General features: G+C 58.3%; 56 protein-coding genes and 1 tRNA gene (2 of these 57 cut by a window edge). 22 read left to right on the top strand and 35 right to left on the bottom strand.

From position 1 onward, the window contains the following. A protein-coding gene (locus ABNU55_RS01065) for a PTS sugar transporter subunit IIA (protein ID WP_290754510.1) crosses the window boundary here: on the top strand, positions 1–90 show its 3' end. It extends 315 nt beyond the left edge of the window; only the last 90 of its 405 coding nucleotides appear in the window; its start codon lies beyond the left edge, outside the window; it ends in the stop codon at positions 88–90. Beyond that, positions 87–386 (top strand): HPr family phosphocarrier protein, encoded by a 300-nt coding sequence (locus tag ABNU55_RS01060; RefSeq protein ID WP_290754509.1) that lies wholly within the window; start codon positions 87–89, stop codon positions 384–386. The genes ABNU55_RS01065 and ABNU55_RS01060 overlap by 4 nt, the downstream gene beginning before the upstream one ends. 12 nt (positions 387–398) lie before the next feature. On the opposite strand, the gene ABNU55_RS01055 is transcribed toward ABNU55_RS01060, so the two are convergent. The 6 genes from ABNU55_RS01055 to ABNU55_RS01030 all read right to left on the bottom strand — a co-directional run bounded on the left by ABNU55_RS01055 (position 399) and on the right by ABNU55_RS01030 (position 5,761). Continuing rightward, on the bottom strand, positions 399–1,787 hold the full coding sequence (locus ABNU55_RS01055) for an SLC13 family permease (RefSeq protein WP_348764192.1): 1,389 nt from the start codon (positions 1,785–1,787) through the stop codon (positions 399–401). Positions 1,788–1,917: 130 nt separating this feature from the next. Continuing rightward, positions 1,918–3,033, bottom strand: a complete 1,116-nt coding sequence (gene proB, locus ABNU55_RS01050) for a glutamate 5-kinase (protein ID WP_348764191.1) — start codon at positions 3,031–3,033, stop codon at positions 1,918–1,920. Then, positions 3,033–4,076 carry a GTPase ObgE gene (gene obgE / locus ABNU55_RS01045; RefSeq protein ID WP_290759220.1) on the bottom strand — a complete coding sequence of 348 codons (1,044 nt, stop codon included), beginning with the start codon at positions 4,074–4,076 and terminating at the stop codon, positions 3,033–3,035. Before obgE ends, proB begins: the two co-directional genes overlap by 1 nt. Before the next feature lie 9 nt (positions 4,077–4,085). Then, positions 4,086–4,610 (bottom strand): GNAT family N-acetyltransferase, encoded by a 525-nt coding sequence (locus ABNU55_RS01040; protein ID WP_290759217.1) that lies wholly within the window; start codon positions 4,608–4,610, stop codon positions 4,086–4,088. Positions 4,611–4,738: 128 nt separating this feature from the next. After that, positions 4,739–5,008, bottom strand: a complete 270-nt coding sequence (gene rpmA / locus ABNU55_RS01035) for a 50S ribosomal protein L27 (protein WP_290759214.1) — start codon at positions 5,006–5,008, stop codon at positions 4,739–4,741. A 39-nt stretch (positions 5,009–5,047) separates the two neighbouring features. Next, complete coding sequence (locus ABNU55_RS01030; RefSeq protein ID WP_348764190.1) at positions 5,048–5,761, bottom strand: 50S ribosomal protein L21; 714 nt, start codon at positions 5,759–5,761, stop codon at positions 5,048–5,050. Positions 5,762–5,925: 164 nt separating this feature from the next. On the opposite strand from ABNU55_RS01030, the gene ABNU55_RS01025 reads away from it, so the two are divergent. Both ABNU55_RS01025 and ABNU55_RS01020 read left to right on the top strand, forming a co-directional pair. Then, positions 5,926–6,015 (top strand) — tRNA-Ser (locus ABNU55_RS01025). A 62-nt stretch (positions 6,016–6,077) separates the two neighbouring features. Then, positions 6,078–6,281: an Arm DNA-binding domain-containing protein gene (locus tag ABNU55_RS01020; protein ID WP_348764189.1), complete on the top strand. Its 204-nt coding sequence runs from the start codon at positions 6,078–6,080 to the stop codon at positions 6,279–6,281. 98 nt (positions 6,282–6,379) lie between these two features. Here ABNU55_RS01020 and ABNU55_RS01015 read toward each other — a convergent pair whose 3' ends face one another. Next, entirely contained in the window at positions 6,380–6,910 is a 531-nt protein-coding gene (locus ABNU55_RS01015) for a helix-turn-helix domain-containing protein (RefSeq protein ID WP_348764188.1), read from the bottom strand. A gap of 160 nt (positions 6,911–7,070) precedes the next feature. On the opposite strand from ABNU55_RS01015, the gene ABNU55_RS01010 reads away from it, so the two are divergent. Both ABNU55_RS01010 and ABNU55_RS01005 read left to right on the top strand, forming a co-directional pair. After that, positions 7,071–7,433 (top strand): darcynin family protein, encoded by a 363-nt coding sequence (locus ABNU55_RS01010; protein WP_348764187.1) that lies wholly within the window; start codon positions 7,071–7,073, stop codon positions 7,431–7,433. A gap of 88 nt (positions 7,434–7,521) precedes the next feature. Then, positions 7,522–7,671, top strand: a complete 150-nt coding sequence (locus tag ABNU55_RS01005) for a hypothetical protein (RefSeq protein ID WP_290759203.1) — start codon at positions 7,522–7,524, stop codon at positions 7,669–7,671. A gap of 38 nt (positions 7,672–7,709) precedes the next feature. On the opposite strand, the gene ABNU55_RS01000 is transcribed toward ABNU55_RS01005, so the two are convergent. Beyond that, positions 7,710–8,891, bottom strand: a complete 1,182-nt coding sequence (locus ABNU55_RS01000; RefSeq protein ID WP_290759201.1) for an acyl-CoA dehydrogenase family protein — start codon at positions 8,889–8,891, stop codon at positions 7,710–7,712. A gap of 348 nt (positions 8,892–9,239) precedes the next feature. On the opposite strand from ABNU55_RS01000, the gene ABNU55_RS00995 reads away from it, so the two are divergent. After that, the gene (locus ABNU55_RS00995) at positions 9,240–10,538 is read left to right on the top strand and encodes a CoA transferase (RefSeq protein ID WP_290759198.1); all 1,299 of its coding nucleotides are present in this window, start codon (positions 9,240–9,242) and stop codon (positions 10,536–10,538) included. Positions 10,539–10,804: 266 nt separating this feature from the next. Here the strand turns inward: ABNU55_RS00995 and ABNU55_RS00990 are convergent, their stop codons facing one another. The 4 genes from ABNU55_RS00990 to ABNU55_RS00975 form a co-directional block, all read right to left on the bottom strand. After that, a complete protein-coding gene (locus ABNU55_RS00990; RefSeq protein ID WP_290759195.1) occupies positions 10,805–12,127 on the bottom strand; it encodes an MFS transporter in 1,323 nt (440 codons plus the stop codon). A 286-nt stretch (positions 12,128–12,413) separates the two neighbouring features. Then, positions 12,414–13,172, bottom strand: a complete 759-nt coding sequence (locus ABNU55_RS00985; protein WP_290759192.1) for an enoyl-CoA hydratase-related protein — start codon at positions 13,170–13,172, stop codon at positions 12,414–12,416. A 55-nt stretch (positions 13,173–13,227) separates the two neighbouring features. Then, positions 13,228–14,358, bottom strand: coding sequence for an acyl-CoA dehydrogenase family protein (locus ABNU55_RS00980; RefSeq protein ID WP_348764186.1), 1,131 nt, complete (start codon positions 14,356–14,358; stop codon positions 13,228–13,230). A gap of 153 nt (positions 14,359–14,511) precedes the next feature. Further along, a complete protein-coding gene (locus ABNU55_RS00975; protein WP_290759186.1) occupies positions 14,512–15,417 on the bottom strand; it encodes a VOC family protein in 906 nt (301 codons plus the stop codon). 436 nt (positions 15,418–15,853) lie between these two features. Here ABNU55_RS00975 and ABNU55_RS00970 point away from each other — a divergent pair, with 436 nt between their 5' ends. Further along, positions 15,854–16,591 carry a TetR/AcrR family transcriptional regulator gene (locus ABNU55_RS00970; RefSeq protein ID WP_290759183.1) on the top strand — a complete coding sequence of 246 codons (738 nt, stop codon included), beginning with the start codon at positions 15,854–15,856 and terminating at the stop codon, positions 16,589–16,591. Positions 16,592–16,616: 25 nt separating this feature from the next. Here the strand turns inward: ABNU55_RS00970 and dmpG are convergent, their stop codons facing one another. Genes dmpG through ABNU55_RS00955 form a run of 3 tightly spaced genes read right to left on the bottom strand, consistent with a single transcriptional unit; the run spans position 16,617 to position 19,380 of the window. After that, positions 16,617–17,645, bottom strand: coding sequence for a 4-hydroxy-2-oxovalerate aldolase (gene dmpG, locus ABNU55_RS00965; RefSeq protein WP_290759180.1), 1,029 nt, complete (start codon positions 17,643–17,645; stop codon positions 16,617–16,619). Beyond that, positions 17,645–18,586, bottom strand: a complete 942-nt coding sequence (locus ABNU55_RS00960) for an acetaldehyde dehydrogenase (acetylating) (protein ID WP_290759177.1) — start codon at positions 18,584–18,586, stop codon at positions 17,645–17,647. The genes dmpG and ABNU55_RS00960 overlap by 1 nt, the downstream gene beginning before the upstream one ends. A 2-nt stretch (positions 18,587–18,588) precedes the next feature. After that, complete coding sequence (locus ABNU55_RS00955; protein ID WP_290759175.1) at positions 18,589–19,380, bottom strand: fumarylacetoacetate hydrolase family protein; 792 nt, start codon at positions 19,378–19,380, stop codon at positions 18,589–18,591. Positions 19,381–19,507: 127 nt separating this feature from the next. Between ABNU55_RS00955 and ABNU55_RS00950 the strand changes: the two genes are divergently transcribed. After that, on the top strand, positions 19,508–20,278 hold the full coding sequence (locus ABNU55_RS00950) for an IclR family transcriptional regulator (protein ID WP_290759172.1): 771 nt from the start codon (positions 19,508–19,510) through the stop codon (positions 20,276–20,278). A gap of 19 nt (positions 20,279–20,297) precedes the next feature. On the opposite strand, the gene ABNU55_RS00945 is transcribed toward ABNU55_RS00950, so the two are convergent. The 3 genes from ABNU55_RS00945 to ABNU55_RS00935 are packed head-to-tail and all read right to left on the bottom strand — an operon-like array spanning position 20,298 to position 23,184. Then, positions 20,298–21,314 (bottom strand): amidohydrolase family protein, encoded by a 1,017-nt coding sequence (locus tag ABNU55_RS00945; protein ID WP_348764185.1) that lies wholly within the window; start codon positions 21,312–21,314, stop codon positions 20,298–20,300. Between the two features lie 59 nt (positions 21,315–21,373). Continuing rightward, entirely contained in the window at positions 21,374–21,895 is a 522-nt protein-coding gene (locus tag ABNU55_RS00940; RefSeq protein ID WP_290759168.1) for an aromatic-ring-hydroxylating dioxygenase subunit beta, read from the bottom strand. Beyond that, complete coding sequence (locus ABNU55_RS00935; RefSeq protein ID WP_290759167.1) at positions 21,895–23,184, bottom strand: aromatic ring-hydroxylating dioxygenase subunit alpha; 1,290 nt, start codon at positions 23,182–23,184, stop codon at positions 21,895–21,897. The genes ABNU55_RS00940 and ABNU55_RS00935 overlap by 1 nt, the downstream gene beginning before the upstream one ends. Before the next feature lie 315 nt (positions 23,185–23,499). Here ABNU55_RS00935 and ABNU55_RS00930 point away from each other — a divergent pair, with 315 nt between their 5' ends. Beyond that, positions 23,500–24,225: a GntR family transcriptional regulator gene (locus tag ABNU55_RS00930; RefSeq protein ID WP_290759164.1), complete on the top strand. Its 726-nt coding sequence runs from the start codon at positions 23,500–23,502 to the stop codon at positions 24,223–24,225. A 58-nt stretch (positions 24,226–24,283) separates the two neighbouring features. Here ABNU55_RS00930 and ABNU55_RS00925 read toward each other — a convergent pair whose 3' ends face one another. From ABNU55_RS00925 to ABNU55_RS00905, 5 genes are all read right to left on the bottom strand, one after another. Beyond that, on the bottom strand, positions 24,284–25,396 hold the full coding sequence (locus ABNU55_RS00925; RefSeq protein WP_290759162.1) for an acyl-CoA dehydrogenase family protein: 1,113 nt from the start codon (positions 25,394–25,396) through the stop codon (positions 24,284–24,286). 11 nt (positions 25,397–25,407) lie between these two features. Then, complete coding sequence (locus ABNU55_RS00920) at positions 25,408–26,610, bottom strand: acyl-CoA dehydrogenase family protein (protein WP_290759159.1); 1,203 nt, start codon at positions 26,608–26,610, stop codon at positions 25,408–25,410. A gap of 242 nt (positions 26,611–26,852) precedes the next feature. Continuing rightward, entirely contained in the window at positions 26,853–26,987 is a 135-nt protein-coding gene (locus ABNU55_RS00915; RefSeq protein ID WP_290759157.1) for a hypothetical protein, read from the bottom strand. 201 nt (positions 26,988–27,188) lie between these two features. Then, the gene (locus ABNU55_RS00910) at positions 27,189–27,947 is read right to left on the bottom strand and encodes an enoyl-CoA hydratase-related protein (protein ID WP_290759155.1); all 759 of its coding nucleotides are present in this window, start codon (positions 27,945–27,947) and stop codon (positions 27,189–27,191) included. A 44-nt stretch (positions 27,948–27,991) separates the two neighbouring features. Beyond that, positions 27,992–28,450 carry a PaaI family thioesterase gene (locus ABNU55_RS00905; protein WP_348764184.1) on the bottom strand — a complete coding sequence of 153 codons (459 nt, stop codon included), beginning with the start codon at positions 28,448–28,450 and terminating at the stop codon, positions 27,992–27,994. Positions 28,451–28,524: 74 nt separating this feature from the next. Between ABNU55_RS00905 and ABNU55_RS00900 the strand changes: the two genes are divergently transcribed. Beyond that, positions 28,525–29,100 carry a TetR/AcrR family transcriptional regulator gene (locus ABNU55_RS00900; protein WP_348764183.1) on the top strand — a complete coding sequence of 192 codons (576 nt, stop codon included), beginning with the start codon at positions 28,525–28,527 and terminating at the stop codon, positions 29,098–29,100. Between the two features lie 93 nt (positions 29,101–29,193). On the opposite strand, the gene ABNU55_RS00895 is transcribed toward ABNU55_RS00900, so the two are convergent. From ABNU55_RS00895 to ABNU55_RS00875, 5 genes are all read right to left on the bottom strand, one after another. Beyond that, a complete protein-coding gene (locus ABNU55_RS00895; protein WP_290759146.1) occupies positions 29,194–30,537 on the bottom strand; it encodes a VWA domain-containing protein in 1,344 nt (447 codons plus the stop codon). After that, positions 30,534–31,481, bottom strand: coding sequence for a MoxR family ATPase (locus ABNU55_RS00890; protein ID WP_290759143.1), 948 nt, complete (start codon positions 31,479–31,481; stop codon positions 30,534–30,536). Before ABNU55_RS00890 ends, ABNU55_RS00895 begins: the two co-directional genes overlap by 4 nt. Positions 31,482–31,530: 49 nt before the next feature. Then, a complete protein-coding gene (locus tag ABNU55_RS00885) occupies positions 31,531–32,673 on the bottom strand; it encodes an acyl-CoA dehydrogenase family protein (protein WP_348764182.1) in 1,143 nt (380 codons plus the stop codon). Between the two features lie 172 nt (positions 32,674–32,845). Beyond that, positions 32,846–33,688, bottom strand: coding sequence for an alpha/beta fold hydrolase (locus tag ABNU55_RS00880; protein WP_290759138.1), 843 nt, complete (start codon positions 33,686–33,688; stop codon positions 32,846–32,848). A gap of 177 nt (positions 33,689–33,865) precedes the next feature. Beyond that, complete coding sequence (locus tag ABNU55_RS00875) at positions 33,866–34,774, bottom strand: VOC family protein (RefSeq protein ID WP_290759135.1); 909 nt, start codon at positions 34,772–34,774, stop codon at positions 33,866–33,868. A gap of 377 nt (positions 34,775–35,151) precedes the next feature. Between ABNU55_RS00875 and ABNU55_RS00870 the strand changes: the two genes are divergently transcribed. From ABNU55_RS00870 to ABNU55_RS00860, 3 genes are read left to right on the top strand one after another with little or no spacing between them, the layout of a single operon-like run. Next, positions 35,152–35,919: an enoyl-CoA hydratase-related protein gene (locus ABNU55_RS00870; RefSeq protein ID WP_290759133.1), complete on the top strand. Its 768-nt coding sequence runs from the start codon at positions 35,152–35,154 to the stop codon at positions 35,917–35,919. Between the two features lie 60 nt (positions 35,920–35,979). After that, positions 35,980–36,738 (top strand): short-chain dehydrogenase/reductase, encoded by a 759-nt coding sequence (locus ABNU55_RS00865; protein WP_290759131.1) that lies wholly within the window; start codon positions 35,980–35,982, stop codon positions 36,736–36,738. After that, on the top strand, positions 36,738–37,631 hold the full coding sequence (locus ABNU55_RS00860; RefSeq protein ID WP_290759129.1) for an NAD(P)-dependent oxidoreductase: 894 nt from the start codon (positions 36,738–36,740) through the stop codon (positions 37,629–37,631). Before ABNU55_RS00865 ends, ABNU55_RS00860 begins: the two co-directional genes overlap by 1 nt. Here the strand turns inward: ABNU55_RS00860 and ABNU55_RS00855 are convergent, their stop codons facing one another. Next, complete coding sequence (locus ABNU55_RS00855) at positions 37,632–39,032, bottom strand: FAD-dependent oxidoreductase (RefSeq protein WP_290759127.1); 1,401 nt, start codon at positions 39,030–39,032, stop codon at positions 37,632–37,634. A gap of 194 nt (positions 39,033–39,226) precedes the next feature. On the opposite strand from ABNU55_RS00855, the gene ABNU55_RS00850 reads away from it, so the two are divergent. After that, positions 39,227–40,846, top strand: a complete 1,620-nt coding sequence (locus ABNU55_RS00850) for an FAD-dependent monooxygenase (protein ID WP_348764181.1) — start codon at positions 39,227–39,229, stop codon at positions 40,844–40,846. A 37-nt stretch (positions 40,847–40,883) separates the two neighbouring features. On the opposite strand, the gene ABNU55_RS00845 is transcribed toward ABNU55_RS00850, so the two are convergent. Next, entirely contained in the window at positions 40,884–41,798 is a 915-nt protein-coding gene (locus tag ABNU55_RS00845) for an SDR family NAD(P)-dependent oxidoreductase (RefSeq protein WP_290759121.1), read from the bottom strand. A gap of 81 nt (positions 41,799–41,879) precedes the next feature. Next, the gene (locus ABNU55_RS00840; protein ID WP_290759119.1) at positions 41,880–42,689 is read right to left on the bottom strand and encodes an SDR family NAD(P)-dependent oxidoreductase; all 810 of its coding nucleotides are present in this window, start codon (positions 42,687–42,689) and stop codon (positions 41,880–41,882) included. A 100-nt stretch (positions 42,690–42,789) separates the two neighbouring features. On the opposite strand from ABNU55_RS00840, the gene ABNU55_RS00835 reads away from it, so the two are divergent. The 5 genes from ABNU55_RS00835 to ABNU55_RS00815 all read left to right on the top strand — a co-directional run bounded on the left by ABNU55_RS00835 (position 42,790) and on the right by ABNU55_RS00815 (position 49,357). Beyond that, positions 42,790–43,740: a LysR substrate-binding domain-containing protein gene (locus ABNU55_RS00835; protein ID WP_290759117.1), complete on the top strand. Its 951-nt coding sequence runs from the start codon at positions 42,790–42,792 to the stop codon at positions 43,738–43,740. Positions 43,741–43,879: 139 nt separating this feature from the next. Next, the gene (locus tag ABNU55_RS00830) at positions 43,880–44,899 is read left to right on the top strand and encodes an NAD(P)-dependent alcohol dehydrogenase (RefSeq protein ID WP_290759115.1); all 1,020 of its coding nucleotides are present in this window, start codon (positions 43,880–43,882) and stop codon (positions 44,897–44,899) included. Next, positions 44,896–45,567, top strand: coding sequence for a dienelactone hydrolase family protein (locus tag ABNU55_RS00825; protein WP_290759113.1), 672 nt, complete (start codon positions 44,896–44,898; stop codon positions 45,565–45,567). The genes ABNU55_RS00830 and ABNU55_RS00825 overlap by 4 nt, the downstream gene beginning before the upstream one ends. Positions 45,568–45,821: 254 nt before the next feature. After that, a complete protein-coding gene (locus ABNU55_RS00820) occupies positions 45,822–47,771 on the top strand; it encodes an acetoacetate--CoA ligase (RefSeq protein ID WP_348764219.1) in 1,950 nt (649 codons plus the stop codon). Positions 47,772–47,818: 47 nt separating this feature from the next. Further along, entirely contained in the window at positions 47,819–49,357 is a 1,539-nt protein-coding gene (locus tag ABNU55_RS00815; RefSeq protein WP_290759107.1) for an acyl-CoA synthetase, read from the top strand. A gap of 27 nt (positions 49,358–49,384) precedes the next feature. On the opposite strand, the gene ABNU55_RS00810 is transcribed toward ABNU55_RS00815, so the two are convergent. From ABNU55_RS00810 to ABNU55_RS00795, 4 genes are all read right to left on the bottom strand, one after another. Next, positions 49,385–50,407: a zinc-binding dehydrogenase gene (locus ABNU55_RS00810; RefSeq protein WP_290759104.1), complete on the bottom strand. Its 1,023-nt coding sequence runs from the start codon at positions 50,405–50,407 to the stop codon at positions 49,385–49,387. 92 nt (positions 50,408–50,499) lie between these two features. Further along, a complete protein-coding gene (locus tag ABNU55_RS00805) occupies positions 50,500–52,866 on the bottom strand; it encodes a TonB-dependent receptor (protein WP_290759101.1) in 2,367 nt (788 codons plus the stop codon). 170 nt (positions 52,867–53,036) lie between these two features. Continuing rightward, entirely contained in the window at positions 53,037–53,849 is an 813-nt protein-coding gene (locus tag ABNU55_RS00800; RefSeq protein ID WP_290759099.1) for an SDR family oxidoreductase, read from the bottom strand. A 456-nt stretch (positions 53,850–54,305) separates the two neighbouring features. Beyond that, the gene (locus ABNU55_RS00795; protein WP_290759096.1) at positions 54,306–54,716 is read right to left on the bottom strand and encodes a hypothetical protein; all 411 of its coding nucleotides are present in this window, start codon (positions 54,714–54,716) and stop codon (positions 54,306–54,308) included. Here ABNU55_RS00795 and ABNU55_RS00790 point away from each other — a divergent pair. After that, complete coding sequence (locus ABNU55_RS00790) at positions 54,703–56,379, top strand: fatty acyl-AMP ligase (RefSeq protein ID WP_348764180.1); 1,677 nt, start codon at positions 54,703–54,705, stop codon at positions 56,377–56,379. The genes ABNU55_RS00795 and ABNU55_RS00790 overlap by 14 nt on opposite strands. Before the next feature lie 11 nt (positions 56,380–56,390). Beyond that, positions 56,391–57,152 carry the 5' portion of an NAD-dependent epimerase/dehydratase family protein gene (locus ABNU55_RS00785; RefSeq protein WP_348764179.1) on the top strand. 159 nt of this gene lie beyond the right edge of the window, so only the first 762 of its 921 coding nucleotides appear in the window; the start codon lies at positions 56,391–56,393; its stop codon lies beyond the right edge, outside the window.

Below are 57,152 nucleotides of genomic sequence, written 5' to 3'. Positions count from 1 at the left end.
GAAAAACTGGCCGATGCGGCAAAGGCTGCGCGAGATGCCGGGCAAGCCTATATCCGGATCGCCTCTGAAGTCATGGACAAGACCGCATGAGCGCGGATGGCGAAAGCGTGGTCGAGCGCCGTGTGCGCATCGTCAACCGCAAGGGCCTTCATGCGCGCGCCTCTGCCAAGCTTGCACGCCTCGCCGTGACCCTGCCCGAGCAGATCTTCATCATTCGCAATGGTGAGACGGCGAACGCCCACTCCATCATGGACCTTCTCATGCTGGCCGCCCATCAGGGTAGCGAGGTGGATGTGCGCGCCAGCGGCCCCGAAGCGGCCGCCTCTGTCGATTCGGTCTGCGCCATGATCGCCGATGGTTTTGGCGAAAGCGATGAAGACGACTAGGCCGGCACGCCCTTAAAGGAAAAGCGGCGCCAGCCAGTAGCCGATGGCGCTGATGATCACGATCCCGATCAGATTCACGCGCAGGCCGCGCTTCATCATCTCTGCAATCGAAACCTCGCCGCTGGCATAGATGATCGCATTGGGCGCGGTTGCGACAGGCAGCATGAAAGCGCAGGAGGCGGCTACGGCCGCAGGCGCCAGCAGGCTTTCAGGCGCCGTCCCCACCCCGATGGCGAGGGCGCCCAGAATGGGTGCGAGCGTGGTCATGGTTGCGACGTTCGAGGTCAATTCTGTCAGGAAGAGGACCAGGGCGACCACCGCGACGATAAAGACAAAGGCGGGCAGCACAGACAGAATGGCGAGCTGGCTGCCGATCCATTCCGAGAGGCCCGTGCGGGTCACAGCATTACCGAGGGCGATGCCGCCGCCAAACAGGATAAGCACGCCCCAGGGCAGACGCTCGGCCTCTTCCCAGTTGAGAAGGGCGCGGCCCTCATCGCGACTGGCGGGGACGAGAAACATGAGGATCGCACCGAAGATGGCAATCATCATGTCGACCTGGGCGCCGCTATAACTGGCAAGAGTGTCCCAGCCTGCCGAGTCCAGCGCGCCCACGATGAGAAGACGCATCACCCAGAGAAAGGCGATCAGGCCGAACACGGCAGCGGCGCGCGCTTCAGGCGTTGTGATTCTGCCAAGCGCGCGGCGCTGTTCCTCAATCTCGTCATGGGCGGCAGCCCCCGATGCGCCCGCGGGAAGGTCCCGTGTGACGACCCACCAGGCCGTGGGCACCAGGAGCGCCGCTGCTGGAATACCGAAGGCCATCCATTGCGGGAACCCAATGGTCGCGCCCGCTTCGGCCTGCAGCCAGTTGATGGCAATGAGATTGGTCGGTGTGCCGATGGGTGTCGCCACCCCGCCAATGGAGGCGGCGTAGCAGACCCCCAGCAGCAGGGCGACCGAGAAGGCGCGGTGTTGCTCGCCCCCGATGGCAGCCGCCGCCGAGATGGCAATCGGCACCATCATCAGCGTCGTCGCCGTATTGGAAATCCACATGGACAGGAGCGCTGTGGCGATCATGAAGCCGAGAACCAGCATGCGCGGCGCCGTTCCGACATGGGAGACCACGTTGAGGGCGATACGCTTGTGCAGGTCCCACCGCTCGATCCCCATGGCGATGACGAAGCCACCGAGCAGCAGAACGACGATATGGTGCATATAGTCGCCGCCCACCGCGCGGGGCGTGCCGGCATCTATCAGTGGCAGCACAACCAGCGGCAGAAGCGACGTCGCCGGAATGGGAATCGCCTCTGTCGCCCACCAGACGGCCATCCAGGCCAGAAGGCAGGCCGTACCCCAGGCTGCCCAGTCGAGACCTTCGGGCACACCGATCCCTGCCATGAGCAGAGCCAGCAGCGGCCCGAGCCACAGTCCTATACGCTTCGGTGTTATGGGCGTCCCCTCCCCGTCAAAAACGATCAGCGCTGACAGTGGTCAGCCTGACCCCGCTTCGTCAAGAAGCCAGGCGGTTTCAGCTATCCAGAACAAGATCATCGCGATGAATGATGGCAGGACGACCACGATAGCCAAGCCGTGCCTCGATTTCGTCACTATGCGCGCCGGCCAGTCGCTGGACATCGGCCGCGTCATAGGCGGTCACCCCCTTTGCGACCAGCTCGCCGCCCGGGCCCTTTATTGCAACAGCGGCGCCTTTCTCGAAACGCCCCTCTACCCCTGTCACCCCCACGGCCAGCAGGCTTGAACCTTTGAGAAGAGCGCACATCGCCCCGGCATCGACACGGATGGCGCCCTCAGGCGTCAGATGACCCTTGAGCCAGGCCTTGCGCGCGGTGTCCGGCGAGATCGGCGGGATAATCCAGGTTGCCCGTTCACCGCTCTCCAGGGCATGGAGGGGGCGGGGGCGTTCGCCCAGCGTGATCGCCGTGGCGCACCCGGCCCCGAACGCAATCTTTGCCGCGGCCAGCTTGGTCGCCATGCCGCCTGAGCCCACGCCCGTCTCAGCATTGGCTGAGCCAGCCATCGCCTCATGTTCCTCGGTCAGCTCCAGCACTTCAGCGATGTGCGAAGCCGCCGCGTCCTTGCGCGGGTCGGCGGTGTAGAGCCCATCAATGTCAGACAGAAGCACCAGCACGTCGGCACTCAGCATCTGCGCGACGCGGGCGGCCAGCCGGTCATTGTCGCCATAGCGGATTTCCTCGGTGGCGACCGTGTCGTTCTCGTTGATGACCGGCACGGCGCCCGCGGCCAGAAGCGTGTCGAGGGTCGCGCGCGCATTCAGCCAGCGGCGGCGGCGCTCAGTGTCTTCAAGCGTCAGGAGGGCCTGCGCGGCCTTGATACCATGGGGCGCAAAGGCGCTGGCAATGGCCGACATGAGAAGCGGCTGGCCGAGCGCGGCGGCAGCCTGCTTTTCTTCAAGCTTCTTCTGGCTGCCCTTGCCCAGATGGGGCCGACCCAGTGCGACCGCACCGGAGGAGACCCAGACAACCTCCTTGCCGGCGGCCCGCAAGGCGGCGATGTCGCCCGCCAGCGCGTCCAGCCAGGCCTGACGCGGCGTGCCCTTTGACGCGATGAGGGCCGATCCGGTCTTGATGACAATCCGGCGGGCGGGTCCAAGCGGCGAGGCCATCAGGGGCGCCAGTCCTCTTCGTCCTCGCCTGCTTCCTCGATCTCGGCCTCGTGAAGATCACCAAGATGACGGGCAATCGCCATAAGCGCCTCACGCACGCCGGTCCGTGCCACAGAAGACAGCCGCATGGGCTTGCGTCCGCAAGCGGCTTCCAGCTCGGCCGCCTGCTCGTCGACCATTTCCTCTGTCAGCGCGTCCACTTTGGTCAGCGCGACGATTTCCGGCTTGTGGGCCATTTCAGGCTGATAGTCCTCCAGCTCCTTGCGGATGGTCCGCCAGGCGCCTGCGACATCGTCCTGCGTACAGTCGATGAGGTGGAGCAGGACCTTGCAGCGCTCCACATGACCCAGGAAGCGGTGGCCGAGACCGGCGCCTTCTGCCGCACCCTCAATCAGACCCGGAATGTCGGCCAGCACAAAGCGCGTGCCGGGGCCAAGATCCACCACGCCAAGGCCCGGATGGAGCGTGGTAAAGGGATAGTCTGCCACCTTTGGCTTCGCCGCCGTGGCCGCACGCATGAAGGTGGACTTGCCGGCATTGGGTAGGCCCAGAAGACCGGCATCCGCAATCAGCTTGAGGCGCAGCCAGACCGTGCGCTCCTCGCCCTCCTCGCCCGGATTGGCGCGGCGCGGCGCGCGGTTGGTCGATGTCTTGAAATGCAGATTGCCCCAGCCGCCATTGCCGCCGCGCGCCAGAAGCACGCGCTGGCCGACCTCTGTGAGGTCCGCGATCAGCGTTTCCTGGTCTTCCTCGAAAATCTGCGTGCCAACGGGTAGTTTGACGATCTTGTCCTCACCGCCCCGGCCGTGACGCTGCTTGCCCATGCCATGGCCGCCACGTTCAGCCTTGTGATGCTGCTGGTAACGATAGTCGATCAGCGTGTTCAGCCCCTCGACCGCTTCGGCATAGACATGGCCGCCGCGTCCGCCATCGCCGCCGTCGGGGCCACCGAACTCCACATAGGCTTCGCGCCGGAAGGAGGAACTGCCACGTCCGCCATCGCCGGCCTTCACATAGATCTTGGTCTGGTCGAGAAATTTCATTGTTCGTCCTTAGCGCGTCTTTGGCCCGCGTACCATGAAGACATGATCGACGTCGCGGCCCCGGCCGAGACAGAAGAGAGGGGCATTGTGGCTTTTCCTGAAGCCGAGTTTTTCAAGCACCCGGCCTGAAGCCGGATTGTCCGCGAAATAGCCGGAGGTGAACTGCTTTGCCCCGCAGCTCTCCTCGAGCCATGAGACCAGGGCATGGCCAGCTTCGGTCGCAAGGCCCTGCCCCCAGAAAGGCGGCGCGAGCCAGTAACCGATCTCGAAAGGCGCCCCCTCATCCGAGCGGTGGGCCCCGATAATACCGGCAAAGTCGCCCTCTTTCTCGATCGCGAAAACATGATGGAGGTCCCGCGCCCTTCCCCGCGCCACGGCTTCCAGCCACCTGGTCGTGACCTTGACCGTCTGACCGGGTGCGATCCGCGCGACCTTCTCATAGATGCGCGGGTCATTGACGCAGGCCGTGATGGCGGGCGCGTCGCTCACAAGCGGCGGACGCAGGCGCAGACGCTCGGTCCTGATCTCCTCCATCACTCATCATTCCTTACCGCCAGCACAATATGCGCATAGAAAAAGGGGAGACAGGCGCCCTGTCTCCCCTTCGAACCTTTTCAAGGTCTGCTCAAGGCCAGCGGCACGCGGCCGCTGTTGCAGCAGCCTTATTCGGCAGCGTCCGCTACTGGCACGACCGACACATACTGGCGATCACCGCGCGACCGCTTGAACTCGACGCGGCCTTCTTCAAGCGCGAAGAGCGTGTGGTCCTTGCCCATGCCGACATTCTTGCCTGCATAGGTCTTGGTGCCGCGCTGGCGGATGATGATATTGCCCGGGACCACGTGCTGGCCGCCGAACTTCTTCACGCCAAGGTATTTCGGGTTTGAATCGCGACCGTTACGTGACGAACCGCCTGATTTCTTGTGTGCCATGAGGGCGCTCCTTGATCTTGATGAAGCCTATAACAGACTTCAGGCGTCTTTTGCCAGTTGCTTGGCCTGCTTGACCCATTCGTCGCGCTCGATGCGGCCACCGAGACCGGCTTCGTCGTCAAGCTCCTGGGCCTGCGTCTTGTTGAGGTCTGCGACCTGCCAGAAGTGGAAGATGCCCGCAGCGTTAAGCTTCTTCTCCATGGCCGGGCCGACGCCCGAGATCTTTTTCAGATCGTCAGCCTTGCCGTCTGCCTTTTCGAGGCGGCCGCGCTCATCGGTCTTGGCCCTGGCAGCTTTTGCCTCTGCCTTGGGCGCAGCTTCCGTCTTGGGAGCGGCCTCTTTCTTGGCGGCAGGTGCTTCAGCCTTCTCAGCCGGCTTGGCTTCGGCCTTCGGGGCCTCTTCCTTCTTCGGCGCAGCGGCCTTCTTCGCCGGGGCTTTCTTGCCGTCGGTCAGGATCGAGGTGATCGTGACAACGCTCTCAAGCTGGCGATGGCCTTTCTTGCGGCGATAGGTGTTGCGCTGACGCTTCTTCATGATCAGCTTCTTGTCGCCCTTTTGCTGGGCGGCAATTTCACCGACGACGCTTGCGCCATCAACGACAGGCGAACCGAGCGTGACGGACTTTCCGTCGCCCAGCATCAGCACGTCGAAGGTAACGTCAGCGCCAGCATCGGCAGCGAGTTTCTCGACAACAATCTGGTCGCCTTCAGCAACCTTGTATTGTTTGCCACCAGTCTTGATGACCGCGAACATGGCCTCATCCTTCCGGAAGGTGAATTAGTTGAGTGTCCGCACGCGCACGGCGCCGGACATGAAGGCGCGGATAAACACTATCGACCCGCTCATGTCAAACCCTGTCCTGCATGAATCCGGGGGCTTGCATGCACCGCGGCCCCACGCTATCTCCCCGCCCCTACGGAGAGGTGCTAGAGTGGTTGAATAGGACGGTCTCGAAAACCGTTGAGCGCGCAAGCGCTCCGAGGGTTCGAATCCCTCTCTCTCCGCCACCGGCCTTTTCGAGGTCCTCCAATCACCTCCAGATTTGTGCGGAAAGCTTTATAATTCCGCTGTGTCTGCGAACGGCCGCAAAAGCTGGCGCTACAAATACCGCTTCGAAGACAAGGAGCGCTTACTGACGCTAGGTGCATACCCCGAGGTGTCGTTGGCCAATGCTCGCGAGAAGCGCGACGAGGCGAAGAATATCCTAAGAAATGGTCGAGACCCGAGGCACAGCGCAAAGCGCAAAGCGCAGTCAGCTGATTGGCAGGAATGATTCGGCAGGGTCGTTCGAGGAGATGGCCCGCGAGTGGCATGCTTTGCAGGTCGCACGCTGGAAGCCGGTGCTCGCCCGGACGGAAGCTATAAGCAGCTTCAAGCGGACATTGAGAGGTAACCGAGTACAGCTCGGCGAACCCGCGCCGCAAGCGCTTCCTGGTTGCGCTCACCTCGCTCACCGGCGGCATCGATCATCCCCCGCATGATCGCTGCGACGTCGCCCGTGGCAGCCGCCATGTCCGGCTGCTGGGGGAAGTCCGGGCGAGTAAGGATTTCAGCAACGATGGTCGTGAACATCGATCGTACGAGTTGGGTCCCGGCATCCAAGGGCAGGCGAGCTTCCTCGAAATCGAGTAGCCGCGCCAGTCGAGGGCGTCGGAGCTGGTGCCGCACGGCAGCGTGAATCACGGCATCGAGCGCTTCGTGCCCCCCAGCCACCAGGCAAGCGGCTTCGGCGTCTTCGACAAGGCGGCCCGTTTCACGGGCGATCAGCGCGCCGAGCAGCGCATCCTTGTCGGGGAAATACTGGTACAAGGTGCCGATACTGACCCCGGCCAGGTCGGCGACGGCGTTGGTATTGAACCCGCCATGTCCCTGCTCCTCCAAAATGCGAGCAGACGCTTCCACGATCGCGTCTACTGTATGCCGTGCACGCGCCTGTCTCGGCTGTTTGCGAGGGCGTGCACGCTGATCGGCGGTCTGTGCTGTCATCGAAGCCAATGCGAGTATAATAACTGAGCAGATGCTCATATCCTAGCGACATCAATCAACGACGCAAGGATGCATCATGAATACTCAGACCGCCCAGTTCGACTCCGCACTCACCACGTTCTTCATGGTCAAGACCTCGCCGGAATGGCTGGGTTTCTCGTTCGAGACGCGCCTGTCACATGCGCGCGAGACGTTTCAGCCTATCCTCGACGAGTTCAGGGGGCGCGTTCGGCTGAACTGGTATGATGTGGAGTTCTACACGGCCAAGATCAGCGACATCTGGATGATCGAATCGAAGGACCATCACAGCTACCAGCTCTTCTGCGAAAAACTGCGCGAGACACCCTTCTGGGATCGCTTCTTCCTGGTGCAGGACATCTTCCCCGGGGAGCTGAACGCCTGGGCGAAAAATTACGAAGTCGACGCATTGCAATCGTAGCTGCCGTGGCAGCGTGTCGAGGAGCCAGCGACCGGCAGGACCCAATGTGTGGTCCCGCCGGTGTGCTGCATATATGACGAGCCCTTCCTTGGGCGTTAGATCGTCCTCGATCTCTATTGCGATCAACCTCCCCTCCGCGAATGCGGTCTATGGGAATGAGGTCGGTGGATGGGCGATGGCCTGGCGCGCGGCCGAACTTATTCTACAGGATACCAAGACCGCAGAACTTGCAAAATAGTTTCGAACAAATCCGGGCAGGCAGGTCACAGCCGCCATTCAGTCGGCGGATGACTGTCTCGCAAGTTCCGCCTTTTTGATCTTTTTCGCTAGTGACCATTTGTGCACTTCTGTCGGCCCATCATAGATGCGGAAGGCGCGGACTTCGCGGAAGAGCTGCTCAACGATCGTGTCCTGGCTGACACCCATGCCACCCATCACCTGCACGCAGCGATCAGCCACCCGGAACAGGGCTTCTGAAACGGCGACCTTTGTCATCGAGCTTTCAACGTTTCCGTCCTCGCCGCGGTCCAGCGCATCCGCGCACCAGTCGATCATCAGCGCAGATTGCTGCAGGTCGATCTTGTTCTCTGCCAGCATGAAACCGACGCCTTCATGATCGACCAGCAGCTTGCCGAAGGCCTGGCGCTTGCACGCATATTCGGTCGCGATTTCCTGCGCCCGTGTCGCCACGCCATGCCAGCGCATGCAGTGCGACAAGCGCGCCGGTGCAAGCCGGATCTGCGCATAACGGAAGCCCTCGCCTGGATTGCCCAGCATGTCGGAAGCCGGCACGCGCAGATTGTCGATGATGACTTCGGAATGCCCGCCCGGCATGGAGCTGTCGATCGTGTCGAGAACACGCTCAATCCGGATCGCCTCATTCGGCAGGTCGACGAGGAACATGCAGGCCCCTTCGTCCGACTTCGCCATCACGATCCCGACCTTTGCGCCCTCGGCGCCGGTGATGAACGTCTTGCTGCCATTGATGACCCAGTGATTACCGTCCTGCTTCGCAGTGGTCTTCATCATGGACGGATCCGAGCCTGCCCCGTTATCGTCGACAGGTTCTGTCATGAAAAATGCCGAGCGCGCCTCACCTGAGACAAGCGGCTTCAGGAAGCGCTCATGCTGCTCTGGCGTCGCGGCCTTGCCCAGCAGGAACATGTTGCCTTCATCCGGCGCCCCTGTATTGCACGCTACCGGGCCAAGCGGTGACAGGCCCGTCTTCTGCAGCACATAGGCCGTGCCGCGTTGGGAAAGATGTGAGCCGTCGTCCAGAAGATGCGGCGTCATCACACCCGCGGCGCGCGCTTTGTCCCGGAGCTCCTTGACCAGGTCTTCGCTTGGGCCGTGGTTTTCGAGTCGCGGATCGCGCTCATATGGCGCCACCACATCGCGGACAAATGCTTCAACCCGGTCGCCAATCTGCCTGGCAATCGCTTCATCTGGATAGGCCAACGCTACACCTCTTCAAATTCCAAAATTTTGGCTCGTCCCAAAACCAGTCTGACAAAAACAGCAGACCGCTCCACTTCCCATTATTCCTTCAATCTCACCGGCGCCTCGCGCGAAAAGACTGCCATCGTCAGCGTCAAATCAAATAATACATTTGTTTCCGCACAGGCTGTTCCACTTGGTCAGCTATAAAGCCAGGCTCTGTCCCGCGCACGCCCCCCAGTTGCGAGAAATGAAAATCTTCCAATTATTAAAGCAGAAATTCTCGAATCTGCGCTGGTTGCGTCATGGTAAAATCTTCCTCGCTACCGATTGAGCTCTAGACCACGCCCCAGACTTAATGTAGTACATTTGTACTATAAATCTGCAAGCTGCATTTTTCTAGCGAGCTTTTGCGGACAACAAACGAACGCCTTCACGGCGGATAAAGGGAGACCAATGATGAACGAACGCAACGATAGCGGCCGGCAGGCCGAGAGCGGCCCGTGTGCCGGACTTCGCGTCATCGAGATTTCGACCATGGTGTCCGGCCCGTTCGCTGGGCAATTGCTGGGAGATCTCGGTGCGGAAGTGATCAAGATCGAGACCACTTCTGGTGACCCCATGCGGGCCAACCAACCGTCATATGACGGGATGTCCGCCTATTTCTCCCTCTTTAATCGTAACAAGCAAAGCATCTGCGTCGACCTCAAATCAGAAGAAGGCCGATCCATCGCGGCCGACCTGATTGCGGGCGCCGATGTGGTACTGGAAAACTTCCGGCCCGGAACGATGGAGCGGCTTGGCCTCGGCTACGAAACCCTTCGCAAGGACAATCCGGGCCTCATCTATGCTGGCCTGTCAGGCTTTGGAACTGACGGCCCCTACAAGGACAAGCCCGCCTACGACCACGTCATTCAGGCGATGAGCGGCGCAATGTCTGTTATGGGCTCTCCGGATAACCCCGTGCCCATTCATCACATCATCGCGGACAAGGTAGCCTCGATCATGACCTGCAACGCCATCCTTGCGGCTCTGCTTCATCGCGAGCGCTCCGGCGGTGCCGGGCAGAAAGTCTCCACCTCCCTGATGAAGGCGTACGCCGCATTCCTGATGCCAGATCTGCTGAACAATCACATGTTCCAGACAAAGGAAGTACACAAGATCCCTAACATCAAGATCCATCATCCGCTGCGCGTGAAGGATGGAAGCGTGATGGGGCACGTGCAGCTTGACCACCAGTTTCAGGCGCTCTGCAAGATCTTCGGGCGCGAAGACCTGATCGAGGACAAGCGCTACAACTCGCCTTGGGCGCGTATCGTCAACTATGCCGACTTCTGGAAAGAGCTCGAAGAACCAGCGTCCAGGATGATGAAAGCGGAACTCATCGCACTGGCCGATGAACATGGCATCCCCCTGGCGCCGGTGAACACAGTAGAAGAGTTCATGGAAGACCCGCAAGCTGTCTATTCCGGGTGCTTCATCGACACCGAAGACCCGGAATTCGGCCAGATGCGTACGTCCGGCTTCTTTGCCGACTTCGAAACCTCACGGCCTTCTGTTCGGATGCGGGCGCCGAAACTCGGTGAACACACAAGAGAAGTTCTGGAGGCACTCGGGAGGACCGAAGAACAAATTGAAGCAGCGCGAAAAGCCGGGACGATCGGCTGAGCGCACCCCCAATGCACGACAGGTCATGGTTGACCGTGAGCGCGCCCCCGATCGAAGATCTCCGACCCGAAGAGCAAAGTCTTCTTCGGCACTATCTCGACGCGGCCAGTGCCCCAGGCATGGATGTCTATTCCTTTGATCAGGCTTGGCCGATCTAGCGTCGGCAGATGGCCCATGAGGTGCTTGGGGCACTGGCACTTTCCGACGCCAAGCCGTATCAGACCAGCCATGCCGTTCGCTCTCGTCGCGCGCACGGGCCAGCAGCCCTAGTCTTGATCTTCACCGAGTGAAGACCGGCTGATCGCGAGAAGCGAGAGCGCAATCAGGAACGGGGTGGTAAGCAAGCAAATCCAGGCCAGTCCGACCCCAAGCGAGTGCTCACCCCCATCAATCAATGCGCCAAGCTCAACGGCGACAAGCGGACCAAGCCCGTAACCCAGCAAAGCGATGATGAGAAGATTGACGGCCGCCAGCCGCGCTCTCATCCGGATCGGTCCGGATTGCTGATATGCGATCGGCGGAATGACGGGGAACGCCGATCCGAACAGGATCCCGATCCCAAGGCAGACATACAGCACTGTCCCGCCAGAAAAGATGCCCATCGCAAAGGCGGGACCGGAAACACAGGCTGCGATCAACAGCACCGTTGCGCCACCGCGGTTCTTCCATCTCCGGTCTATGGCCATCGCCAGCTGCGGCCAGAAGAAATTACCAATCAGACCTGTCGGCACACCAATCCAACCGAGCATGTATCCCGCTTGCGACAGGGTGAGTTCTTCTTCACGCACAAGAAATGTCGGCAACCAGGTGATGACGGCCAGGCTGAAGAAACAATAGACCCCCGCGACCGTAAGCAAGGGGACGAAAAATAAAGCGCGCTGGCGAATGTAGCCGAAGAAGGCGCGCCAGGATGAGTAATCCTGGCCGATTTTGAGAGATTCCCCTCTCGGTGGATTGGCTGCCGTAAACAGGAACACGATGGCGAGCACGACGCCCGGAAGACCGACAAAGATGAATGTGAGCTGCCAAGGCGCAAGACCTGTCGCCGCGCTTATGCTCGCGGCGAAGTCATAGGCCATGGCGCCTGCCATGTACGAGCCAATCGACATGAAACTGCCCACTGACAGGTAAACCGACATGGGCAGGCTGCGCTTTTCCTTTAGGAACAGGTCAGCGATCAATGAAACTGCGGCCGGCGTGAGGACAGCCTCACCGAGCGCCACACCGCAACGAAGGATTAGCAGGCTCCAAAAGCCGCCCGCAAAAGCGGAAAGCACCGTCGCTACGCTCCAGACGCCAACCCCGAGCGCGACCACCATTCGCCTGTCACGGGTATCGACCAGTTGCGCCAGCGGCAGGCCCCCGAATGAATAGACGAGCGCAAACCCAAGACCGAGGAGAAGCGCAAGCTGCCTGTCCGCCAACCCGAGCGACTGGCCGACAGGCTCCGCCATTAGCGCAAGAATGCTGCGATCAATAAAAGAGAGGATGAAAAGAAGGGTGAGCAGACCAACCGTGTACCAGGCGTGCCGCATTGACGGCCTCAATATGGAAACGGGTTTGCCAGCGGCCAGAGCTTCGCTTGTCATCTTTTTTCCTCAACCTTTCGCCGGCATGGAGTGCTTCAAACACCCTCTGGTCTCGGGCCGCCGCTACAGCCAGTCGCGTGCGTTGCCTGCAGCACGGCTTTCACCCTCGGCCTCGACGATTTTTGCCTTATCAATTTGTTCTGGAAACGGTATTGGTATTGCCAATAACGGTCAAGCAAGCGTTTTAATTTGCTGTTTGATACATACCGACTAACAGACGGGCTTTACGGCAGAAAACAAAATCATTTGTTTTATTTCTGACGAGCATCAGACAGTATTGCCCCCATCAACTTTTCGGTTTGCTGCCGCCCACATGTCCGAACTGCAGGTCACCCGACGACAAGCCAGTGTTTGCCTCTTCCGCGAGCTGTCTTTCGAATTCGAGGGCGCCTTCAAGTGTGCGCAGACTGTTGCCGTCGATGAGCGCCTTGGTCTGGGCCGCCATGCGCGGCGCTCCAGCCAGTATCAATCGAGCCATGGCGCGCGCTGAATCAAGGAGATCGCGGTCCGGCACCACCTTGTTCACCAGCCCCCAATCTGACGCCTCTCGCGCATGGAGGGCGCGCCCGGTAAGCTCGAGCTCCTTGGCCCTGTAAATGCCGATGGCGCGATGAAGGCGTGCGCTGAGACCCCAGCCAGGCAACAGGCCGACGCGCGAATGCGTATCCACAAACCGCGCAGATTCCGCCGCGATGATGATGTCGCACGCCACCGTTATCTCAAAACCGCCCGTCGCGACGGCCCCCTGCACGGCAGCAATGACTGGCCCGGGCCATTCGGCAATCGTTTTGGACGGATTGAAGCCCGATATCGCTTCGGCGCCGTGCTGCTTCAGCATGTCGACATCCAGCCCGGCACAGAAATTCCGCCCTCGGCCTGTCAGGATAACCACCTCCACAGACGGGTCGGCTGCAAACTCCGCCATGCAGTCCTCGAACTCCCGAAGCATCTGCGGAACGATCGAGTTCATGCTGGCCGGACGATTGAACGCGATAGTGGCAACGCCTTCCTCGCGTTCGACCTCTATTGCCTCGAATGTCTTCATGTCCGCACTCGCTCTTTCGATCACCGAAGATGTACTTCGCCTTGCCTTGACCCGCTTAACCCTTCAGCGAACGGCCGATCACGAGTTTGAGAATTTCGGACGTTCCCCCGTAAATCCGCTGGACACGCGCATCACGCCACATGCGAGCAATCGGGTACTCTTCCATATAGCCGGCACCGCCATGCAGCTGCAGGCACCTGTCGAGAGCAGTCCACTGGGTTTCGGTGTGCCAGAGCTTTGCTGCGGACGCTTCCACAGCCGTCAGCTTGCCCGCCACATGGCGATTGATGGCCCAGTCCAGGTGCGACCAGCCGACCTGAAGAGATGTCGCGATATCGGCAAGGACGAACTGCGTGTTCTGAAAGTCGAAGACAGATTGCCCAAACGCCTGACGATCCTTTGTGAATGTGATGGTATCATCCATAGCGCGCTGCATGCTGGCCTGGCCCATGATTGCCTGAGACAGGCGCTCCTGCGGCATCAAGGTCATGATCGCGGCGAAACCACGCCCTTCCCCGCCAATCATCGCGTCAGCCGGAACGCGCACCTCATCGAAGAAGAGTTCGGACGTATCGGCCGAATGCTGGCCGATTTTGTCCAACTTGCGACCCCTGGAGAAACCTGCGCAGTCCGCATCGACAATGAGCAGACTGACGCCCTTTGCACCAGCATCCGGATCGGTTTTGGCGGCAACAATGATAAAATCTGCCAATTGTCCGCTCGAAATATAGGTTTTCGCGCCGCTGATGATGTAGTCGTTTCCGTCACGAACAGCTTTCGTCCGGATGGACTGCAGATCAGACCCGGCAACAGGCTCCGTCATGGCGATCGCGGAGATCAGTGAGCCGTCGACCATTCCTGGCAAGTATTTTCGCTTCTGCTCTTCTGTCCCCAGATGGACGAAGTAGTCCGCGATGATGTCTGACTGAAGCGGCAGGCTTGACGTGGACCCGGCATAGGTAAGCTCCTCCGTCACGATCGCGTTGTAGGAGAAGTCCAGTCCGGGACCGCCATAAGCTTCCGGAACTGTGGGGCAAAGCAATCCGGCCTCACCCGCGGCTTTCCAGAAACTGCGCGGGGTCAGGCGCTCCTGTTCCCAAGCATCGAGGTCCAGCTCCGACGCGAAAAACCGGCGCACGGAGTCGCGGAATATGGTGTGGGTGTCAGTCTGGCCGAGGCGGTCCATTGGGATGGGCATATGGCAGGTCAGCTTTCGTTGGGCTTTTCCGGGAAAACGGTATTGGGCCGCGCGCAAAGGCGCACTCCGCAGTGACCCGCACCAACGACTGTCGGCACGGGCGCTTCGCTGGGTGAACCGATAAGGGCCTAAGCCCGGGTCTTATTTGAGCGGCTCGACAACGCCGACTTTCGCCATTCTGGAGTCGGGCGTCCCCTCCCAATAGTCGATGGACTCCAGCGAGGCTGGCAGGTCGCGCGCCTCCCTTGGAGAATCCTCCGGAAACTCTTCCATGCCGAAGCTGTACTCCACGGTCATGCCATCAGGGTCGAGGAAGTAGATGAAAACTGACTCCGATGGCGGGTGCTTACCAATGCCAAATACAATCGGCACATCCGCCTTTTTCATGCGGTTGTTCGCCTTGCCGATATCCGCCATTTCCGTGACCATGAAATTGATGTGGTTGAGACCAGCATTCTTGGCCGCCCCAACACCGAAGGAGTGGTGATACGGATTAGGGAAGCACCGCATGAAGGTGACCATGCCGTCAATCCGGTCCGATACGCGGAAATTCATCTCATCCAGGAGGAATTTCTCCGTGGCGTTTCGGTCGGGACTGCTAAGCACAAGGTGCCCGAGGCGCGCGATATTTGTGTGCGTTGTTTCGTACGCAGAAGGCGCTGGCGCCATATCGCTATAGAATTCGAACGTCACGCCAGTCGTCGGTTCGGACATACGAAAGGCTTTGCCTATGCCAAGGTCAGCCTGCTCTTCAGAGCTTACATCGATGCACTCAATGCCAAGTTCGTCGAAATGCTGTCTGGCCGCTTCAAGCGCCTTGTCGCTTTCCATCTGCCAGGCGACACGCTTGAGGGCAGGTTCAGATCCTCGATAGATGACCAGGTCGTGGTGGCGATCGCTGCACCGAAAAAATGCGCGCTCACCTTCCGGTTCATCGTCCATTTTCAGGCCGACAAGAGTTTCATAGAAATGGGTAGACTTCTCCAGATCCGTCACCGTTAGCGCAATGTAGCCCAAACGCCTGTACCTGATCTCATCAATGCTCACAGTCTATCTCCTCAAAATACCTGGCGGATCGAAGCCGCTCCGAGTCGGATCGCTCAACGCGACCGAACAACGATTAGAACACTTGTATAAATTATATGTCCTAAAAGGTGAAGGATCAAATTTGCCGACGAGGGAAATTAGCGACCATCAACCTGCAGGGCTTCGGCCCATTATCTGCCGCGCGCCCCAGGTGCGGCGAAACCTCGCGATTGCCTGTACAGACTAAACTTCCAGGCCTGTTTGGGGACCAGTCGCACTCTATAGGCGTTGTAAGCGCCGGACTGATCTGCAAGCATGTAGGCCATGTTAGCCTTGCCTTTGGGCACAGACGCTCGGCCACAATAGATCAAACGGTTGAACTTGTGCGCCGCAACATAAGGTGCAAGAAACCATTTATGAACTACATATCGATTCAAAAGCGACAGGGTTTCACCGGATGATTTCAGACATCAGCGACTTGGACACAAAAGTCAGGATCAAAATTTGTGCCCGCAGATTGTTTGCCGAACGTGGTGTGGAAGCCGTGACAGTTCGCGAGATCGTCGCAGCATCCGGCGCAAAGAATGGCGGCTCCCTCAACTACTACTTCAAGTCGAAAGAGGGCCTGATCATGGAACTGCTCGCAGATGTGTTTCGCGACAGCAGCGACGGTTGGCTTGAAGCTTTGTCAGACCTGCAACGCACAGGGGGCCCCAGAAGCGTCCGGGACATCGTGACCATTCTGGTTCGCTGGCCTGAAGACCACTCCAAGCAGGAAGATCCCTCGCCAACGGCAAACCGTTTTCTCAACAGCCTTCTCAGCACGCGGCGCAAGATGGTTCGCGATTTCCTTGAAAAGGGCAACTTTTCGGTATTCGCGCAATTGCTACGCTATATTCGTGAGCTGAAGCCCGACCTTCCACAAACCGTCATGGAGCAAAGGCTGATCTACTTCTCCTGGTACATCATATCAGCCCGAGCTGCCCACGAAAGTTATGTTGCCTCTGGCAAGAAGAACCCGATCTGGGAAGGCTACGATCCGCTTGAGAATCTGATCGATTGCGGCGTCGGGCTGATTGAGGCGCCATGTACGGTGACAGAGAAGCAAAGTGCTGCTGTCACCAGAACAAAGTCGAGCGCAAACAAGACCCAAGCCCGCTCGCGAGCTCTGGACGCAGCCTTTCCGTCGTCCTGACGACTGACGGAAACGCTTGCTTGCGCTAGGACTTCTGACCTGCAAGATCCAGCGCCACATCAACGATCATATCTTCCTGCCCGCCCACCATGCGGCGGCGGCCCAGCTCGACCAGTATCTGACGCGTGTCGAGCCCGTATTGGGTAGCAGCCTTCTCCGAGTGCCGGAGGAAAGAGGAATACACGCCAGCATAGCCCAGCGAGAGTGTTTCACGGTCCACTCGAACAGGACGATCCTGCAGCGGACGCACAAGTTCTTCAGCCGCATCCATAAGCTTGAAGAGATCACAACCATGCTTCCATCCCTTCCGGTCGGCGGCCGCGATGAACACTTCGAGAGGCGCGTTGCCAGCACCCGCGCCCATGCCGGCGAGCGATGCATCGATCCGGACAGCACCGTTCTGGGCGGCAACGATCGAGTTTGCCACACCGAGTGACAAGTTATGGTGCGCATGCACGCCGCGCTGGGTCTCTGGTTCAAGCACCCTGTCATAGGCCTGAAGACGCGCAATGAAGCCATCCATGTCGAGCGCACCGCCGCTGTCGGTCACATAGACGCACTGTGCGCCATAACTCTCCATCAGCTTTGCCTGCTCGGCCAGGTGCTCCGGTTCGGTCATGTGGCTCATCATCAGAAAGCCAGACGTATCCATGCCAAGTTCGCGCGCGGTTTCAATGTGCTGCCTTGAGACATCGGCCTCCGTGCAATGCGTCGCGACCCTGACCGACCTTACCCCCAGCTTATAGGCGTGTTTAAGTTCTTCGATCGTGCCAATTCCTGGCAGCAGCAGAGTGGTCAGCTTAGCATTCTTGACGCCATCCGCGACCGCTTCAATCCACTCCCAGTCCGTGTGAGCGCCAAAGCCGTAATTGAAGCTCGATCCATTCAGACCATCGCCGTGGGCGATCTCGATCGCATCGACACCGGCGTCATCGAGTGCTGTTGCGATCTTACGAACGTGGTCGAGGCCGTACTGATGCCGGATCGCATGCATGCCGTCGCGAAGCGTCACATCCTGAATGTAAAGCCTGTCGGTCTTCGGGTCGAATGCCATCAGACGGCCTCCCTTTCCTGCCGGCGCACGGCAATCTTCTCGGCGGTCGCAAGGCCTGCAGAGGTCATAATATCAAGATTGCCCGCATAGGCAGGCAGATAGTGGGCGGCGCCCTCGACCTCGAGGAAGACGCTGGTCTTGATGCCTTCGAATTCCCCGAGCCCCGGTATCCGCACCCGGTCGTTTGACCCGAAGCGCTCAAACTGGACCTTCTGCTTCAGCCGGTAGCCAGGCACATAAGCGTTCACCTTCTCTACCATCTTCGTGATAGCCGCTTCGATCTCGGCCTCTTCGGCACCGCTCGACAGGGTGAAGACAGTATCGCGCATGATCATCGGCGGTTCGGCCGGGTTCAGGATGATGATGGCCTTGCCCTTGCCTGCCCCACCAACCTGTTCAATGCCTGCAGACGTCGTCTCTGTGAATTCGTCGATATTCGCACGCGTGCCAGGCCCCGCAGAACGCGAGGAGATCGACGCCACGATCTCTGCATAGTGGACTTTCGCGACCGACGAGACAGCCGCAACGATCGGTATCGTGGCCTGGCCACCGCAAGTGACCATATTCACGTTTGATGCATCGAGATGGTCCTCGCCATTCACGACAGGAATGACGTATGGGCCAATTGCTGCCGGGGTGAGGTCGACCATCACCTTACCGGCTTTGGTGACCACCTCGTTGTGGCGCTTGTGCGCGCCAGCGGAGGTCGCATCAAACACGATCCCGATCTCGGGCCAGACGTCGAGCTTGGTTAGCCCATCAATTCCTTCATGGGTCGTTGCGATCTTCAGGCGCTTAGCGCGTGCCAGGCCATCCGACTCCGGGTCGATGCCGACCATCGCGCCCATTTCGAGGACGTTCGACTTACGCATGATCTTGATCATCAGGTCGGTCCCGATATTCCCAGAACCGATAATTGCGACTTTCGTCTTGTTAGACATGTCTATCCTTTCACGTACTCGAACTGACAAGTTCCAAGTCCGCCAATTTTCGCCACGACTTTGTCGCCCGGGGTCAACGCTACCATCGGCCCTAAAGCACCCGTGAGAACGACATCGCCTGCTTTCAGATGCTCGCCTTGGGCCGTGAGCGTGGAGGCCAGCCATGCGGCGGCCTCGAGCGGATGCCCGAGGCAAGCAGCTCCGGCGCCGAGCGAGGCGATCTCGCCGTTGATTTCCATGACCATGCCGCACGTGTAGAGATCGAGATCTTCCACTGCGTGTGAAGCATCTCCCAGAACGAAGAAGGCCGACGAGCCATTATCGGCAACGGTGTCAGCGAATGTTATTTTCCAATCCGATATACGGCTGTCCACAACCTCGATGGCCGCCGCCACCTGCCCTGTCGCAGCGAGCACATCAGCGCGCGACACGGACTCGCCACGCAGGTCCGATTTCAGGATAATTGCAATCTCGGCCTCGGCCTTGGGCTGGATGCATGAGACAGACCAAAGCGTTCCACCATTCGGCACCTGCATATCGTCAAAGAGTACACCAAAATCGGGTTGATCGACGCCCAGTTGCTGCTGAACGGATTTCGCCGTAAGCCCAACTTTTCGGCCGACAATTTTCCGACCCGACGAGCTCCAGATACGCGTGTTTACGGCCTGAATCGCGTAGGCGCCCTGCACATCGGTCGGCGAGAGCACGTCACGCAGCGGAGCCACTGTTTCGCCGTTATAGGCGTCTCTCAGTCGCGCTGCTGCTGATTCATATTGCCCCTTATCGGACGCCATTTAGCACAATCCCTCACATTTTCCCGGGTGCGGACCAGCCCAGATTTAGATAAGCGTTTTAAATTTTGTATTCGCTATTTTCAATCAACTTGAACCGTGTAATTCTCACGATACGGGAGAAAGCACTTTGCCTAGATCCAACGCCACATCCCTCGAAAAGGCCCTTATTCTTTTGAAGGGCATTGTCGTTGACGGAGGTCAAACACCGTTCAACGAAGTCGCGTCATCATTGGATTTACCACCGTCCACGTCGTATCGCATGGTCTCTCAACTGGTCGAGGCCGGCTTCGTCAATCGATACGGGCCAAACCAGTATGGGCCCGGTCTCCCAGCAGCCCTGCTTTACCGTCGCTGCGATGTTGCCAGGCTTCTTGCGCGCATAGGGAAACCAGTTCTGAAACAATTGGCCTCCGAAACAGGGCTCACATCACACCTCGGTGTTCTTGAGAACGGCATGGTGACCTACAAGGTCCGGATCCCCGGCAAAGCCCCCCGGGCAGCGACGTTCACGCGCGAAGGCATGCAACTTGAAGCCTACTGCTCGGGGGTTGGTAAAGTCCTCCTCGCCGGGCTGAGCGACGAGGCGCTGGAAGACTATCTGGATGAAGGCGATTTCGTTCCCCTGACACCACGCACACTGGTCGCTCCGTCCGCCCTGCGACAGAACATCCTGAATATTCGCAGAACCGGCATCGCTATCGATGATCGAGAAGTCAGCGAAGACATGGTCTGTATTGCGGTACCGGTCACTGGCCCGATGGGTGAAACCGTAGCCGCAGTCTCGGTGTCCATGCCTTTTGGCAAGGGGGCCCCGAATCACGACCCGCTGTCATTCCGGCCCTTCCTGGAGAAATGTTCAAAAGCTCTGGGCGCTTTCCTCGGCGCGTCCCAGCCCTAGACGAGCCGAAAAGGCGGCTTCACCCGGTCCAGGGCTTGGCGATCTGCTCATTGAGGAATTTCTCCGCAGCCAGCCATTCCAAACTCTCAAGTTCGGCAGGCGAAAACGACGGATTTGAAATGAAGCGCGCCGGATCCTGTTGCCGAATCTGATAGGGATAGTCGGTGCCGACGAAGATGTGACCTGGCGACACTTTGCGAACAAGATACGAGAGATAGTCGGAATCCAGAACATTGCTGTCAAAGAACATCTTTTGCAGGGTTTCGCTCGGGGCTTCCTGCATGCGGCCTCCATACCCATCCGTAGCGTGCCAGCCGGTGTTCATACGACCGATGATTGATCCGATCGCCCCACCTCCATGACTGAACGCGATCCGGAGACCGGGAAAACGGTCCAGAACCCCGTTCATGGCGATCGAGGCTGCCGCCATTGCGACATCGATCGGAAAATAGACAAAAGCCGTATCGACCGGCGGCACTGCTGCGGCCTTGGCCGCAACAGGGTGCAAAGCGTGCACAAAAATCGACAAGCCAAGCGCTTCGGCCTCGGCATAGAAACCGTCGAAAGACGGGTCACCGAGCATTTTTCCATTAATGTTGCTGCCCAGTTCGACGCCGGACAGGCCAAACTGATCTTTCAAGCGCTTCAGATAACCGGTGGCCGCGGCTGGATCCTGGAGCGGCACGGCACCTAGACCTCGAAAACGGCCTGGATGTCTCGCAATCATGTCCGCTATCTGTGCGTTCACGGCATCGCAAAGCAGAACCGCATCGGCTGGGCTGTGCCAGTAGGCCAGCAACTCTGGCATTGGCGACAGCACCTGAACGGCCACACCGTCCCGGTCCATGTCCTCAAGCCGTCTCTCCGCGTCCCACGACCGGTCATCCAGCGGGCGGAATGGCTTGTCGCCGAGCATAAATGTGCCTGAAGCACGGCTCTGGCAGGACATGCATGGCCACCGCCCCGCCACGTCGCCGTTCGGCGCCGGCGGGTACTCGAATGGCGACACGTGGCAGTGAACATCAATGATAGGCACGGATTTGCTCCATAACCGGAAGGGTCTCGATTACTGCTGAATCCGGAATCCGGCGAGGCTCACAGAATGATGGTGACTTTGCCCTGGTCCCGGAGACTGTCAGACGCCAGGAATGTACGCTTGGACAGAATTTTCAGCTTACCGTCGATCGTTCTCAAAATGTAGTTGTGGTGACCGGCATAAGTGTCCGTGACATCGTTCTTCGCACGCTTGGTAATGAACCGGCAGGTCACATGCACGCCCTTTTCGTCACTTCCCGTAATGCGAACATTGGAGATCAGGTGAGACTGTATCGACCGGGGCCATTCGGCGTGAGCAGCCTTGTCCAGCATCCGCTTCACCCGGTGACCGAGACGGAAATAGTTGTCAGCAATGTAAAACAGGTCTTCAGCAGAATCTGCGGTATCCGGAGCACCCGCACGTGGAACTTCATAGACGGACTCCTCGGTGAAAAGGGCAAGCCACTCTTCCAGCCGCCACTCATCAAGCATCGCCGCCTCTTCAAAGAAGAAGTCTTCATATGCCGAACGTGACATTGGCTGCTCGACCGCCGCATTCGCAGCCTGATTTTGATTAGCCATTACTCGCCTCCCATCCTGCGATCCCACTCGCGCCAGAAACAACGCATCTGTTCTTCATCATCGGCCTTGAACGGCTCACCTTGGCCCCGTGACATCCCTCGCGAGATGTCGTTCCAGGGTGCCAGCTTATACGCAGCATAGCCGCGGTAAGCAGACTCCAGCGCCTCGACATCGTCCGGCGTCGCGAAACCACCCGGCCCAAGAAATTCAAGAAAGTTGTCGAGGCGGCGTTTGCGGAAATCACGCTTTTCTCCTTTGACCCCGAGCGCCCAGGCGGTGACATTCATCACACCGGGCTCAACTGGATAGAAGGTGCGGATCGTGATCGCCATGATGTCGTTGATGACAAGGTTCGGGAAAATGCCCGTATTGCGGCCGAGCTGACAGATCCGGTTGGCCCGTTCCGCTCCGACGCGACTAACCACTTCCCGCTTGATTTCCTCGACTTCCGACTTGGCATTCTCGCCCCAAGCCGGGATCCATTTGGCCACCGGGCGCCCCCAAGGCGCGTCACCCTCAATCGAGGCGTGACCATTCTTGAGGTTCATGACATTGGTAACCTTGGGCATCTCGGCAGGTCCGCCGATCGCCTCGGTCAGATACTTGAAGTAAGTCTCATGCGTATCAAGCGCGTGGTAGCCGTCGTAACTGTTCTCCATGAGAAGCTTCCAGTTCGAACGGATACTGTACTTCTGCGCGCCACCGACGACCTCCATACCATCCGGGCCATGCTGGTCGATAAGATCGAATATGATCTTTGCATCAGCCAGATAGGAATCGAGCGAGTTTGCACCGTCATCATAATTGACGAAAAAGAAGTCCCGGTACTGCTCAAGCTTTACCGGAATCAGGTTGGCGCAGCCATCATGATTGAAATTTTCGGGATAGGTGCCCTTCTGATGGCGGGTCGCATAGTTGCCATTATTGTTGAAGGCCCAGCCGTGATAGAAACACTTGAATGCGATCGAGTTGCCAGACTCCTGGCGCTCCACCATGGCGCCCCGGTGCGGACAAGTGTTGAGGAAAGCATGAAACTCGCCTTTGCGATCGCGATTGAAGATCAGCTCCTTGCCGCCGACATTACGCGTGACGAAATCATTGGGGTTGGGCAATTCAGATGCATGACCAAGGAATAGCCAGCAGCGGTTGAAGATCTTCTCCCGCTCCATGTGCAGGATTTCCTCGTCGAGGAACGCCTTGCGATTGACCCTGAACAATCCGTTCTCGCGGTCATCGACCACCAAAGACGATTCGCGCGTTTTATTCTGAGTGACCATAGTATCTGGCATGCCAATCCTCCTGAGCCGCGTCCGTCCTGTTCATGCTCGAACGCTAATTTTTCCACTGGACCCCTACCGCAATTGCATTTTCCGGCTGACTTACGCGGAGACCTAATGGTATTACCAATGAATATTACTGGCAGCTGACGCTGTCAAACTAAAATATATGTTTTACACGCAAGGGATGGTCCGTCAATTCGCTGAGACGAATGAAATCTGGACAAAACGCGCTCTGCAGCTGACCGACTTTCGGGCTTGTGATAGCGGCTCTATCGAGAAAACTGTCCACGCTCCATCGGCAGAGAGGCCCTATCGGGATAAATCATGGCGCTACGTCTCTTCGAAGAAGTCTACAATTCCATTCGCCGCGACATGATGCGAGGCAAGCTCAAACCCGGCGACAAGCTCCCGTCCGAACGTGACCTGGCTGAGCAGCTCGGCGTCGGCCGGCCAGTTGTTCGTGAAGCCCTACGCGCGCTGGAAAATTCCGGCGTTCTGGAATTTCGAAAAGGGGCTAGTGGAGGCGCGTTTATACGCCGCGGCGATGGCCGGGCTGTCTCGCGCACTGTGAACGACCTGGTTTTTCTTGGGACATTGTCTCTCGACCAGCTCGCCGAAACGCGCAGCTGCCTGCTAGACCAGGCCGTACGTCTGGCTTGCAAACGTGGCACCAATGCAGATTTCGCGGCACTTGAAGCCAATATCGAACGCATGCGCGTGGCGATCAAAGCTGAAGATGTAGAAACCTCGATCTTTGAGATTATGGACTTCTACTCGCTCTTGGGAACGGCCGCCAAGAATGACGTTCTGACTGTCATGATCGGCTCCCTCTCGGAGATCATCGCACAAATCCTCCTCGCCCTCAGGCCCGAGCATCTAACTGATCTGGTGACAATGCGGCTGGAAGTTCTGGACGAGATCAAGAGCGGCGATGCGGACGCAGCTTCAGCAGCTATGGCAGCCCACATGGAGGTGCTGCACAATTACGTGGTTGAAAAGTCCGACAACCTGCACGCGCTGAACCTTCAACCGTTCGACACCAAGGCCTGAACGAAAAAGCGGGCAGCCTGCAAGCCGCCCGCCTCCTAACAAGTCCAACCTCGTCGCCTTATGCGGCTTTCTGCTCCAGCATGCGGACCACCTGCTCCCGCTGGGATGCTGGTGAACCGAGCAACTCGGCATTACACCGCGCGCGCTTGTAATAGAGATGGTTTTTCATTTCCCAAGTGAAGCCAATGGCACCGAAAACCTGAATGTTTCGGTGCGTCGCTTCCTTGTAGTGTTCACTTGTATAACTCTGCGCCATGGCCGCAGCGAGGCTGCCCTCGCCGTCATCCTCTGAAAGGGCCCACGCCGCGTATTGCACGAGGGCGTTTGCGCCTTCAGCGGACCCGGCAATGTTGGCAAGCTGGTGCTTGATAGCCTGGAAGGCGCCGATCGGCCGGCCAAAAGCAATCCGCTCCTTGGCGTAGGTGACCGCATCGTCGAGCACCATGCGGATTCCCGCTGCGCTTTCGGCCGCAAGGACAAGATACATACGGTCGCGAACCCAAGGCCAGACATCGTCGCTGCTTTGCTCAAGTCGCTCGGCCGCGACATCATTCAGGACGACCTTACAGACCTGACGCGTGATATCGCGCCATTGCAGGACTTCGATTTCGACACCAGCCGCGCTGCGATCAATGACGAAATAGTCCTTGCGACCATCAAGAAGCGCCGAGACCACAATATGGTCGGCTGAGGCAGCATCGACGACAAACGATTTTGTGCCCGAGAGACGGACCCCATCGCCGGAGGCTTTCGCCGTCACATCGCTGTCCATATTGTCGTATGAACCAGTTTCGTCAGCCACTGCGAGGGCCAGCTTCAGACCTTCCGCGAGCTTCGGCAGAAGGTCAGATTTCTGCGCTTCAGAGCCCGCTTTTTCTATGGCCCATGCACCGGCCAGCGTCCCGAACAGGGGCGATGGAGCCAATGCGCGCCCGGTCTCACCGATGATCATGATCAGATCGACATAATCCATGCCCAGGCCGCCATAGGCTTCCGGCACAGTGATAGCGCTCCAGCCAAGCTCGACAATCTTGTCCCAGAGCTGATCGTAACCGGCATCGGATACGTCAGCACCCGGCCGAAGCAGCGGCGACAGGTCGACCTGTTCGTCGACGAACTTTGCGGCAGAATCCCTCAGGAATTCGTGGTCTTCACTCAATGCGAAATTCATCTCGGGATCCTCTATTCAGCTGCTTTGGCCAAACCGCCGGAGAGCTCCGAAAACGGCACTTTTGCGGTCGGGTCGGAATCGCGTGGCAGCCCCAGAACACGTTCTGCAACCACGTTCAGCAGCACTTCCTGCGTGCCGACACCGAGCGTGTTGGCGGGACTGAACCAGTAGGCATAATCCCAGTTGGAGAACATGCCCCACTTCTTGTTAGGCAAAGGCAACACATCCGGGTCGCGGATCATGCCGCTGGCGCCCTGCGAGCGCTTGGCGATGTCAGCCATTCTCTGACCATGCGGCGATGACATCATCTTCCCGGCGCTACCCTCGAAACCGGCGGGCGTACCATTGATGCGATTGGTCATGTTCCGGAAGGTCAGCAAGCGAAGGATCTCGCCTTCGATGTAGACCTTGGCAGCATCGTCACGCAGGAGCGGATCGCTGATCCGTCCCGTCTTGATCAGACCATCCATGAGATCTCTCGCCGTCGGGCCCATGCCCCAGACGACGCCGGGCTTCGTCATGCCGACGCGCTCGGTCTGGAGCTGCTCCATGACGATCCGCCAACCATCACCTTCGCGTCCAAGAAGCGCATCAGCCGGGATCTTCACGTTATCGAGGAAGACCTCGTTGTACTCATTCTTGTTGCCACTCATGTCGATGATCGGATTTACCGTGACACCCGGAGAGTTCATGTCGATGAGAAACACGCTGAGGCCCATATGCTTGGGCTTGCTGGGGTCCGTCCTGGCAACCAGCACGCCCACCGAGGCCTCATCCGCCACGGATGTCCAGATCTTGTGACCATTCACGATATAATGGTCGCCGTCACGCTTGGCCGTTGCACGCAAGCCACCGAGGTCAGATCCCCCGGACGGCTCGGAAAACAGCATGCACCAGATATCCTCGCAGGCCAGTGCGCCCGGCAGGAACTTTTGCCGCTGCGCTTCCGTGCCATGGGTCAGCAGGGACTGACCGCACTGATTGAGCGCGATCGCATTGATCGTATAGGGCAATTCAAGCCCTGCCCGCACGATTTCCTCGTCGATGATGAACTGCGTTTCGGCATCTGCCGACACACCCCAAGGCTCCGGCCAGTTTGACGCGGTCCAGCCCTGTTCCGCTAGCTGCGCGTAGGTCGGGTTCGGGTTCTTCTCGAACCACTCCCGCACCTTGATGCGCCGCGGATCATCTTCTCCCGGCAAATTGAAGTCCACAGTTTATCCCTCCGCTTTACATTTGTATCGACACGGTCTCGGAGCGACCGTTTCAACACGAAATCAAATTTCCACCAGCTCAATGCCCCAGCATATCTAGGCTGGCGGACAATTGAGGCTTGCAGACTCCTCAAAGCCAGCGAGCAAAGCCGACAGTGAGCATCCTCCATATTAGTGCAATTGTTTTAGATGGTGCGTCAAGGGGGCAGTGTTGCTAACCTTGCGTTACTCGCGCCGCTTTTTCATCGCGGCGCGCGCAGCATATCGCCCATGATGGTCTGCAGCTCGCTCAGAGACCCGCAGGTCCGCGCCATTGTGCTGAGGATATCAAGCTGTGGATCGCCATAATTGTTGCGCCCATCGCCAAGGATGATCACGGACGTATGTTGCCGCAGGGTGAGTTGCCTAATGACAATACAGCTCATCTGGAAGCCAGAACGGTGCCAACGGGGGCAATTCTTCCGGCACGAAGAGGTCACATTGTTGCGCTTGGAGGCGCCGGCCTCTCCGCTCCCTTCGGACGTTGGCCTCTCATTGGGGCAAGCCATCGACGACAAGCGGAGATGGGAATATCCAGATCACGCCTCTTTCGAAGATCGAGCAGCGAAGGCCTCAAAGGCTGCGATCGCATCGGCACTCTTCAATTGTTTTAGGAAGAGCGCGCGCTCCTGTTCTATCTGCTCGGCGACAGCAAATTGATCACGCATCAAGCGCTTTGTCGCCGCGAGTGCTTCAACAGACTTCTTGGCCAGCATTGCGGTCGCAGCTGCCGCCCGATCGCAAACTTTATCGACCGGAAGAACTTCGTTTACCAGTCCAAAATTGAGAGCGGATTCCGCGTCCATCGGTTCGCCGAGAGCAAACATTGCATAGGCGCGGACATGCCCAATTCTTTGCGGAAGTAACAATGTCGAAGCAGCCTCCGGCACCAGGGCCAGGTTTACGAATGGCGCGATAAGTGAAGCGTTGTCGGATATGTAGACAAGATCACAATGCAAAAGAAGCGTTGCACCGACGCCGACCGCATTTCCCTGAACAGCTGCAACGATCGGCTTAGCCTCACGCCCCAGTATTCGGATGAGCCGAAACGCTGCAGGCTCCTCTGAGCCACCCCCTGCGGAGAGTTCCATGAAGTCATGAAGATCGTTTCCAGCAGTGAAATAATCACCCTCTGCCCGAAGGAGGATAACACGTACTTCAGGATCATTCTCGGCCGCTTCGAAAATATCAGACAGGCGGTCATACATAGCCGCCGTCAATGAGTTTTTCTTTTCGGGCCGCGACAAAGTGATGGTGAGTACGTAGTTACTTGTCTCGCAGGAAATTGCGTCGATCATCTTTCTCTATGCCTTCTGATGCCATGGAAATATCGGACTGTGCGCTACGCGGGGACCGGAGGGGCTTTCTCTAGTGGCACCAGAAGCGTTTGGCCGGTGGCAACAAGTTTTGACTGTTTGTCGGCATTTGCGAAAAGCTCAGCCGTTGCGAAAACCTGCTTTCGTCCACCTTTGATTATCCGGCCCTTCGCAAGAAAGGTGTCCCCCTTGGCGGGCGCCAGACAAGATACCGAAAAATGGGATGCCGTTACCCAATCCATGGTTGTAACGGCAGCGAACCCACAGCTGGTATCGATCAAAGCACCAATCATGCCGGCATGCAGGAAACCGCTATACTGACCAAAATCGCTCCGCCAAGAAAGCTCAAGCTCAACACATCCGGGCTCCGCCGAAGTTACACGTAAGCCGGCCCAGCGATTAAACGGCGCCTCACTATTTATGCTCGTAATTTTGTCGAGTAGCGAGGGATTACTCATAAAATCTCCAATGGTCTCATCAAGCATGATGACCTAAACCAAGCACCTGATAGTGTAAATTTTCTATAGACCAGTCTGTATATAATCTGCAACGAGAAATTATGAAAACGAAACAGAGGCATCGCCAATCAATTCTGGATTCAGCTGTACGCCTTTTCCGACAGCAAGGTTATGCGGCGACGGGGCTTAATGAGATTCTCAATGTGAGCGGCGCCCCTAAGGGGTCTCTGTATTATTATTTCCCCGGCGGTAAGGCCGAAATCGGCCTGGCCGCTGTCGAGTTTGCATCAGACAAAGTCTTAGCTACTCTTTCCTCGTTGGCTGACGAAGGAATTGGCGCGGCAGAAATAGTCAGACGGTACTTCGACATGGTGGGGGAGTGGATGCACCAGTCGGGGTATACGGACGGTTCTCCAATAACGACGATCGTCCTGGAGATGGCTGCGCAAGACGATAAGATCCGCCAAGCGGCGGCGATTGCGTTCGGCAGATGGGCCACAGTTTTGGAACAGGCGGCAATCAAACATGGCTGCGAGCCGTCACAGGCTTCGCGTGCAGCACGTGTGACGATTGCCCTTATTGAAGGGGCGCTTATTCAATGTCGTGTTTATCGGTCTGCTACACCTCTGACCGAAGCGGCCGAGCAGGTCCGCCATCTGTTTTCGCACCCAGCATAATATTGGTCGCATGCAGAAGCCTCCGAGACGGAAGAGGCCTGCCTCTAAGCACCGTTGGCGATCCATACCCTGCGTCATTTTCCGCACACAGCATTATCGCGGCGCGCGCAGCATATCGCCGATGATGGTCTGCAGCTCGCTCAGAGACCCGCACGTCCGCGCCATTGTGCTGAAGCGCCGGTAAGCCGGCATCTCGGAATCGCCTGTCCCCCAGCTGCGTTCGGCTTCCGGGTTGAGCCAGACAACCCGCCGCGACTGCCGCCTTATCCGGTCGAGGATATCAAGCTGTGGGTCGCCATAATTGTTGCGCCCATCGCCCAGGATGATCACCGACGTATGGCGGTCGACCAGATGCATGTAACGTTCGGCGAACGCGGAGAAAGCGTCCCCGTAACTTGTCGAGCCGAACCCCACCTCGCGCAGGATACGCTCTATCGCGACATCAATATCATCGCCGTCCAGCACGCGGCCGACATCTTCGAGACGATCTGAAAAGGCGAAAGCGTGAAGCTGATCAACGACTTCGTTGAGACTGTACATCAACACCAGAAGAAACTGGGCCGCGTTCACCACCGAGCGAGAGACATCACACAGCACAATGAACTTGGGACGGTCCACGCTCTGCTGCTTCCAGGAAAGCTGAAACGGAATGCCTTCATGCGGCATTGCCTGGCGAATGGTCTTGCGCATGTCGAGCTGGCCGCGGCGCGCGCGCTTACGGCGGCGCGAATGCTGAGTTGCCAGCGCCTTGGCCATCTTTCGGACGAGTCTGATAGCGGCCTGACGGTCTTCAGGACGAATAGCGGCAATATCGATGTTTGCCAGCCGTTCTTCCCGCATCTGCTGGGCCGCATTGGAGGCATAGAGGTCAATCTGCCGATCAACGACAGCTTTCACCTTACTAATGACCGCATTGCGCGTAGCCTGCCATTGGGCGAGATCTTCGTCGTTACCCGTATCTACAAGCTGCGCCACGTCGCGGTCCCAGTCAGGCATTCCAAGCTCACGCAGAATACGGCCTACAAGGATATTTCGCTGAAACCCGTATTGGACCTGACGAACACCGACCGTCCGGGCGGCCCTCGCAATCTGCGCATCGACCATCACCGCATCGCCGGTCAGCATGAGCTGAGCAAAGCCACCACCTGACGTGGACGCGGTCTCTCGCGGTTTCGCGGCACGCTCGGTCGGCTCCTCATGATGGCGGAAAAACCGGTCAAAACACTGCTCGAACCTCGCCTCGTCCATCTCTGACTTGGCCAAAGTGACGCAAAGGGCGTCCCTAAGCGTCTCCCGATCGCTATAACCAACTGCTGCAACGGCTTCGTAGGCATCAATGCTTGAAGCAGGCGAGATCGTAAGTCCGGCATGCCTTAGCGCCGCCAGGAATCCAGCCAGCGGACCATCCGCCAGCGGAACCGACTTACCTTCGATCACCGTGTCGCCTTCGCACGCCGCACAAGGTCACCGGCCTGTGCCTCAACCGCGTCAACGTCACTCTCGAACTTCAGCAATACGTTGAGCGTTTCTCGCACGACGTCGACGCCAAGTTCTTCGACATGCAGCATCAAAAGCGACTGCGCCCATTCCACCGTTTCGGATATCGATGGCGGCTTGCGCAGCTTCATGTGGCGAAGCTCCTGCACGAAAGTGACAAGCTCTCCTCTGAGCTGACTGGAGATGTCGGGCAGGCGCTTTTCAACGATCCGGCTCTCAAGCTCCGCAGACGGCAATGGGATACTCAGATGAATGCAACGCCGCTTGAGCGCATCACCAAGCTCACGGATATTGTTCGATGTCAAAAATACGATGGGCGGCGTGCTGGCCTTGATCACCCCGATTTCAGGAAGAGACACCTGATACGCAGACAGCGTTTCCAGCAAAAGCGCTTCGAAAGCCTCATCCGTTTTGTCGACCTCATCGATCAGAAGGACACACCCCTGGTCTGACATCAATGACTGAAGCAAGGGCCGCGGCTGGAGGAAGTCTTCGGAGAAGAACATGTCGCCAATGCCCCGAAGCCGCGCCATCGCATCGTCCATGGTTGACGCACCCTCAAGCAGATCGCCGACACGCTCCTTCAGAAGCTGCGTGTAGAGCAGCTGCTTGGCGTATTTCCATTCATAGAGGACCCGGGATTCATCCAGCCCTTCGTAACACTGCATGCGGATGAGCGGCAGACCGAGCAATTGCGATGTCGACAACGCCAGCTCGGTCTTCCCGACGCCGGCGGCGCCTTCGACAAGGATCGGCTTCTTCAGCCGGAGACTGAGATAGAGCGCGGTCGCAATCCGGCGGGACGCGACATAGCCAAAGCCTTCAAGGCCGGAAACGAGGCCGTCCACCGGCGCGTCCGAGGCCTCCAGGTCTTCCATTTTCATAATCGATCCGGGCTTCACCGGCACCTCCCGAATGCTGCGGCTGCACGATCTAGATCGAGCGGCTCATCAGCTCCTTCATGATTTCCGACGATCCGCCAAAGATCCGCATGACACGCGCGTCACGCCAGATACGCGCAATCAGATACTCGTTCATATATCCGGCACCGCCATGCAGCTGCAGGGATGCGTCGCAAACCTCCCAGAGCAATTCCGTATGGAAGAGTTTGGCTGCTGCGGCTTCGTCGGCGGTCAGCTCTTTCTTTATATGCCGCCCCAAGGCCCAGTCGAGATGCGCCCAGCCCACCTGCAGGCGCGACTTGAGGTCAGCAAGCGTGAACCGCGTATTCTGGAACTCGAACACCTTCTTGCCAAAGGCCGATCTTTCCTTGGTGAAACGCACAGCTTCGTCGAAGGCCCGTTGCGCCATTGCCTGGGAGGAAATTGCGATGCTCAGCCGCTCCTGAGGAAGCTGGCTCACCAGATAGATGAAGCCCCTATTCTCCTCGCCAAGCATGTTGGATGCGGGCACGCGGACATTGTCAAAGAACAGCTCCGACGTGTCGGCCGCGTGCTGCCCAATCTTGTCGAGGTTGCGCCCCCGCTTGAAACCGGGGCGGTCGGACTCGACAAGAAAGAGCGAGATGCCCTTGGCTCCCTGGCTTGGGTCAGTCTTCGCGACCACAACGGCCAGATTACAGGTCTGGCCGGCAGAGATATAGGTCTTGGCGCCGCTGATGATGTAGTCGTCGCCATCGCGAACAGCCGTCGTCCTGATGCTCTGGAGGTCAGAGCCGGCCCCGGGCTCCGTCATCGCGATCGCCAGGATGGTGTCGCCGCTGACACAGCGTGGCAACCATGTCTGCTTCTGCTCTTCAGATCCGTAATGGATCAGATACTCAACGACGACGTCCGACTGGAGCGTCACGAGCACCATCGAGTCGGCATATGAGTTCTCTTCTGCGACCACCGCATTGTAGCGAAAGTCGAGCCCCAGACCGCCATAGGCTTCCGGAACGGTCGGGCAAAGGAAGCCGGCGTCGCCGAGTTTCTTCATGGTCGACGGTTCGACAACCCCGGCCTGCTCCCAACGCTCAAGATTCGGCACGATTTCCTTTGCGTAGAATTTCCGCACGGCATCGCGGAACATCTCGTGTTCTTCATCAAATATCGTGCGTGTACCGGTATCGAGCATGGCCGGCTTCTCCCTGTTCAGACGGCTAGAATTTCATCCTGGCAGATGCGCGTATCCGAAGCGGGCCGGTCGACCACACTTCGGCTGGTGACGCTGCCAGCCGCAGGAGCCGCTCACGCGATTCAATACTCCTGCTGGCCGGTCCCGGCACAAAAGCCCGGCGGGGCGACGATCAGTAGGGACGATCGAGGAACGCCCCGATGATGTTGTTGAACTCATCCGCGCGCTCCCACTGACACCAGTGACCGCACTTGGAGAACACGTGCAGGTCTGCGTTCGGGATCGTCTTCAGAAGGATGAAGGCCGCGTCCAGTGGCAGGACGCGGTCTTCGCGGCCCCACAGGAGTAGCGTCGGGTGAGGAAGCTCATCCAGGCGCTCACGCCACAAATCGTTGCGCGGATTGGCACCCTGCCCGCGCAGTGGCGGGTCCTGCATTGTCTGAGGCGCCATCGCAGTCTTGAGGCGCTCTTCCAGCAGCTCATCGGAAATCTCTGACGGATCGTAGACGAGCAGCTCCACAACCTTGCGAAGCTTTTCCATCGTTGGGCCTTCACCATCATAGAAGGTCAACATGCGGAAAAGACCTTCCGTGGGGAAGGTCGACGTCATCGGAATGCTGCCGCCCGGGCCCATGAGCATCAGCTTGTGGGCGCGGTCAGGGTGATCGAGCGCAAAACGCAGGGAAGTCCCGCCTCCAAGGGAATTGCCGACAAAACTCGCCTTCTCGATGCCTTCGTGGTCCATGATGTCGAGAACCGCCTCAGCCATCGGGTCAAACAGCCCCCCAGATCCTGTGCGCTTGTCAGACTTGCCAAAGCCCGGCAGGTCGATCGTGATCACCCGGCGCCCCTGATCAGCAAGCGGGCCGATATTGCGGCGATAATTGCTGTAGCCATACGCACCGGGGCCGCCACCCTGGATCAGGAAGAGGACTTCGCCCTCTCCTGTGTCGAGATAGTGGACCTTGCCTTTTGGAGCATCGACAAACTTGCTTTCGTATGGTGCGTCAAACATGGCTTACTCTTCTTCCCTTGAATTTTTGATGCTTCATTGTTTGAAACATCTGTTCTATTTGAGCGCCGATCAACCTATTTCTAGCGGCCACGGCGCATTTTTTTCCACGATGTGAGACAGACCGCCAAGTTCGCGCGGCCGAGCATCCGGTATTGCCATACACAGACGCCAACAGAGTTAGTCTGCAGGCTCGATGCGCTCGATAACGCCGACTTTGGCGAAATCCGGTTCGGGGAGTCCGCCCCAATGGTCCGCCGATTCAACGGCCTGAGGAAACATGCGGGGCGGGCGCGCATCGGTTTCGGGGAACTCTTCCATTCCAAAACTGTATTCGAGCGTCATCCCGTCCGGATCGAGAAAGTAGAAGAACATCGATTCTGATTGTGGATGTTTTCCGGGCCCGTAGACAATCGGCACGCCTTCCCGTTTCATCCGAACATTTGCCCGGCCGATATCGTCGATGTCGGTCACCATGAAATTGATGTGGTGTAGCTGCGGTGAAGCCGCCTTTCCGACCCCGAAAGAATGGTGGAGCGGATTTGGAAAGCAGCGCATATGCACGACCGAATCCTCAATTCGGTCGGATGCGCGGAAGTTCATCTCTCCCATAAAGAAATCTTCCGCCGCCTTCAGGTCGGGCCCAGCCAGCACAACATGCCCCAGACGAACGATCTTCGTGTGCGTCGGCTTATAGCCATCTGGGGCTGAGTCCATCGCCGCAAAAAACTCCATAGTGGCGCCGAACACGGGATCGGATATGCGGAAAGCCTCGTGTATCCCGAGCGTCGCAGACTCGGCGTTCGAAACCGGCATGGGATTGAGACCGAGCGCGCTGAAGCGGTCGCGCAGAGCCGCAAGCGCCTTGGCGCTCTCCATTTCCCACCCAATCCGCTTGATACCTGGTTCGCTGCCCTGCACGAGGACGATGTCGTGATGTTTGTCGCTGCAACGGAACATGCGCTGCCCATAGCCACCACCGGTCGGCTCGAGACCGACAACGTTTTCATAAAAGGCGCTGGAGCGAGCCAGATCGCTCACGTTCAAGGCTAGATATCCCAGCCTGCGAAACCTCAATTCTTCGGACATTTTCACTTCTTCCTCCACGCTTGCGACATGAAGCAAGCGACCTGTTATGCATCAGAACTTAGCGCTTTACACCATCAAGCACTCTCTCAAGTCTTATTGGTATTACCATTTAAAAATTCGGTCAAGCGCCCTGAAGGAAGCCAAGAAATGCGCTCCCCATCATTGTTTTTATTAAACTTTACAAGACACTCACTTTAGAAGACTGACGGACAGTCTCTCCTGATGACAGATATTAGGGCCACGCCGGAAGCCTGCTCTCCTCTTGCCCCGACCGCGCTTGTCAACTTAAAACAATTGCACTAGTTCTGCCCAAAGGAAATAAACTGGGACGTTTGCAAACGGGCGACGTCCGCGAATTTCACATGAGGGAGTTTAGGATGGCAAAGCTTGTCAGCACGGAGGTTACAGACGGCATCCTGACGATAACGCTCGACAGAGCTTCTGCCCTCAACATCCTCAACGCCAAGGCCTGTTTCGAACTCTCGGACATCTTCGACCGCTTCGCTGAGGACGACGGGCAGCGGGTCGCCATCATTACCGGGGCCGGGGACAAGGCATTCTGCGCCGGACACGACCTGATTGAAGATTTTTCCGAACCCATGCCCGAAACCGGTTGGGCGGGCCTTTCTCACCGATCTGGCCTAAACAAGCCGCTTATTGCCGCCGTCAACGGCTTCGCTCTTGGCGGCGGATGGGAGCTTGCAATGCTGTGCGACGTTGTCGTCGCCGACCCGCGTGCAAGCTTCGGCCTACCCGAGCCAAAGGTCGGATTTGCAGCCCTCGGCGGCGGCGCAAGACTGCTTCCACACCGCGTCCCCTATCACATCGCAATGGGCATCTTGCTGACCGGCCGTAGCATGTCAGCTGCGGATGCGGCTCGCCTCGGCCTGGTAAATGAGATCTCCGCGCCAGGCAAAGTCCTCGAAACCGCCCGGAAATGGGCAGAGGACATGCTCTCATGCGCGCCGCTCGCCTTGCAAAGGTCCAAGCAGCTCGCGGTCGCTTCTGCAAATCCAGCATCCTTGAGAGCCCCCCTGCAGAAGATGGAAATCGAGCTGACAGACGAGCTTATCAAAAGCCATGACGGGCAGGAGGGCTTGGCGGCCTTTGCGGAAAGGCGCGCGCCCGTCTGGACAGGCCAGTAGGCAGCGGGCCTTCGATATTCCGAGAGCACATTCGGCGGAGCATCCAGAAAGAAAACGCCCATGGACCTCGAACTTCAGGGAAAACGCATCCTGATCACCGGCGGCTCAAAAGGCATCGGGTTCGCGACCGCTAAAAGTTTCGCCCGCGAAGGCGCCAACCTCATTCTGGTGGCACGGTCGGAGAACGAGCTGGAGTTGGCTGGCGACCGCCTGTCCGCCGGCCACGGCATCGGTGTCGAGACGATCTGCGCCGACCTTTCCACCCCCGACGGCGTTGCTACCGTCGCGAGCGCCGTCTCTTCGATCGACGTGCTCGTGAACAATGCCGGCGCCATTCCACCCGGCTCCCTGATGAAAGTGAACGCTGAAGTTTGGCGCCGCGGCTGGGACCTGAAGGTCAATGGCTACATCGATCTGACGCGCGCGCTCTATGAAAAGCTTGCCAAGCCCGGCGGCGTCATCGTCAACATTATCGGCTCGGCCGGAGAAAATCCGAACAAGGATTATATTTGCGGCAGCACCGGCAATGCCGCTCTGATGATGTTCACCCGGGCCTTTGCGCACGATGCCAGGACCGATGGCGTTCGCGTTGTCGGGATCAATCCCGGCCCGGTACTGACGGATCGCTTCCAGATGCTGCTGAAGGCAGAAGCCGAACGCCGCTTCAAAGACCGAGCCCGGTGGGAAGAGCTGATGGGAGACCTGCCATTCGGCCGGGCCGCAGCGCCCCAGGAAATCGCCGATGCGGCGGCGTTTCTGGCGTCAGCCCGCTCGGCTTACACGACGGGCTCCATCGTCACCATTGATGGGGGGCTCTGATGACGGCCCGCCTAAAAATCGGATATATCGGCCTTGGCGATATCGGCGCCCCAATGGCCGAACGAATAGCGGCGGCTGGTTGGCCACTAACGGTCTGGAACCGGACCCGAGACAAGATGCAACCCTTGCTGACCGCTGGCGCTGAGGCGGCCACCTCGCCTTCTGAAATCGCCGAGACGTGCGATGTGATTTTCACCTGCCTCGGCAGCGTTTCCGCCATGCATGAAGTGATGTCGGGCGAGCAGGGGCTCCTTCGCGCGACCCCCAGCAAAGCTCGGCTACTCGTAGACAATTCCACCGTGCCTCCTGTCGATGCCGTGGACATCGCCAACCACCTCGCCGACGCGTCGATCCACTATGTTGATGCCCCCGTCTCTGGAGGCGCAATTGGCGCGCGCGCCGGCACGCTGGCCGTCATGGTCGGAGGTGATCAGCAAGATGTCGCGCTGGCCGAACCAGTTTTGAAGAGCTTTGCAAGCAAGATCACCCATCTCGGCCCGGTCGGGTCCGGCCAAGCCATGAAGGCCTGCAACCAGGTGCTGAATTTCGGCACCATGGCAGCGCTTGCAGAAGCTGTCGCATTGGGCGGACGGTATGGATTGGAACCCGGCATCATCGTGGAAGCGGTCGCCGGCGGCTTCGCGGAATCCAGTGTTTCGCGAGAATTTGGCCGGTCAATAAGCGCAGACGACACAAGCCCTGTTCGAATTCTCGTCGAAACGCTGGATGACTATTATCGGGGCAATCTCCGTAGAGAACTTGCAGGCAATCTCGACATCCTGATGAAGGATCTAGCTATGGCGCTCGACATGGCACGCGAACGCGGTGTCCCGCTACCAGTCATTTCGCATTTCGACGCGGTGTTCAGGATGATCCAGCACCTCGACACCTGATCAATGGCCCGAGCCCTTCGCGGCATTGCGGCCAGCCTCAAGCCCGAAGGTCGCGGAGCTGGAAAGGGACGAGGCGCTGTAATAGCCCGCCCCGTGAAACCCTCCGGCGACCTCGCCTGCCGCATAGAGGCCGTCGATCGGCACACCAAACCAGTCGACAACGGCTAGCTGCCCATCCACGGCAACGCCTCCGTAGGTGGACGTGATCGCGTTGGCGGTGGCGGCGACGTAATAGGGCGGATTATCTATGGGGCGCAGCCCGCGAGTGCGGCCGAACTGTTCGTCTGTCCCGGCAGCCGCGCCATCATTGTATGTCGACACAGTATTTTCGAGCACATCGGGATCGATCTGCATGGCTCCGGCCAGCTCTCTGATCGTCTCTGCCTTCTTGATGTAACCGCCCAGAAGCGCTTCGTGATAGTTGTTGACGCTGGTGTCGCCAAGCGAGGCGGCCATCATCGTCTCGTCGAAAACCTGAAAGGCGACGCCATCTGGCTGCGCCATTCCGATCGAACTCAGCGCCTTGTAGCTCTGCGCTTCGTCAACGAAGCGCTTGCCATACTTGTTGACCATGATCGCGGCATCCTGGAACGCGAAAATGAGGGGCGGAATTTCGTCTGCCTTGGCGGTGGCGCCAGGATAGTTGCGGATGGCGCCCCCGAAGGATCCTGCGACATAGCCAAGGTCGGCCTGCCCTGCCCCAAGATCGCAAGCCATGATCAGACCATCTCCGGTATTGGCAACTCCGCCGTGCTTTACCCCGAACTCAAGCTCGGGCGCGAAGACGCCAAGCAACTCGGCACTTCTGGAGAAACCACCGGTGGCAAGGACAATGCCTCGTCTCGCCCGAATTTCGGTCTCGCGATCCCCGAACATGACGATGCAGGCGTCCACACGACCGGTCTCGGGATTGCGTATCAGACGAGCCCCCGCAGACTTGCTGAAGAAGTCGATGCCAGGATGCGCCTGAACCTTCATGTGGAGCTGTGTGACAGCACGCCCCGTTCCGGTGAGGTGCACCCGCGCCATTTCAGGCGGCGGGGACGGCAAAAGCTCGAAGCCAATGCCTTGCGATCTTAGAAACCTGTAAGCGCCTTCCTGCCTTGAGAGAAAAAGCTCCAACATCTCTCTATTATTCTTGTTCTTTCCGGTTTTCAGGAGCGCATTCCGGAAGTCCTCTATCGAGTCGCTGATGCCTGCAGCTTTCTGCTCGTCCGTTCCACAAAAGGCGAAGGCCCCGCCGGCAATCGCCGAACTGCCCCCGGGCTGTGAGGATTTTTCGAGCAGGAGCACCCGTGCACCAGCTTCTGCAGCGGCCAAAGCCGCGCAATGTCCCGCGATCCCGGCGCCGAGGATGAGAACATCGGTTTCGGTTGGCAAATCGCCGGTTTCTCTGAGCATTCGGGCCTCCCTGAAGGTCTCATCACCGGGTCTCTTGCCGGCTTGTTTGACCGTATGGTCTTGGCCGGCTCCCACAATGCCATAATCGATCAACCGGATTTCACTTTTCCTGAAAGCTGCGTCCTTGTTTCTGTGAGTTCCTCTGCGCCGTCTCGCCGATAGCGTTTGGGCAACAGATTTCCAAGGTGAACCGCATGAGCCAAGCAGAGCCACAATTTGATGTCATCATTGCCGGGGCTGGCCCGGTCGGTCTGACACTGGCCATCGATCTCGGACGCCGTGGCGTCAAAACCCTCATCGTCGAGCGCGACCCGACCACAGGCCCATGGCCTAAAATGGACCGGTCTAATTCCCGTACGATGGAGTTTTATCGTCGCATGGGAATCGCCGATGAGGTCCGTGCCCTCGGTTATCCGGCCGATGCGCCGATGGACATCTATGTGGTGAACACGCTCTCCGAAGCGCCCCTGCTGAAGCAGCACTACCCTTCCGTCGGCGAGATGCGGGAGCGTATCGAGAAAGCGAGAGATCACTCCCAGCCGCTCGAGCCCTACCAGCTTGTCTCACAAAACCGGCTCGAACCGCTGCTGAAATCGGTCGCCGAAAAGACGCCGAACGTCACCGTTCGATATGGGTGCGAACTGACGGCGCTGGAGCAGGATGAAAACGGAGTGACCGTCACGCTGCACCCTTCCGGCTGCCAACCTGAAGAGGTTCGCTGCAGCTATCTTGCCGGATGCGATGGCGGCGGCAGCACGGTTCGCAAGGCGCTTGGCATCAAGCTCGAAGGCCAGGGCAGCCTGCGCAAGATGAAGCAGATCTGCTTTCGCTCAGAAACGCTCTATGACCGCATTCCGATGGGCAAAGGCCGGCACTACTACTTCACCGATCCGGAAGGCTCGGCGATGATTGTGCAGGGCGATCGCAAGGAATTCACACTCAACTCGGACATTCCCGACGATACCGATCTGGATGCCTGGATCCGGAAGAAAATGGGACCGGACATCGAGTTCGACTACGAAATCCTCAATGTCAGCAACTGGACGCTTCACCTCCTGCTCGCCGAAAAATACGGCAAGGGACGGGTGTTTCTTGCGGGCGACGCCATCCACCTCGTGATTCCGACCGGCGGCCTTGGCATGAATTCAGGCGTCGGCGATGCGCTTGACCTCTCCTGGAAACTCGCTGGCACCGTACAGGGCTGGGGCGGTCCGGGCCTTCTGGAAAGCTACGAGACCGAGCGCCGGCCTGTCGGGCAGAAGAATGTCGAAGCCTCAGGCTGGGCGGCGCAGGGACTCGGCCTCTGGCGGACCCATCTCACCGAAGCTGTCAGCCAGGATAGTGAAGAGGGGCGGACGGAACAGCACCAGGCCGCCAAGCTTGCCAACCGTCATCACCGGCGCGTGCACGAAATGGTCGGCGCCGAGCAGAACTATACCTATGCTGGCTCGCCCCTGATCGCGTCTGAACCGGGAGCCATCGATACCTGGGACACGGTCCGGTACCTGCCAACGACGGAACCGGGCGCGCGCATCCCGCATATCTGGCTCGAGGACGGTACAGCCATGCAGGATATCCTGGGCATGGATTACACCTTCGTGGACCTGACGGGGGCAGTTGATGCGTCCCCGGTCCAATCCGCTTTCAAGGCGATCGGAGCGCCTCTGGATATCGTCAGCCGCGCAGAAGAACATGTTCGCATGACCTATGGCTGCCGCTACGTGCTCGTGCGGCCTGACCTCCATATCGTCTGGACCGGCAATTCCCTGCCGTCTGCCCCGGACGCGCTCGCAAGGCTGGCAACCGGTCATTAAAGGCCCGGTGTCTCGTCTGCTCGTCACGGCTTGGGGTTTACCGGCCCTTGGGCTGGAGGGCGTACTGATCAATCGAACTGCGAGGTATGGTGTAGCCATCTTCGCTCAGAATATCCTCGAGGGAGTCCTCAACAATTTCGGCGGTGAGGCCGTCGCGTGTGACGCCGGGCGCTGTCGCCGTGAATATTCGCGCGACGCGGCCGCCTGCAACGCTGAGCACTTCGCCGTTCAGCCTGCAGCGGCGGTGAGACAGATAGACCACGACCGGTGAAACAGCCTGCGGGGTCAGCCGCGAGGTATCCAGCTCCGGATGCTTGTCAAAATAGGCCTGCGCCAGCGGCGTCTCCGCGACCGGACAGATCGTGTTCACCTTGATGTCGAGATCGCGATTGTCGAGGTAAGTCGCCTTGGAAAGGCCAAGCACTGCTGCCTTCGCGACGACATAAGGCGCAGTATCTGGAGCTCCGAACGCACCAACAGCCGAAGCGGTATTGATGATGCGTCCGTAGCCGGCTTTCCGCATAGGGCGCAACGCAGCGCGGCTGGTCCAGAACATGCCGAACAGATGAACATTCAGGACACTCGCCAACTGTTCTGTTTCGACATCCTGCACCTTTCCTCCAATGCCATTCCCGGCATTGTTGACGAGGATGTCGATGCGGCCCCATTTGCTCAACGTGGCCTCGACCGAGGCTTTAGCTCCTAACTCCACACCGACGCTGGCGGTTATGGCATCAGCAACCAGCCCTTCAGATCTCAATTGAGCCGCCGCGTCCTCAGCCGACAGTTTTCCGCCATCGGCGGTGGCAATGTCGTTCAGCATAACCCGGGCACCGCGCTCAGCCAGCGCACGGGCATGGCTAAGTCCGAGGCCGCTCGCAGCCCCGGTGACTAATGCAACCTCTCCATTGAAGTGCAGAGGAGACTCTGGCGAACGGGGGGCCTCAGACATGGTCGACCGCGACCTGCCCGGCGATCTCCCGGCCAAAGGCTGACTTCTCGGCCCTTGCGTTCCTTCGCCCCTTATTCGTCATCATGCGGCGCTCACCAGTTCAAGACCGCCAGCGACGCGGATGCATTCACCTGTGACGTAGCCCGCCAGATCACTGACAAGGAATTCCACGACGCCGGTGATATCGCTGGCCTGGCCGAGGCGCCTCAGCGGGATCTTCGCTTCCTGTCCGCCGGTCGCGAGCTTCCGCGCAGCCGCCTGGCTTGCAACCCGCGGCGTCGCGACAAGGCCAGGGGCGACGCAATTGACGCGCACGCCATCCGGGCCAAGCTCCACTGCAAGCGATCGTGTGTATTTTTCGATGGCCGCCTTCGAGGCAGAGTACATTGCAAAACGAGCCCCGGCATCGTCAGCGCTCACACCGACCGTGGAGGTGTTCACGATCGCCCCACCCTGTTTGCGGAGGGCTGGCGCGCACGCCTGGCACATATTCACGGCAGTCTCGAAATTGACGGAAAAGAGCTTGCGCCTGTCCTCCTCACTGGAGGATGACGCGGAACTGTTCTCGATGGGTGTGATCGCTCCGCCCGCATTGTTGACGAGAATATCAATGCGACCGAAATGCTGCTCGATCTTTTTGACAGCGTCAAAGGCGGCAGCCCGATCCGATAGATCCGCTTCAATCGCGATACAGTCCCGCCCGAGCTCAAGGATCTCATCGCGAACCGTCGCAGCAGAGAGCGTTTCGCCGTAGCGGGCGGCCACGTTCAAGTCGATATCGAGAATGGCAACATTCGCTCCGAGCTTAGCAAGTCTGAGAGCGTGGGAACGCCCCATGCCGCCTGCACCACCGGTGACGATGGCGAGTTTTCCTTCGAGTGAATTGACCATGGCGACCTCGCTAACTTAGAACAGTTATTCTAAGTGCGCTTGATTGCCATTCGAGTCATATTCTGCGCAAGTCAGGCTTCAGTTTTCTGGAAAGGCCAGGATGCGGTATAATCTGCCTCCCCTAAATGCGCTGAAGGCTTTCGAAGCGACTGGTCGCACAGGAAGTCTTAGCGCTGCTGCCCGCGAGTTGCGCGTGTCGGTTGGCGCCGTAAGTCGGCATGTCGCGATTTTGGAGTCCTATTTCAACTGCGAACTTTTCGAACGCCGCCATGACGGCGTTCATCTTACCCAGTGGGGCAAGCCGCTCCACGCCTCTGTAGCGACAGCTTTCGAGACGATGGACGCCGCCTGCCGGGACGTGGATTCAGGCACCTCCCGCCCGATCCGCCTGCGGACATTCACCAGCATGGCCACCGACTGGCTCACCCCGAGGATGGGAGACTTTCGCAAATCCCGTCCAGACCTGCCGATCCAGTTGAAGCAGGCTTTCAGCGACATCAGTTTCGCACTCGAGCCGCTCGACGCTGCCGTTTCAACACAGACCATCCTGGAGAGCGGAATCCGCCAGGTTGAGCTGTTTCCCACAGTTTTCACACCGGTTGTCGCTGCAGACCTCAAGACCGATTCAAGCGACAGCCTCCTCACCGGTCGTAACGCCCTCCCCCTTCTTTTCACCCGGCGAGAAATACCCTTCTGGGAAAAGCTGTACGACGCAATGGGACTCGGGACCCCAGCGTTCGAACGCGGTCTGGAATTCGACAGTCTCAGCCTGACTTATCAGGCCGCGCGGCGCGGCGCCGGAGTCGCACTCGGTCTCTTGTTCTTTGTTGCAGACGACCTCGCATCAGGCTCGCTCGTCCCCGTCTCGAACACCTGTCTGGATGTTGAATTGCCGCAATACCTCTACATTCGCTCAGGACGGAAAAAACATCCCGGCACCCAGGCTTTTACGGAGTGGATCCAGAGCGAGGCCAAGAAAACCAATGATGCGCTGAACGCTCTGTTCGGCACGGTCCTCACGCCCCCGGTCAAGACAATCGTCAGCCACTAATATCTGCGGCTCATGCCGGTCAGACAGCAACGATCGACCAATGACGCGTCGAAGCGCCCTTGCAATGCCCGCCATCAAATGTAAAACATTTGTTTTGAATGACGGGAGCCGCCATGGCGGCCAGAAGAGGATGCTTGAGATGCGAGTATGGGAAGTCCAGGATGCCTGGGGTATTGATCATATGCGGCTGGTCGAAAAGGACACGCCGAACGAGCCTGGCCCGGAAGAGATTCTCATCAAACTGCACGCCGCGTCGGTAAACTACCGGGATCTCGTAACAGTCGAAAACAAGACGCCTTTCGGCGCCCTTCCCCAGATACCCCTGTCCGACGCAGCCGGCGAGGTCGTGAAAGCCGGATCCAAAGTCGACCGGTTTGCCGTTGGCGACCGGGTCTGCCCGAGCTTTTTCCCGAAATGGCAGGATGGCCCTGTCAGCAAGGCCGACCGGTCCGTTTCGCTAGGATCGGCATCCGCCGCAGGCGTTCTTCAGGAATACGTCACTGTCCATCAGGAAGCGGCGTCACGCTTCAGTGATAAGCTGTCCTATCAGGAGGCCGCCACCCTTCCCTGCGCAGGCCTCACCGCATGGCGCGCCCTGTCGGCAGAAGCGAAGCTACAGAAGGATGAATGGCTCCTCGTTCAAGGAACGGGCGGTGTGTCGATCTTTGCACTTCTTATCGGCAAAATGGTCGGCGCACGCGTGATCGTAACATCCTCATCAGATGAAAAACTCGAACGAGCCGTTGCACTCGGTGCCGATGCCACGATCAACTACAAGAAGACGCCTGACTGGGGCAAGGAAGCGCTGGAAATCACCGGCGGCACGGGCGTCGACGTCATTGTAGAAGTCGGCGGCGGCGGAACGATCAATCAGTCGATCGGGGCGGCAGCCGTCGGCGCAAGAATTGTTGTTATCGGCGTGCTTGGCGGACGTACACAGGAACTGCTCATGCCGGCAATTTTCGGCAAGAACCTTTCCCTTCAGGGCATCTCTGTCGGCAATCGCCAGCAATTCGAAGACCTCAACTCAGCGATTTCGAAGAACGGCCTCAAGCCGGTCATCGACAAGGTCTTCCCTTTCGAAAAAGCTGATGAAGCCGTCCGTCATCTGGAGAGCGGACAGCACTTTGGCAAAATCGTGATCGACTTCGAACAATGACCCAGAATTCAGGACTAGATTACAGCGTTCATGGTGCGCCCGTAGCCGATGCGACAGCAAATGTCGTCCTGCTGCATGGTCTCGGTCACACCGATTCCATCGTTTACGATGACATAAAAGACGCCATTCCCTCAGGCGTGCGCATCTACGCCTTGCGGGCATCTCACCCTTTTGGAGAGGCGCCCGATAATGGGTTCGGATGGTTCAATATCGAATTCAACGATGCTGGACCACCAACGCCGGATCTTCAGCAAGAAGTGTCCAGTCGCCAGGCCATCGCAGATTTCCTGGACACCCTCGACCCGAGCCTTCCACTTGTCTTGATCGGCTTTGGCCAGGGCGGCGTGATGGCAGCCCATCTCTTTCTTGAGCATCCCGACAAACTGCAAATGTGTATTGTGGCTTCGGGACGGATCATGCCGCACCTGCTTGAAGCACACCCACCGGGTCAGGCTCACCAGGATGTTCCCCTCATCTGGGTTCACGGCGAGGATGATCCAGTCATTCCGTTCCGCGCCGCACAAGCAGCCGCCGAACAATTTAATACGGCTGGGATCGGTCTAGCGCTTATGCCTCATGCAGGCGGGCATGAATGGCCTAAAGAACTCAATTCGTCCGTGGCCGACGAAATCTTGAGCGCAATATCCAACAGCCAAACCTCCAACTGAGCCATGCCTTACTGGCTGTTTTTCTCACAAAGGAGGAAATTCAGGAAAAATGATGCGCTGCCAATTCGTTCGGGGCAATGGCAATACCTTTACCGCAGAGAGCCTCGACGGATAATCTGAAACCAAAACAGGACCGAAACGGTCGACGTCGATGGGAGGAAAACAACATGACAAAGCCGCAGACTATAGGTTCAGATTTTTGTGATCAGCCCTCCCACAGCGCTGCGTCATCGACGTCCGATTGGGGCACGCACCTGTGGAGCCCTTCGAGACAAAGAGTTCAGGATTCAAACCTGATGCGCTTCATGCTCTGGCTGGAACAAGAACGCAATCTCAACTTCGCGAACTATGAAGATCTATGGAACTGGTCTGTTTCGGACCTCGAGGGCTTCTGGTCGGCAATCTGGGATCATTTCGACGTCGACGCGGAACGGCGCTATGATCGGGTTGTATCCACTCGCCAGATGCCCGGCGCGGCCTGGTTTGAGGGCTCACGGCTGAACTTCACCCAGAACATCCTCCGTCATGAAGGGGCCACACCCGACAAGACGGCCATCGTCGCATTCTCCGAAGCCGAGTCCAAACGCGAAGTATCCTGGTCAGAGCTTGGCAGCTCAGTTCGCAAACTGGCAACAGCAATGCGCTCGCTGGGCATAGAACCCGGCGATCGCGTCATCTGCTATCTTCCCAACAGGGTTGAAGCGATCATCGCACAGCTAGCCTCCGCTGCGATCGGCGCAGTCTTCTCATCGGCCTCACCCGAATTCGGGGCGAAGACAGTCGTCGACAGATTTGGCCAACTCGAACCGAAGCTGATTTTCGCAGCAGCCTCCTATCGCTTCAATGGCTCCAACAAGGACAAAAGGGACAGCATCGATGCTGTACTCACGTCAATCCCCAGCCTCGAGCATATCGTCTATGTGTCTTCAGACTGCGCAGCCAGGCGCCCTTCTGCCGCCATCCGGCTTCATGACTGGGACGTACTGCTTGAACAGGTCGCTGGAGATGCCGACCTATTCAAATACGAGCAGGTTGGCCACGACCACCCCCTCTGGATCTTGTTCTCGTCTGGAACGACCGGCCTGCCAAAGGCCATCGTCCAAAGCCATGCTGGCATCCTTCTGGAACATCTGAAGTCCGGACATTTTTCAGCCGAGCTCAAGCCCGACTCGACCATTTTTTTCTACACGACCACAAGCTGGATGGTCTGGAATTCTCTGATCTGCACGCTGCTCACCGGATGCAGCATCGTGATCTACGATGGCAGTCCGGTTTACCCAGATGCCGCAGCGCTTTGGCGGATGACGGAAGAGGCAGGCGTCACGGACCTGGGTTTCAGCCCGGGGCTGGTGCAGAAAATGGCTGCGACCAACGTCGTGCCTGCAGCCCAGTTTGATCTCGACCACCTCGAAATGATCGTCCTCGGCGGCGCGCCCTCCACCCCTGAAACATTCAGCTGGTTCTACGACAATGTGAAGGAAGACCTTTGGGTCACCTCACAGACCGGCGGCACCGATTTGTGCGGCACGATCGCAGGTGGCGTCGCGACCCGGCCAATCTTTGCCGGCGAAATCCAGGGAGCGGCGCTAGGGATCCATGTCGATTGCTTTTCTGCTGATGGCGAAAGTTTGCGCAATGAGACCGGGGAGCTGGTAATACGATCGCCCTCGCCTTCGATGCCAATCCGGTTCTGGAATGACCCTGGCGACCGCCGCTACCACGAAACCTACTTCAGCACCTTTCCGGGGGTCTGGCAGCAAGGTGACCTCTGCCAGATTAACGATCGCGGCGGCCTCTATGTTATGGGACGCTCGGATGCGACGCTCAACAGAAACGGGGTCCGGATCGGAACGGCCGAAATCTATCGAGCGATGGAGACGCTTCCCGAAATTGAGGACTCTATGGTCGTCTGCGTCTCCGACGAGATTATTCTGTTCGTTCAAATGCGGGAGGGTCACGTATTCAACGATACCGCGGCAGCGGCGATTTCGGCTGCGCTGAAGCGTGAAACCAGTCCTCGGCACATTCCGAACCGGATCGTCGAGGTACCATCAATTCCCTATACGCTCACGGGCAAACGTCTCGAAGTTCCAGTTCGGCGCCTCCTGGAAGGCACGCCGCTCAATCACGTTGCCGACCCGCAAATGCTTCGCGACGCGCAGGCATTGGAATGGTTCGAACAATTCCGGACGACCGCGCTCTAAAACATGGCGGCCGAGCACTATCGAAACACTCAAAGAAGGCTCTAGAAATGCTTCTTCACGTTCACAATCACGCGCAAGAAACACCTGACCAGACCGCCTACAAAATGATGCCCAGTGGTGAGAGCGTGACATTCGCGGCCTTCGAACGTCGCTCGAACCAGTGCGCTCATTTACTTCGTGGATGCGGCCTCAAGCGAGGAGACGTCATCGCCATCCTCCTGGAAAACCACGGACGCTACTTCGAGATCGCGCTCGGTGCGGAAAGATCGGGTCTATACTTCACCGGCATCTCGACGCACCTCTCGGCAAAGGAGGCCGGCTACATCGTCGGCGACTCCGATGCCAAAGTTCTGTTCGCATCCCGCAAAACCTTGCCGGTAGCACTGGAAGTCGCCGCGAACCAACCTGGGCTCATCGTCTTTCTGGTCGATGGCTCGGCCGAAGGTGCGCGCGACTATGTCGCTCAGCGTGATGAACATCCTGGAACGCCGATCTCCGACGAGAGCATGGGCGGTCCGATGTTGTATTCGTCTGGAACAACGGGCCGGCCTAAGGGGGTGAAGTTCGATCTTCCCGACACGCCCATCACCGAAATGGATGCTCTGACACAGCTCGCAAATAGTGGGTTCGGCTTTGAGCAGGGGATAACCTATCTTTGCCCCGCTCCCATGTACCATGCAGCCGCCCTGCGCTGGAGCCTCAGTGTCATGAAACTTGGCGGCAGCGTCGTCGTGATGGAAAAGTTTGATCCCAAACTCGCGCTCGAACTGATCGAGCAGGAAAAGATCACGCACTCTCAGTGGGTGCCGACACATTTCATCCGCATGCTGAAGCTTCCAGATGAAGAGCGCCTTGGGCATGACCTGTCGTCACACCAACTCGCTATTCACGCCGCTGCACCCTGCCCGGTCGGGATCAAGGAGCAGATGATTGAATGGTGGGGGCCGATGATCCACGAATACTATGCTGGCACTGAATTCAACGGAATGACTATCATCACGCCTGAAGAGTGGCTGGCGCACAAGGGTTCTGTCGGTCAGGCGAAATTCGGCAAATTGCATATCTTGTCAGAAGACGGTGAGGAGCTGCCGCCTCGCAAAGAGGGCGCCATCTTCTTCGAAGGTGGAAACCAGTTCAGTTACCACAAGGACGAAGCCAAGACTGCGGACTCTTATAATGACAAAGGCTGGAGCACTCTGGGCGACATCGGCTGGGTGGACGAGGAAGGCTATCTCTATCTGACCGACCGCAAGAGCTTCATGATCATATCCGGCGGTGTGAACATCTACCCTCAGGAAATCGAGGACGTCATCGTCTCGCATCCGAAGGTGGCGGACGTTGCCGTTATTGGCGCGCCGGACCCTGATCTTGGTGAGCGCCTCGTCGCGATCGTCCAGCCGCTCGACATGTCCGATGCTGGCGAAGATCTAGCCTCCGACATCCAGGAACATGTCCTGTCAAATCTCGGAAGGATCAAGCTTCCACGGCAGATCGACTTTCTTGAAGCGCTCCCGCGTCTGCCGACCGGAAAGCTCTACAAGAGGCTGCTGCGCGACGAATACTGGAAGGACGCGAAGGGCGCCTAGTCGGGCGCCCCTAATTCCGATCCGCTCTTAGATGGTGACCAATACCTTGCCGAAACGATCGGCCGCCTCAAGGCGGTCGTAGGCATCTCCGATCTGGTCCAGACTGAAACGGCTGTCGATGACAGGCTTCAGACCCGTATTAGCGACCATGGACAGCATATTCCGGCACTCATCGAAGTTCGCACCCGTCGATCCATAGAGGTCAAGTTGCCGGATAAACATGCGCTGCAGCTCAACAGGCGGGTTTCCGCCTGTCGTTGCTCCGCACGTGACGATACGGCCGCCGCGGCGCAGCGAGCGCAGGGATTCGCCCCAGCTCGCCTCTCCAACACTGTCGATCACCATATCGACACCGACACCGTCGGTCAGCTCAAGAATACCCTTGCTGACATGTTCGGTCTTGTAGTTCACTCCTGCATCGGCGCCGATCGCTTCAGCCTGCTTCTGTTTCTTCTCACTCGACGACGTCACGAGCACGCGGGCACCGATCAGCTTTGCAAGCTGAATGCACGCCGTCGATACGCCGCCACCTGCGCCAACGACGAGAACGGTTTCACCCGGTTGCAGGGCACGCTTTCCGAAGAGCATTCGATAAGCGGTGTTGTAGGCCGCCGGCAGCACGCCGGCATCTTCGAAACTGATTTGGTCAGGCAGCGGCACGAAGCAACGCTCGGGCATAGAAATGTATTCGGCAAAGGACCCGTCGCGATGCTCGCCCGCAATTTTAAGATTCACGCAAAGCGGCTGCTCGCCATCGAGGCAGTAGCGACACTTCTGGCAGAACAGGGATGAAAACAGCATGACGCGCTGGCCGCGCCGAAGGTGACTGCCTGGATCGCACTCCTCGATCTCTCCCACACCATCGACCCCCAGAATGATGGGCAATTCATGCGTGATACCCTGGCCATTGTCACGCATGTAGGCGTCAACCCGGTTCAGCGAACTCGCCTTGACCTTCATCAGAGCTTCGCCTGGCTTGCGCTCCGGGTCAGCAACCGTCTGCACCTTCAGGCCGTCGGCGCCGCGCTTTTCGAGAACTGCTGCTTTCATGGTTCTTTCCTTGTGCATCTTTGAAAAAAAGGCACCGGAGGCAGTATCTGCCACCTCCGGTGCCCGCTTCAAGTTTAGGGAGGATTGACTGTTTATTGTGGATGATAGGTCAGTCGCAGCATCAGCTGACGGCCGCGGCTGACGGTGCCACCAATGTCCGAAAGAACCGTATCGCTACCGGTTGCGGGAACCTGATAGGAACTTGCCACCCAGTACTCTTCGGACAGGTTACGGCCGATCAGAGCCAACTCCCAAACCCGATCCTTGTCCATGAGGGCGAAGCCTGCGTCGAAGGTGACATAGCTGTCCTGCGATGAGTTCGGAATGACGTCGGAGTTGCCTTCGTATTCTCCGCTATACTGGAGACCCCCATTGATCCGATAGTCCAATCCAGGGCTAAGCGAGCCTTCATAGGCGCCCGAAAGTGCAGCACTCCACTCCGGAGCGCGCGGAAGATGCTCGCCGGACACATCATTGGTGTCAGTCGCGACATCACATCCTAGCGCGGCCGTTTGACCATTATAGCAGCTCGGAGCGTATTCATCGAAGGTGGAGTTATTGTAGGCAAGTGCTCCGTTCAGCCGGAAACCGTCCAGCGCGACCGGCCTGTATTCGAAATCCACTTCCGCACCCTCTGAGGTGGCCGCACCAACATTGCTGATAATCGTGGCGACCAGCACGGAGTCGAAGCTGCCAAGCTGCAGGTCTGTATACTCGAATTGGTAAGCTGCCGCTGAAACCCGCAGGCTCTGGTCAAGGAGATAGGCCTTGCCCCCCACTTCAAAGCCTTCCACCTGCTCTTCCTTGAAAGAGTTGTCCAACTTGGTGCCAGCCGCGAGAGCTGCTGGAATGGCAACGTGTTCAGTCTGAAAGCCGCCAGATTTATACGCTTCCTTATAGGCAAAATATACATTTGCATTCGGTGTGACAGCATAAGAAAGGGTCGCTTCGGGTGACCAGTTTTCGAAGCTGATCTCCGTCGGATACAGACCTTCGAACTGACCGTTGCCGATCTGCTGCTGCTTTGTCTCATCCGAATAGCGAACGCCGCCGGTGATGCTCAGCTTGTCGGTAAGATCGAAACCAAGTTGCACGAAGGGGGAGAACGTGTCGCCTGTGATGCGGAAGTCGGCGCTCGGTCGCAGAACGCCAACCACTGTCGACTGGTCTTCAAGATATTCATCATCCTGGAGGAACGCGCCGATCATCCAGGAGAAGCGGTTATTCGCATCATTCGAAAGACGGAACTCTTGCGAATAGGTGGTCTTTTCAATGCTGGATGCGAAGCCGATAAATGGAACCGCGCCGTTCGACACGTGGTCCGATGCGTCCAGATTGACATTGTAGAAGCCGGTGATTGAGTTGAATTCTAGGTCATCCGTGATTTGATAATCTACATCAGCGATGAGTACCTGCTGCTTCGTTCGGGTGTACGGAACACCATCGGAAGGGAACCGGCTATCAAGGTTCGCCCATGCGGGCGGCAAGTCTGCAGACGTCGTGACATCATTCGCCGAACAATCCTGACCAGCAAAGGCGAACGGCCCTTGAGGGTTACCATAAGGGCAATAGATGCGCTGGGATGTAAGATAATTTCCGTCTGTTTCTGTCTCGGCATACCCTCCGATGAGCTTCACGAGAAAGGCTGAACTCGGCTCGATATACAGGCTGCCCTTGGCAAGGAACTCCTCCGAAGCCGGCCCCGTGTTGTTCTTTGGTGGTACTGCGCCGGGTTTGACCGAAGGACTTGGCACCTCATTCGCCAGCCAGCCTTCCGCATCGGAATAGCGAACCGCAAGCCGGCCGAGGACTCCTTCCGACAGAGGACCGGAGACAAACGCTTCTCCAGCATACTGCTCGCTTTCGAATTCATATTCGCCGCGGAGACGATAGTCGAATGTTTCAGTAGGCTGGGCCGATACGAGCGACACGATACCAGCGGTGGAATTCTTGCCGAAAAACAGCGCTTGCGGCCCCTTCAACACTTCGACCTGCCCGAGATCGAACTGGCCAAGCTTGACGATACCGGCATAGGACACGGGAATACCGTCAATGTTCACCGTCACGGCCTGTTCTACCGAGGCCGTGGATGTGGCGCTTGAGACGCCTCGCATGGTCAGGTTGCCGCCGTAGCCGATTGTGTTTTCCGCAATCTTCAACTCGGGCACAGCCGTAGCAATTTCAGTGAGATTGGATAGTCCGCGCTGCTCAAGCTCGACGGCCGGCAAAGCGGAAATCGCGACCGGTACGTCAATCTCGCGCTCGTCGCGCTTGCGCGCGCTCACATAGACGACGCCAAGCTGTCTCGCTTCGTCTTCGTCCGGCTGCATGACGTCGGCTGTGCTGTCTGGGGCCACTTCAGCATCTTGCGCCATCGCAACAAGATCCGAAGCGACAAAACCTAATGCCAGCGCCGATACGGCGGACTTAGACACACTAATTCTGTTGAACCGTTTCATCTTCTGACTTCCTCCCAAGAAGCTCACTTTTTTAGAAACAGCGTTTTAATATGCCCGCGCCCTCCCCAACAATAGGTCAATTGTTTCAAACGATCGTTTTTTCTCAAATATCGCGAAAAATCGGCACAAGCACCGCTCGGGAACCCCATCGACGCGAGGGAGTGCAGGCCTCAGCCCTTCGCTGGATCCCACGCCCAGTACTTGGACACTGCGCCTGCATCGACCCTCAGATCCGTTCCGGTAATCATCGCCGCATCTTTCGAAGCGAGAAAGACCGCCGCCTTGCCATAGTCGCTTGGCTTCGGAAGCTTTTTCATCGGGACATGATCGGAAAACTGAACCATCAACGCCTCCATTGCGGGATCGGCGGAGACGTCACGCCCCCACCGACGCGCCCGTTCAACCGCCTCTGAAGGATCGGTCGCCGTCGGCGTCAACGAGTTCACCCTGATACCTCTGGACGCAAGCTCCATAGCTACAGAATTGGTAAAATTCATCAGGCCCATTTTCGAGGTCGAGTATGCGACATTGTCAGGCTGCCCCTGATGACCCGCCGTGGAAATAATATTTATTATGCAGCCGGCTCTCTGCTCAGCGATCATCGCCTGCGCCACGTATTTTGTGAACAGGAAGGCGCCATCGAGAATAACGCCTGTCTGCGCCTGCCATTCGCCATAGCTCATGTCGAGCACGCCCTTCTGATTGAAGAAGGCCGCATTGTTGACGAGTATATCAATTGACCCAAAATGCTCGACGGCCCGCCCCACCGCCTGAACGACTTGTGCTTCATCCGTGACGTCGCACTGAATGGCCAGCGCCTGCCCACCATTAGAATTGATATAGTTCGCGCAGTCTTCTGCGTTCTCAGCATTGGCATCGACCGCCACGATTCGCGCGCCCGCAGCCCATAACTCCTCGACGATGCCGCCACCAATATTAGGGCTGACACCTGTTACCAGCGCGACTTTACCAGACAGTTTCATGGTGTTTCCTCAGTTTCTGGTCGGCGCCCTCCGGTCCGAGCTTCATTTGCACACTGGCAGGGAAGCCAGACGTTGCGATAAACTTGGCAGTAAATCAGGGCACCGATTTAGTACATTCATTTTTATTTTGGTCAACGAACACCCAGCTCCAAGGTCGCCACCGTGTCTTCCGGCCATAAAAAAGACGCCCGCCAATATTAGCCAAGAGCTAAAAAGGCGGGCGCTCAGTTCGAACCCAAGCCGCCCGGAGGAGACGACAAGAGCGGTCGGAAATAAGCCAGCATCTGCAGGCATAACGTTCACGCACTGATGAAGCGCTACCCATCCAAAGCCAGACGAGCACGAACATCGCTAGGGAACTCGCTGAGACCAGCATGCCACCAAGTGCTGACCGGCAATCTCCCAACGAGAATATATGTAGAATGTTTGTTTTACTTTGGCCACATTCCTCCAGTCTCATTTCGTCATTTTTCTCATTATCAGAGAATTTTCATGGCCTCCGCCATGCTGCGGCGCTGACCAAGAAACACTTCGAGGCGCCTCCAGGGCTCCATCGCAGATGCTGAGACGAACATTTTCTGCCCTCTCGTCGTCAACTGCCTCATACAGCCGACAGGATGGCGAATCGCTCAAAGCGACCGTTTTGATTTTTCTGTAAATACGGATTATCGAAGAAGCAGCGAGCTTGAAAATAGTGATCAATACGCCGCCATCAGCCTTTCCTGCGGCGCCAAGCAGCGTTCCGAATTTGACATTTTTGTAACGCAGACACAGATCAAGGTCCGTTGACAGATTACGGAACGCTGCAGAACCGCGCGACTCCATCATCAGGGGGTAATCATTGCTAAGACAATTGGCGAGTTTCAAATCGCTACCTGAAGCCATTGATTATGCCGCGCTCGGCGTTGAAGAACTGACATTCAATGACGCTCAAGGCGACGTCAGCCATAGACTTTCTTACGCTGCATTGCGCCAGCGAGCGCAGGATTTTGCCCGGTCACTAGCTGCAGAATACCCGCGCGGGTCCCATATCGGTCTCGTCGCTGAAACTTCTGCGGACTTCATCATTGCCTTCACGGCCTGCCAGTATGCGGGGCTTCTCCCGGCTCCCATAAGCCTGCCGCCGTCATTCGGCGGACGCGATGCTTACCGGGACCGCTTCAACCGTTTGTGCAAAGCCGCTTCGCTAACGGCCGCGCTGGTACCGGAACACCTTCTTTCAATATATGAAGCCGGTGAGAGCGAGGAAAGCTTCATCCGCCCCATGGAAGCCTCAAAATGGCCCGCGCGTCCGGAGGTCAAGCTCCGGCCATGGGCAGCGGACGATCCGTGCTACATCCAGTTCTCCTCTGGCAGCACGTCTGATCCCAAGGGCGTTTACGCAACCCAATCGAGCGTGGTTGCAAACTGCAAGGCCATTACCCGTCACGGTCTTCAAGTCCGCGATGGCGACCGGGCCGTCTCCTGGCTGCCGCTCTATCACGACATGGGTCTCGTCGGTTTCTTCATAGCGCCGCTGATGTCGCAGCTTTCCGTCGATTATCTGAAGACCTCCGACTTTGCCCGCCGGCCAATCTCCTGGCTGAAGCTGATCAGCCAGCGTCGCGCGACACTCTCTTACAGCCCAAGCTTCGGTTATGACCTCTGCGCCCGTCGATATCGTGGTGAAGACATCGATCTTTCCACCTGGCGCGCGGCCGGAATTGGCGGCGACATGGTCCAGAAAAGCATTCTGGAGACCTTCGCGGACACATTCGCCCAAGCTGGGTTCGATGCCTCTTCCTTTGTGGCAAGCTACGGCCTTGCCGAAGCCACGCTGGCGGTCTCCTTCGCGCCGCTTGGCGAAGGCTTGCGGAGCGACCGGGTGGACGCCGTCGCGCTGCGTTTTGACGACGAGGTCCGCTGCGCCCCTACGGACTGCCCGCCGGAAAAGGTCCGAAACTTCGTGCTCTGCGGAAAACCTATCCCCGGCCATGATGTGCGCATCTGCTCTACCCGCGGCGAGTACCTCGATGAACGCAAGATCGGCCGGATTGAAGTCCGCGGTCCCAGCATCGCCGCAGGCCGCTATCGGGCCGGCACCGGCGTCACTTCCCTTACCGATGAACATGGCTGGTTCAACACAGGCGACCTTGGCTACTGGCTCGATGGACAGCTTGTCGTAACCGGACGCTGGAAAGACCTCATTATCTTCAACGGCCGCAATATCTGGCCGCAGGACATCGAATGGTCGGTTCAGGAATCCTCTGAAGGCCGTATTACACGCTGCGTGGTGTTCGACGCGTCCCAGCTCGTGATTGGCGACCGCATCGTCCTTCTGGCTGAGTGCCGCAGCCGTGACGAAGAGGAGCGCGAAACCCTGCGCCGGGACATTGCCCGCACAGCCCGTACAGCGACCGGCGCGCCGGTCGAAGTCGTGCTGGTTGCGCCGCGCGCCCTGCCGGTCACAAGCTCAGGTAAACTCAGCCGCTCGGCCGCCCGGGAGAAATTTCTCGACCACGGGTTCGAGGTTGCGCACGGCGAAAGCTGATACGGCAGGTTATGCAAACGATCGCCATCACCGGGGCGACTGGTTTCGCTGGCCGGGCCCTCATTGAACGCCTGGCCGCAGCAGGCCACAGACTGAAATGCCTCATCCGCCCGAAGAAAGGGCGCGAGCTGCGAGATACCGCCGGGATCGAGTGGATTACAGGCAATATAACCCGCCAGGAGGATCTTGAAGCTCTCGTGGCGGAGGCAGACACGGTCATCCACCTTGCGGGCCTCACCCGCGCGCTCGGGCGCGATGAGTTTCACGCCACCAATGTCCGATCGACCGCAATGCTTGTCTCTGCCGCGCAGCGTGCGGGCGTTCAGGATTTTATACTGGTCTCTTCGCTGGCAGCGACCCGGCCGGGCGTCTCACCCTATGCCTGGTCGAAGGCGTTGGGAGAGACAGCCGCACAAGCGCTGGCGGGCGACATGAAGCTCATCACCCTTCGCCCGCCTGCTGTCCTCGGCCCGGGCGACAGTGCAACGCGGGATGTGATGCAGCTTCTTAAACGAGGTTGGTTACCCTGCCCCGGCGGCCCGCATGGCTCTGTCTTCTCCTGGATCGACGTCGACGATCTTGCGCGCTTTATCTTGACGATGGCGATCCTGCCGCCTGAGGAACAGCGCGTTACCGTCTCTCCCTGTAGCGGGCGCTCGGCAAGCTGGGCCGATGTCGCGGCGGCTGGTGAAGAGGCAACCGGACGCAAGGTCCGCTGCATCGGACTACCGCGGGCGCTCGTGAGGGGCTCGGGCTTTTGCGCGAGCTTACTG

It is taken from the genome of uncultured Henriciella sp., assembly GCF_964005855.1.
In the GTDB taxonomy this organism is placed as follows: domain Bacteria; phylum Pseudomonadota; class Alphaproteobacteria; order Caulobacterales; family Hyphomonadaceae; genus Henriciella.
Note: the sequence above shows the minus strand (reverse complement) of the source record. Positions and strands in the feature narration are given on the sequence as shown.

Coding starts and splice junctions, on each gene's coding strand:
- ABNU55_RS01060 (WP_290754509.1), top strand. CDS start 87: ATGAGCGCGGATGGCGAAAGCGTGGTCGAGCGCCGTGTGCGCATCGTC.
- ABNU55_RS01055 (WP_348764192.1), bottom strand. CDS start 1,787: ATGGCAGGGATCGGTGTGCCCGAAGGTCTCGACTGGGCAGCCTGGGGT.
- proB (WP_348764191.1), bottom strand. CDS start 3,033: ATGGCCTCGCCGCTTGGACCCGCCCGCCGGATTGTCATCAAGACCGGA.
- obgE (WP_290759220.1), bottom strand. CDS start 4,076: ATGAAATTTCTCGACCAGACCAAGATCTATGTGAAGGCCGGCGATGGC.
- ABNU55_RS01040 (WP_290759217.1), bottom strand. CDS start 4,610: ATGGAGGAGATCAGGACCGAGCGTCTGCGCCTGCGTCCGCCGCTTGTG.
- rpmA (WP_290759214.1), bottom strand. CDS start 5,008: ATGGCACACAAGAAATCAGGCGGTTCGTCACGTAACGGTCGCGATTCA.
- ABNU55_RS01030 (WP_348764190.1), bottom strand. CDS start 5,761: ATGTTCGCGGTCATCAAGACTGGTGGCAAACAATACAAGGTTGCTGAA.
- ABNU55_RS01010 (WP_348764187.1), top strand. CDS start 7,071: ATGAATACTCAGACCGCCCAGTTCGACTCCGCACTCACCACGTTCTTC.
- ABNU55_RS00990 (WP_290759195.1), bottom strand. CDS start 12,127: ATGACAAGCGAAGCTCTGGCCGCTGGCAAACCCGTTTCCATATTGAGG.
- ABNU55_RS00985 (WP_290759192.1), bottom strand. CDS start 13,172: ATGAAGACATTCGAGGCAATAGAGGTCGAACGCGAGGAAGGCGTTGCC.
- ABNU55_RS00980 (WP_348764186.1), bottom strand. CDS start 14,358: ATGGACCGCCTCGGCCAGACTGACACCCACACCATATTCCGCGACTCC.
- ABNU55_RS00970 (WP_290759183.1), top strand. CDS start 15,854: ATGATTTCAGACATCAGCGACTTGGACACAAAAGTCAGGATCAAAATT.
- dmpG (WP_290759180.1), bottom strand. CDS start 17,645: ATGGCATTCGACCCGAAGACCGACAGGCTTTACATTCAGGATGTGACG.
- ABNU55_RS00960 (WP_290759177.1), bottom strand. CDS start 18,586: ATGTCTAACAAGACGAAAGTCGCAATTATCGGTTCTGGGAATATCGGG.
- ABNU55_RS00955 (WP_290759175.1), bottom strand. CDS start 19,380: ATGGCGTCCGATAAGGGGCAATATGAATCAGCAGCAGCGCGACTGAGA.
- ABNU55_RS00940 (WP_290759168.1), bottom strand. CDS start 21,895: ATGGCTAATCAAAATCAGGCTGCGAATGCGGCGGTCGAGCAGCCAATG.
- ABNU55_RS00935 (WP_290759167.1), bottom strand. CDS start 23,184: ATGCCAGATACTATGGTCACTCAGAATAAAACGCGCGAATCGTCTTTG.
- ABNU55_RS00930 (WP_290759164.1), top strand. CDS start 23,500: ATGGCGCTACGTCTCTTCGAAGAAGTCTACAATTCCATTCGCCGCGAC.
- ABNU55_RS00925 (WP_290759162.1), bottom strand. CDS start 25,396: ATGAATTTCGCATTGAGTGAAGACCACGAATTCCTGAGGGATTCTGCC.
- ABNU55_RS00910 (WP_290759155.1), bottom strand. CDS start 27,947: ATGATCGACGCAATTTCCTGCGAGACAAGTAACTACGTACTCACCATC.
- ABNU55_RS00905 (WP_348764184.1), bottom strand. CDS start 28,450: ATGCTTGATGAGACCATTGGAGATTTTATGAGTAATCCCTCGCTACTC.
- ABNU55_RS00900 (WP_348764183.1), top strand. CDS start 28,525: ATGAAAACGAAACAGAGGCATCGCCAATCAATTCTGGATTCAGCTGTA.
- ABNU55_RS00890 (WP_290759143.1), bottom strand. CDS start 31,481: ATGAAAATGGAAGACCTGGAGGCCTCGGACGCGCCGGTGGACGGCCTC.
- ABNU55_RS00885 (WP_348764182.1), bottom strand. CDS start 32,673: ATGCTCGATACCGGTACACGCACGATATTTGATGAAGAACACGAGATG.
- ABNU55_RS00880 (WP_290759138.1), bottom strand. CDS start 33,688: ATGTTTGACGCACCATACGAAAGCAAGTTTGTCGATGCTCCAAAAGGC.
- ABNU55_RS00875 (WP_290759135.1), bottom strand. CDS start 34,774: ATGTCCGAAGAATTGAGGTTTCGCAGGCTGGGATATCTAGCCTTGAAC.
- ABNU55_RS00870 (WP_290759133.1), top strand. CDS start 35,152: ATGGCAAAGCTTGTCAGCACGGAGGTTACAGACGGCATCCTGACGATA.
- ABNU55_RS00865 (WP_290759131.1), top strand. CDS start 35,980: ATGGACCTCGAACTTCAGGGAAAACGCATCCTGATCACCGGCGGCTCA.
- ABNU55_RS00860 (WP_290759129.1), top strand. CDS start 36,738: ATGACGGCCCGCCTAAAAATCGGATATATCGGCCTTGGCGATATCGGC.
- ABNU55_RS00855 (WP_290759127.1), bottom strand. CDS start 39,032: ATGCTCAGAGAAACCGGCGATTTGCCAACCGAAACCGATGTTCTCATC.
- ABNU55_RS00850 (WP_348764181.1), top strand. CDS start 39,227: ATGAGCCAAGCAGAGCCACAATTTGATGTCATCATTGCCGGGGCTGGC.
- ABNU55_RS00845 (WP_290759121.1), bottom strand. CDS start 41,798: ATGTCTGAGGCCCCCCGTTCGCCAGAGTCTCCTCTGCACTTCAATGGA.
- ABNU55_RS00840 (WP_290759119.1), bottom strand. CDS start 42,689: ATGGTCAATTCACTCGAAGGAAAACTCGCCATCGTCACCGGTGGTGCA.
- ABNU55_RS00835 (WP_290759117.1), top strand. CDS start 42,790: ATGCGGTATAATCTGCCTCCCCTAAATGCGCTGAAGGCTTTCGAAGCG.
- ABNU55_RS00830 (WP_290759115.1), top strand. CDS start 43,880: ATGCGAGTATGGGAAGTCCAGGATGCCTGGGGTATTGATCATATGCGG.
- ABNU55_RS00825 (WP_290759113.1), top strand. CDS start 44,896: ATGACCCAGAATTCAGGACTAGATTACAGCGTTCATGGTGCGCCCGTA.
- ABNU55_RS00815 (WP_290759107.1), top strand. CDS start 47,819: ATGCTTCTTCACGTTCACAATCACGCGCAAGAAACACCTGACCAGACC.
- ABNU55_RS00810 (WP_290759104.1), bottom strand. CDS start 50,407: ATGAAAGCAGCAGTTCTCGAAAAGCGCGGCGCCGACGGCCTGAAGGTG.
- ABNU55_RS00805 (WP_290759101.1), bottom strand. CDS start 52,866: ATGAAACGGTTCAACAGAATTAGTGTGTCTAAGTCCGCCGTATCGGCG.
- ABNU55_RS00800 (WP_290759099.1), bottom strand. CDS start 53,849: ATGAAACTGTCTGGTAAAGTCGCGCTGGTAACAGGTGTCAGCCCTAAT.